The sequence below is a fragment of the Streptomyces sp. NPDC091972 genome (genome assembly GCF_044756385.1).
GTDB lineage: Bacteria > Actinomycetota > Actinomycetes > Streptomycetales > Streptomycetaceae > Streptomyces.
In genome coordinates this window covers 1-56,688 of sequence record NZ_JBIVSV010000012.1, presented here as the reverse complement: position 1 = coordinate 56,688, position 56,688 = coordinate 1, and the positions used below count along the sequence as shown (strand labels likewise).

The 56,688-nt window shown below is 73.0% G+C and carries 52 protein-coding genes (1 of these 52 only partly in view); 22 read left to right on the top strand and 30 right to left on the bottom strand.

All coding sequences use genetic code 11. The features are described 5' to 3' along the window. From ACIQJT_RS30675 to zapE, 8 genes are all read right to left on the bottom strand, one after another. A protein-coding gene (locus ACIQJT_RS30675; RefSeq protein WP_365456825.1) for an FAD-dependent oxidoreductase crosses the window boundary here: on the bottom strand, window positions 1-940 show its 5' portion. It extends 578 nt beyond the left edge of the window; only the first 940 of its 1,518 coding nucleotides appear in the window; it begins with the start codon at window positions 938-940; the stop codon falls past the left edge of the window. A gap of 21 nt (window positions 941-961) precedes the next feature. Continuing rightward, window positions 962-1,858 (bottom strand): polyphosphate kinase 2 family protein, encoded by an 897-nt coding sequence (locus ACIQJT_RS30670; RefSeq protein WP_402648965.1) that lies wholly within the window; start codon window positions 1,856-1,858, stop codon window positions 962-964. A gap of 81 nt (window positions 1,859-1,939) precedes the next feature. Continuing rightward, a complete protein-coding gene (locus ACIQJT_RS30665) occupies window positions 1,940-3,307 on the bottom strand; it encodes a PhoX family protein (protein WP_365456831.1) in 1,368 nt (455 codons plus the stop codon). Window positions 3,308-3,407: 100 nt separating this feature from the next. Then, the gene (locus ACIQJT_RS30660; protein ID WP_402648962.1) at window positions 3,408-4,184 is read right to left on the bottom strand and encodes a slipin family protein; all 777 of its coding nucleotides are present in this window, start codon (window positions 4,182-4,184) and stop codon (window positions 3,408-3,410) included. 99 nt (window positions 4,185-4,283) lie between these two features. Continuing rightward, window positions 4,284-5,765, bottom strand: a complete 1,482-nt coding sequence (locus ACIQJT_RS30655; RefSeq protein WP_402648959.1) for a SulP family inorganic anion transporter — start codon at window positions 5,763-5,765, stop codon at window positions 4,284-4,286. Between the two features lie 5 nt (window positions 5,766-5,770). Next, window positions 5,771-6,349 carry a carbonic anhydrase gene (locus ACIQJT_RS30650; RefSeq protein ID WP_365456840.1) on the bottom strand — a complete coding sequence of 193 codons (579 nt, stop codon included), beginning with the start codon at window positions 6,347-6,349 and terminating at the stop codon, window positions 5,771-5,773. A 114-nt stretch (window positions 6,350-6,463) separates the two neighbouring features. After that, window positions 6,464-6,856, bottom strand: coding sequence for a hypothetical protein (locus ACIQJT_RS30645; protein WP_402648956.1), 393 nt, complete (start codon window positions 6,854-6,856; stop codon window positions 6,464-6,466). A 183-nt stretch (window positions 6,857-7,039) separates the two neighbouring features. Continuing rightward, window positions 7,040-8,104, bottom strand: a complete 1,065-nt coding sequence (gene zapE / locus ACIQJT_RS30640; protein WP_402649294.1) for a cell division protein ZapE — start codon at window positions 8,102-8,104, stop codon at window positions 7,040-7,042. Between the two features lie 73 nt (window positions 8,105-8,177). On the opposite strand from zapE, the gene ACIQJT_RS30635 reads away from it, so the two are divergent. The 5 genes from ACIQJT_RS30635 (at window position 8,178) to ACIQJT_RS30615 (ending at window position 13,598) form a co-directional block, all read left to right on the top strand. Then, a complete protein-coding gene (locus ACIQJT_RS30635; RefSeq protein WP_365456843.1) occupies window positions 8,178-8,975 on the top strand; it encodes a pyrimidine reductase family protein in 798 nt (265 codons plus the stop codon). 170 nt (window positions 8,976-9,145) lie between these two features. Continuing rightward, entirely contained in the window at window positions 9,146-9,601 is a 456-nt protein-coding gene (locus tag ACIQJT_RS30630) for an indole-3-glycerol phosphate synthase (protein ID WP_365456846.1), read from the top strand. A 45-nt stretch (window positions 9,602-9,646) separates the two neighbouring features. Then, window positions 9,647-11,038: a UDP-N-acetylmuramate--L-alanine ligase gene (gene murC / locus ACIQJT_RS30625; RefSeq protein ID WP_402648952.1), complete on the top strand. Its 1,392-nt coding sequence runs from the start codon at window positions 9,647-9,649 to the stop codon at window positions 11,036-11,038. A gap of 13 nt (window positions 11,039-11,051) precedes the next feature. Further along, window positions 11,052-11,459 carry a peptide-methionine (R)-S-oxide reductase MsrB gene (msrB, locus tag ACIQJT_RS30620; RefSeq protein WP_365456852.1) on the top strand — a complete coding sequence of 136 codons (408 nt, stop codon included), beginning with the start codon at window positions 11,052-11,054 and terminating at the stop codon, window positions 11,457-11,459. Between the two features lie 129 nt (window positions 11,460-11,588). Then, on the top strand, window positions 11,589-13,598 hold the full coding sequence (locus tag ACIQJT_RS30615) for an AMP-binding protein (RefSeq protein WP_402648949.1): 2,010 nt from the start codon (window positions 11,589-11,591) through the stop codon (window positions 13,596-13,598). Window positions 13,599-13,748: 150 nt separating this feature from the next. On the opposite strand, the gene ACIQJT_RS30610 is transcribed toward ACIQJT_RS30615, so the two are convergent. From ACIQJT_RS30610 to ACIQJT_RS30600, 3 genes are all read right to left on the bottom strand, one after another. Next, entirely contained in the window at window positions 13,749-14,789 is a 1,041-nt protein-coding gene (locus tag ACIQJT_RS30610; protein WP_365456858.1) for a lysylphosphatidylglycerol synthase transmembrane domain-containing protein, read from the bottom strand. A gap of 223 nt (window positions 14,790-15,012) precedes the next feature. After that, window positions 15,013-15,471, bottom strand: a complete 459-nt coding sequence (locus ACIQJT_RS30605) for a hypothetical protein (protein ID WP_365456861.1) — start codon at window positions 15,469-15,471, stop codon at window positions 15,013-15,015. A gap of 86 nt (window positions 15,472-15,557) precedes the next feature. Further along, window positions 15,558-16,463, bottom strand: coding sequence for a hypothetical protein (locus ACIQJT_RS30600; RefSeq protein ID WP_402648946.1), 906 nt, complete (start codon window positions 16,461-16,463; stop codon window positions 15,558-15,560). Between the two features lie 384 nt (window positions 16,464-16,847). Here ACIQJT_RS30600 and ACIQJT_RS30595 point away from each other — a divergent pair, with 384 nt between their 5' ends. The 4 genes from ACIQJT_RS30595 to ACIQJT_RS30580 all read left to right on the top strand — a co-directional run bounded on the left by ACIQJT_RS30595 (window position 16,848) and on the right by ACIQJT_RS30580 (window position 22,706). Beyond that, entirely contained in the window at window positions 16,848-20,033 is a 3,186-nt protein-coding gene (locus ACIQJT_RS30595; RefSeq protein WP_402648944.1) for an AfsR/SARP family transcriptional regulator, read from the top strand. A 118-nt stretch (window positions 20,034-20,151) separates the two neighbouring features. Further along, on the top strand, window positions 20,152-20,814 hold the full coding sequence (locus tag ACIQJT_RS30590) for a M15 family metallopeptidase (protein ID WP_365456870.1): 663 nt from the start codon (window positions 20,152-20,154) through the stop codon (window positions 20,812-20,814). Window positions 20,815-20,923: 109 nt separating this feature from the next. Next, window positions 20,924-21,460, top strand: a complete 537-nt coding sequence (locus tag ACIQJT_RS30585) for an RNA polymerase sigma factor (protein WP_402648940.1) — start codon at window positions 20,924-20,926, stop codon at window positions 21,458-21,460. Between the two features lie 100 nt (window positions 21,461-21,560). Then, window positions 21,561-22,706 (top strand): C40 family peptidase, encoded by a 1,146-nt coding sequence (locus ACIQJT_RS30580; protein WP_402648937.1) that lies wholly within the window; start codon window positions 21,561-21,563, stop codon window positions 22,704-22,706. Window positions 22,707-22,760: 54 nt separating this feature from the next. Here the strand turns inward: ACIQJT_RS30580 and ACIQJT_RS30575 are convergent, their stop codons facing one another. Continuing rightward, complete coding sequence (locus ACIQJT_RS30575; RefSeq protein WP_402648934.1) at window positions 22,761-24,116, bottom strand: hypothetical protein; 1,356 nt, start codon at window positions 24,114-24,116, stop codon at window positions 22,761-22,763. Window positions 24,117-24,230: 114 nt separating this feature from the next. Here ACIQJT_RS30575 and ACIQJT_RS30570 point away from each other — a divergent pair, with 114 nt between their 5' ends. Further along, window positions 24,231-25,466 carry a molybdopterin-dependent oxidoreductase gene (locus ACIQJT_RS30570; RefSeq protein ID WP_365456882.1) on the top strand — a complete coding sequence of 412 codons (1,236 nt, stop codon included), beginning with the start codon at window positions 24,231-24,233 and terminating at the stop codon, window positions 25,464-25,466. 298 nt (window positions 25,467-25,764) lie between these two features. Here ACIQJT_RS30570 and ACIQJT_RS30565 read toward each other — a convergent pair whose 3' ends face one another. The 3 genes from ACIQJT_RS30565 to ACIQJT_RS30555 all read right to left on the bottom strand — a co-directional run bounded on the left by ACIQJT_RS30565 (window position 25,765) and on the right by ACIQJT_RS30555 (window position 28,096). Continuing rightward, window positions 25,765-26,592, bottom strand: coding sequence for a class I SAM-dependent methyltransferase (locus ACIQJT_RS30565; protein ID WP_402649293.1), 828 nt, complete (start codon window positions 26,590-26,592; stop codon window positions 25,765-25,767). Window positions 26,593-26,786: 194 nt separating this feature from the next. Further along, window positions 26,787-27,395 carry a DUF2064 domain-containing protein gene (locus ACIQJT_RS30560; protein ID WP_402648930.1) on the bottom strand — a complete coding sequence of 203 codons (609 nt, stop codon included), beginning with the start codon at window positions 27,393-27,395 and terminating at the stop codon, window positions 26,787-26,789. Beyond that, window positions 27,392-28,096 (bottom strand): glycosyltransferase family 2 protein, encoded by a 705-nt coding sequence (locus ACIQJT_RS30555; RefSeq protein WP_365456891.1) that lies wholly within the window; start codon window positions 28,094-28,096, stop codon window positions 27,392-27,394. The genes ACIQJT_RS30560 and ACIQJT_RS30555 overlap by 4 nt, the downstream gene beginning before the upstream one ends. A 103-nt stretch (window positions 28,097-28,199) precedes the next feature. Here ACIQJT_RS30555 and ACIQJT_RS30550 point away from each other — a divergent pair, with 103 nt between their 5' ends. Next, complete coding sequence (locus tag ACIQJT_RS30550; RefSeq protein ID WP_365456894.1) at window positions 28,200-28,931, top strand: response regulator transcription factor; 732 nt, start codon at window positions 28,200-28,202, stop codon at window positions 28,929-28,931. 3 nt (window positions 28,932-28,934) lie between these two features. After that, a complete protein-coding gene (locus tag ACIQJT_RS30545; RefSeq protein WP_402648927.1) occupies window positions 28,935-30,047 on the top strand; it encodes a sensor histidine kinase in 1,113 nt (370 codons plus the stop codon). A gap of 88 nt (window positions 30,048-30,135) precedes the next feature. Here the strand turns inward: ACIQJT_RS30545 and ACIQJT_RS30540 are convergent, their stop codons facing one another. From ACIQJT_RS30540 to ACIQJT_RS30530, 3 genes are read right to left on the bottom strand one after another with little or no spacing between them, the layout of a single operon-like run. Further along, window positions 30,136-31,137 carry an NAD-dependent epimerase/dehydratase family protein gene (locus ACIQJT_RS30540; RefSeq protein ID WP_402648925.1) on the bottom strand — a complete coding sequence of 334 codons (1,002 nt, stop codon included), beginning with the start codon at window positions 31,135-31,137 and terminating at the stop codon, window positions 30,136-30,138. A gap of 52 nt (window positions 31,138-31,189) precedes the next feature. Further along, window positions 31,190-32,638, bottom strand: coding sequence for a sensor histidine kinase (locus ACIQJT_RS30535; RefSeq protein WP_402648923.1), 1,449 nt, complete (start codon window positions 32,636-32,638; stop codon window positions 31,190-31,192). Next, on the bottom strand, window positions 32,635-33,300 hold the full coding sequence (locus ACIQJT_RS30530; RefSeq protein ID WP_053849098.1) for a response regulator transcription factor: 666 nt from the start codon (window positions 33,298-33,300) through the stop codon (window positions 32,635-32,637). The genes ACIQJT_RS30535 and ACIQJT_RS30530 overlap by 4 nt, the downstream gene beginning before the upstream one ends. Before the next feature lie 175 nt (window positions 33,301-33,475). On the opposite strand from ACIQJT_RS30530, the gene ACIQJT_RS30525 reads away from it, so the two are divergent. From ACIQJT_RS30525 to ACIQJT_RS30500, 6 genes are all read left to right on the top strand, one after another. Continuing rightward, complete coding sequence (locus ACIQJT_RS30525) at window positions 33,476-34,816, top strand: ferredoxin reductase family protein (RefSeq protein WP_365456903.1); 1,341 nt, start codon at window positions 33,476-33,478, stop codon at window positions 34,814-34,816. Window positions 34,817-34,826: 10 nt separating this feature from the next. After that, window positions 34,827-35,546: an FMN-binding protein gene (locus tag ACIQJT_RS30520; RefSeq protein WP_402648920.1), complete on the top strand. Its 720-nt coding sequence runs from the start codon at window positions 34,827-34,829 to the stop codon at window positions 35,544-35,546. Window positions 35,547-35,554: 8 nt separating this feature from the next. Then, entirely contained in the window at window positions 35,555-36,295 is a 741-nt protein-coding gene (locus tag ACIQJT_RS30515; protein ID WP_402648918.1) for an FAD:protein FMN transferase, read from the top strand. Between the two features lie 304 nt (window positions 36,296-36,599). Then, a complete protein-coding gene (locus ACIQJT_RS30510) occupies window positions 36,600-37,730 on the top strand; it encodes an ABC transporter ATP-binding protein (RefSeq protein WP_402648916.1) in 1,131 nt (376 codons plus the stop codon). After that, on the top strand, window positions 37,727-38,416 hold the full coding sequence (locus tag ACIQJT_RS30505) for an ABC transporter permease subunit (protein WP_365456915.1): 690 nt from the start codon (window positions 37,727-37,729) through the stop codon (window positions 38,414-38,416). The genes ACIQJT_RS30510 and ACIQJT_RS30505 overlap by 4 nt, the downstream gene beginning before the upstream one ends. Further along, a complete protein-coding gene (locus ACIQJT_RS30500) occupies window positions 38,413-39,081 on the top strand; it encodes an ABC transporter permease (protein ID WP_365456918.1) in 669 nt (222 codons plus the stop codon). Before ACIQJT_RS30505 ends, ACIQJT_RS30500 begins: the two co-directional genes overlap by 4 nt. 102 nt (window positions 39,082-39,183) lie before the next feature. On the opposite strand, the gene ACIQJT_RS30495 is transcribed toward ACIQJT_RS30500, so the two are convergent. From ACIQJT_RS30495 to ACIQJT_RS30480, 4 genes are read right to left on the bottom strand one after another with little or no spacing between them, the layout of a single operon-like run. After that, window positions 39,184-39,786 carry an ATP/GTP-binding protein gene (locus ACIQJT_RS30495; protein WP_365456921.1) on the bottom strand — a complete coding sequence of 201 codons (603 nt, stop codon included), beginning with the start codon at window positions 39,784-39,786 and terminating at the stop codon, window positions 39,184-39,186. Then, entirely contained in the window at window positions 39,773-40,189 is a 417-nt protein-coding gene (locus ACIQJT_RS30490) for a DUF742 domain-containing protein (RefSeq protein WP_365456924.1), read from the bottom strand. The genes ACIQJT_RS30495 and ACIQJT_RS30490 overlap by 14 nt, the downstream gene beginning before the upstream one ends. A 19-nt stretch (window positions 40,190-40,208) precedes the next feature. After that, entirely contained in the window at window positions 40,209-40,667 is a 459-nt protein-coding gene (locus ACIQJT_RS30485; protein ID WP_053849089.1) for a roadblock/LC7 domain-containing protein, read from the bottom strand. After that, window positions 40,664-43,294, bottom strand: a complete 2,631-nt coding sequence (locus tag ACIQJT_RS30480; protein WP_402648910.1) for an ATP-binding protein — start codon at window positions 43,292-43,294, stop codon at window positions 40,664-40,666. The genes ACIQJT_RS30485 and ACIQJT_RS30480 overlap by 4 nt, the downstream gene beginning before the upstream one ends. Window positions 43,295-43,662: 368 nt before the next feature. Here ACIQJT_RS30480 and ACIQJT_RS30475 point away from each other — a divergent pair, with 368 nt between their 5' ends. Next, the gene (locus ACIQJT_RS30475) at window positions 43,663-44,628 is read left to right on the top strand and encodes an ABC transporter substrate-binding protein (protein ID WP_365456930.1); all 966 of its coding nucleotides are present in this window, start codon (window positions 43,663-43,665) and stop codon (window positions 44,626-44,628) included. 128 nt (window positions 44,629-44,756) lie between these two features. Here ACIQJT_RS30475 and ACIQJT_RS30470 read toward each other — a convergent pair whose 3' ends face one another. The 5 genes from ACIQJT_RS30470 to ACIQJT_RS30450 form a co-directional block, all read right to left on the bottom strand. Beyond that, complete coding sequence (locus ACIQJT_RS30470; protein ID WP_365456933.1) at window positions 44,757-45,350, bottom strand: ATP/GTP-binding protein; 594 nt, start codon at window positions 45,348-45,350, stop codon at window positions 44,757-44,759. Further along, window positions 45,337-45,696 (bottom strand): DUF742 domain-containing protein, encoded by a 360-nt coding sequence (locus ACIQJT_RS30465; RefSeq protein ID WP_365456936.1) that lies wholly within the window; start codon window positions 45,694-45,696, stop codon window positions 45,337-45,339. Before ACIQJT_RS30465 ends, ACIQJT_RS30470 begins: the two co-directional genes overlap by 14 nt. 1 nt (window position 45,697) lies before the next feature. Beyond that, window positions 45,698-46,120, bottom strand: a complete 423-nt coding sequence (locus ACIQJT_RS30460; protein ID WP_007385469.1) for a roadblock/LC7 domain-containing protein — start codon at window positions 46,118-46,120, stop codon at window positions 45,698-45,700. A 10-nt stretch (window positions 46,121-46,130) separates the two neighbouring features. Further along, window positions 46,131-48,767, bottom strand: a complete 2,637-nt coding sequence (locus ACIQJT_RS30455; protein ID WP_402648905.1) for a nitrate- and nitrite sensing domain-containing protein — start codon at window positions 48,765-48,767, stop codon at window positions 46,131-46,133. A 71-nt stretch (window positions 48,768-48,838) separates the two neighbouring features. Then, window positions 48,839-49,849 carry a substrate-binding domain-containing protein gene (locus ACIQJT_RS30450; protein ID WP_402648903.1) on the bottom strand — a complete coding sequence of 337 codons (1,011 nt, stop codon included), beginning with the start codon at window positions 49,847-49,849 and terminating at the stop codon, window positions 48,839-48,841. A 235-nt stretch (window positions 49,850-50,084) separates the two neighbouring features. On the opposite strand from ACIQJT_RS30450, the gene ACIQJT_RS30445 reads away from it, so the two are divergent. After that, window positions 50,085-50,816 (top strand): peptidase E, encoded by a 732-nt coding sequence (locus ACIQJT_RS30445; protein WP_365456945.1) that lies wholly within the window; start codon window positions 50,085-50,087, stop codon window positions 50,814-50,816. Window positions 50,817-50,897: 81 nt separating this feature from the next. On the opposite strand, the gene ACIQJT_RS30440 is transcribed toward ACIQJT_RS30445, so the two are convergent. Together ACIQJT_RS30440 and ACIQJT_RS30435 are read right to left on the bottom strand one after the other, a co-directional pair. Continuing rightward, a complete protein-coding gene (locus ACIQJT_RS30440) occupies window positions 50,898-51,419 on the bottom strand; it encodes a DUF6114 domain-containing protein (RefSeq protein WP_365456948.1) in 522 nt (173 codons plus the stop codon). Continuing rightward, complete coding sequence (locus tag ACIQJT_RS30435; protein ID WP_365456951.1) at window positions 51,419-52,084, bottom strand: DUF6230 family protein; 666 nt, start codon at window positions 52,082-52,084, stop codon at window positions 51,419-51,421. The genes ACIQJT_RS30440 and ACIQJT_RS30435 overlap by 1 nt, the downstream gene beginning before the upstream one ends. A gap of 663 nt (window positions 52,085-52,747) precedes the next feature. Between ACIQJT_RS30435 and ACIQJT_RS30430 the strand changes: the two genes are divergently transcribed. Further along, on the top strand, window positions 52,748-53,410 hold the full coding sequence (locus ACIQJT_RS30430) for a Tat pathway signal sequence domain protein (RefSeq protein WP_365456954.1): 663 nt from the start codon (window positions 52,748-52,750) through the stop codon (window positions 53,408-53,410). A gap of 18 nt (window positions 53,411-53,428) precedes the next feature. On the opposite strand, the gene ACIQJT_RS30425 is transcribed toward ACIQJT_RS30430, so the two are convergent. Further along, on the bottom strand, window positions 53,429-54,373 hold the full coding sequence (locus ACIQJT_RS30425) for a lytic polysaccharide monooxygenase (RefSeq protein ID WP_365456957.1): 945 nt from the start codon (window positions 54,371-54,373) through the stop codon (window positions 53,429-53,431). Between the two features lie 382 nt (window positions 54,374-54,755). Between ACIQJT_RS30425 and ACIQJT_RS30420 the strand changes: the two genes are divergently transcribed. Next, window positions 54,756-56,537 carry a S8 family peptidase gene (locus ACIQJT_RS30420; RefSeq protein ID WP_402648896.1) on the top strand — a complete coding sequence of 594 codons (1,782 nt, stop codon included), beginning with the start codon at window positions 54,756-54,758 and terminating at the stop codon, window positions 56,535-56,537. Window positions 56,538-56,688 lie beyond the last annotated feature (151 nt).

The following is a 56,688-nucleotide window of genomic DNA, read 5'->3' as shown; positions in this document are numbered from 1 at the left end:
ACGCGGACAGGTCGTCGAACCGGGCCCGGGTGTCGCCCGTGCCGGGAGTGAAGTGCTCGCCGGTCACGATGAGCAGCCGCTTGTCGGCGTCCAGGGGAGCCGTGCGGACCGAGCGGGTGCCCTCGTCCGGCGTGATGTACATGCCGTCCGGATCCCGCTCCCGGTCGATCGTCCCGGCGACGACCAGCTCGCGGCGCGGGGAGAGCCGGGTGAACAGCAGGGCCCGGTCGAAGATCGGATAGTGCGTGGCGACCACGACGTCCCGGGCCGTCACCGTGGCGCCCGTGTCCGTGGACAGCCGGCACGGCTCGCCCTCGTCGAGCCCGAGGACGGCGGTGTGCTCGTGGACCGCCGCACCCCTGGCGACCAGGTCCTCGGCCAGGGCCAGCAGGTACTTGCGCGGATGGAACTGCGCCTGCCCCGTCACCCGGACCGCGCCCGCCACCGGGAACGGCAGCCCGGTCTCCGTCACGAACGACGCCGGCAGCCCCGCTTCCCGGGCGGCCGCCGCCTCGGCCCGCAGTTCCTCGACCCGGCTCTCGTCACGGACGTAGGTGTAGGCGCTGCGCTGCTCCCAGTCGCAGTCCACGCCCAGCTCGTCCGCGATCTCGGCGGCCCGTTCGATCGCCTCGCTCTGCGAGCGCGCGTACAGCCGGGCACCCTCGGGGCCGCGGGTGCGGCGCAGCTTGTCGTAGATCAGTGTGTGCAGGGCGGTCAGCTTGGCGGTGGTGTGCCCGGTGACGCCGGCAGCCACCTGCCCGGCCTCCAGGACCGCCACCCGCCGCCCGGCCCGCGTCAGCTCCCAGGCCGTGCTCAGCCCGGCGATGCCGGCGCCGATGACGGCCACGTCGACGTCGAGGTCCTCGGTCAGCGGCGGACGGGGTCCGCCGGGTGCCGTCTCCAGCCAGTACGAGCCCTTGACATGCCGGTTCTCGGTCATGGACCCCGGGTACCCCGGGATTCACCGTTCCAGCAGCCGCCTGCGCGCTTCCTCCACGTCGAAGTCCGCCTCGGGGTAGCGCGGGTCCAGCTCCGACAGGTGCTCCAGGAGCAGTCGGCTGACTGCCCAGTTCCGGTACCACTTGCGGTCGGCGGGGATCAGGTACCAGGGCGCGTGCGGGGTCGAGCAGCGCTCCAGGGCCGTCTCGTACGCCTGCTGGTAGGCGGGCCACAGGGCGCGATCGTCGATGTCCGCGACGTTGAACTTCCAGTGCTTGTCCGGGCGGTCCAGGCGCTTGAGCAGGCGGTCGCGCTGTTCGCCGTACGAGATGTGCAGGAAGCACTTGACCACGGTGACGCCGTCGTCGGCGAGGGACTTCTCGAAGTGGTTGATCTCGTCGTACCGGCGCTCGATCTCGGCGGGCGGGGCGAGCGAGCGGACGCGGGCGACGAGGACGTCCTCGTAGTGCGAGCGGTCGAAGATGCCCAGCTCACCGGCTTGCGGCAGGGCCCGTTTGATGCGCCAGAGGAAGGAGTGCCCCAGTTCCTTGGGCGTGGGTGCCTTGAAGGCCTGGATGCGGCAGCCGGACGGGTTGAACAGGCCGATGACGTGCTTGACCGTGCCGCCCTTCCCGCTGGTGTCCATGCCCTGCAACACCAGCAGGACCCGGCGCCGGTCGCCCGCCGTGCTCGCCGCCCACAGGCGTTCCTGGAGGTCGGCGAGCGGGGCGGCCAGCTCGGTCATCGCGGCCAGGCCGGCCTGCTTGTCACGGGGTCCGGCCGGGGTCTCCCGGGCGTCGTGGGCGGCCAGGTCCACCGGTTTGCCGCCCGGTATCCGCAGCAGCTCGCGCAGGGCCGGCTCGGCCCCGTCCGTCGGGCCCTTCCCCGCCGCGCGCTTCCTCGAACCCTTCTTCGACATGGGGCACCCCTTCCGGTCCGGGTCCGGTCCCTCGATCCTGCGTCGGGGGACCGGAGGCGCGCCAGCCGTCGTGGAGGGCGGCTACCTGCGCCAGGGCCCCGTCACCGCGAAGGTCGTCCCGGGCGTGTAGCAGTTGACGTACATCGTCTGCCCGTCCGGGGAGAAGGTGACGCCGGCGAACTCGCCCCACTCCGGCGCCTCGGGCGTGCCGATGTTCTGCGCGTTGCGGGCCATCGCGTACACCTCGCCGTGCCGGGTGACGCCGAAGACGTGCTGGGCGCCGTTGCCGTCCTCGCACACCATCAGGCCGCCGCTCGGGGCGAGGCAGATGTTGTCCGGGGACTCGCCGGGCAGTTGCACGTCGGTGGCGGGGCCGAAGACGATCACCAGGGTGAGCCGGCGCGCCGAGGGGTCGTAGCGCCAGATCTGCCCGAAGTGGTCGGCGGCCGAACCGTCGGCGCTGCGCGCGAACGACGAGACGAAGTAGACGGACTTCCCGCCCCAGTAGCAGCCCTCCAGCTTCTGGGCGTGGGTGATGCCCTTGGGCCCGAAGTCCTGGAGCCGGATGGGGGTTTGAGCGGCCAGCGGGTCCGGTACGTCCACCCACTCGATGCCCTCGAAGCAGGCACCGGTCTCCTGGATCACGGACAGGTCCGGTACACCGGGCACCCGCATCGCCTGGAGCCGGCCACCGGCGCGCAGGGAACCGAGGCCGCCCTCCGGCCGGTCGGGCAGGAAGCGGTAGAAGAGGCCGAAGGGCTTGAGGAAGGCGTCCTCGGTCTCGTAGACGATGCCGCGCCTGGGGTCGATCGCGATGGCCTCGTGCTGGAAGCGGCCCATCGCGGTCAGCGGTACGGCGCCCGAGCGGTGCGGGTCGACCGGGTCCACCTCGAAGATGAAGCCGTGGTCCTTGGTGTAGCCGTTCGTCCCGGCCTTGTCCTCGGTCTCCTCGCAGGTCAGCCAGGTTCCCCAAGGGGTGGGCCCGCCCGCGCAGTTGACGGCGGTGCCGGCGATGGCGACCCGCTCCGACAGCACGCTGTTGCGGGAGTCCAGCGTCAGGGCCGTACAGCCGCCCTTGCCCGCCGGGTCGTAGGTCAGGCCCTTGACGGTGGGGACGGCGAGGGGCGCGGTGGGGCGATTCTCGTGGTTGCGGACCAGGTGGACGCGACCGTGTCTGCCGGGCAGGGCGGTCATGCCGTCGTGGTTGGAAGGGACCTTGCCCTCGCCGGAGCGGAGCTGGTCGCCCTCACGGGAGAGGACCTTGTAGCGGAAGCCCTTCGGCAGGTCCAGCAGGCCGTTGGGGTCCGGGACGAGAGGGCCGTAGCCGGTGTGGCCGAGGGACTGGGCGGCGGCGGTGCCGGCGAAGAGCTCGGAGAGGGCGCCGGTGAAGGCGATGCCCACGCCCAGGGCGCCGCTGCGGGCCAGGACCTGACGTCGTGTTGCGGACATGGCGAAGCAACCTTCCTGCTGGCGGACAGGACTGTGACGTCGCTGTGTCTATCACCTGGCTCGGCCCGCGGGAACCACGCGCGTAGCGTGTCCCGGCCCGTCAGCTCCCGCCCGGGTGCTCCTGCGCCCGCTCCAGGAAGCGCAGCAGCTCCACCGGGAAGGGGAGGACGAGCGTCGAGTTCTTCTCGGCGGCGACCGCCACGACGGTCTGGAGCAGCCGGAGTTGGAGCGCGGCGGGCTGCTCGGACATCTCCCTGGCGGCCTCCGCGAGCTTCTTGGAGGCCTGGAGTTCGGCGTCGGCGTTGATGACCCGGGCCCGTCGCTCACGGTCGGCCTCGGCCTGCCGGGCCATCGACCGCTTCATCGTGTCCGGCAGCGACACGTCCTTGATCTCGACGCGGTCCACCTGCACGCCCCAGCCGACGGCCGGGCTGTCGATCATCAGCTCCAGGCCCTCGTTGAGCTTCTCGCGGTTGGAGAGCAGGTCGTCCAGCTCGCTCTTGCCGATGATCGAGCGCAGCGAGGTCTGGGCCATCTGGGAGACGGCGAACTTGTAGTCCTCGACCTTGACCAGGGCGCTCGCCGCGTCGACGACCCGGAAGTAGACGACCGCGTCCACGCGCACCGTCACGTTGTCCCGGGTGATGCCCTCCTGGGCCGGCACCGGCAGCGTGACGATCTGCATGTTCACCTTGTGCAGCCGGTCCACGAACGGCACGACCACCGTGAACCCGGGCTCGCGCACCTCGCCCGCGAGGCGTCCGAGACGGAACACCACCCCGCGCTCGTACTGCTTGACGACCCGGGCCGCCGCCGCAAGGTAGACCAGGCCCGCGGAACCGGCCGCCACCGCCGCCGTCAACAGTTCCTGGAGCATTCCGACCTCCTCGTCCAGAGGTCCGTATGTCTGCTCCTGCAACGATATGCCCGGTGTCCGGTCCGGGGCCACGAGGACCCCGGACCGGGCGGGAGAGCCCTAGGCGGCGGTGGCCTTCGCCGGCTCCGGTTCCGTGACCCGCACGGGTTCCGTGCCGACCGCGCTGTGCCGCTCGGCCCAGTTCTCCAGGGCCGTACGGCAGGCGTGGTCCAGGTGGTGCAGACCGGAGAGGTCCAGCTCCACGGGTCGGTCCTGGGGCAGCGACTCCAGGCTGTCGAGGATCTTCGGCAGCCTCAGGAAGGTGGCGTTGCCCGAAAGGTGCGCCTGGATCGGGCCCGCGCCCTTGTCGACGATCTCCAGCTTGAGGTGCGAGGCCTCCCAGGCGGTCTTGACGACCGACAGGGCCAGACCGATCAGGACGCCCTCGAACATGTTCACCGCGACGATCGAGACGGCCGTGGCCACCAGGATCAGCGCCTCACCGCGGTGGCCGCGCCACAGCGACACGATCTCCCGGAAGGGGATCAGCTTGAAGCCCGCGTGGACCAGGATGCCGGCGAGCGCGGGCAGCGGGATCAGCGCCAGCGCCGAGGGCAGCAGGGCCGCGAACAGCAGCAGCCACACACCGTGCATGACCCGGGACGCCTTGGTCCTGGCACCCGCCTGGACGTTGGCGGAGCTGCGCACGATGACCGCGGTCATGGGCAAGGCGCCGAGCGCGCCGCACACCGTGTTGCCCACGCCCTGGGCCATGAGCTCCTTGTCGTACTCGGTGCGCGGACCGTCGTGCAGCCGGTCCACGGCCGCTGCGCTGAACAGGCTCTCGGCGGAGGCGATCAGGGTGAAGGCGAGGATCGTGCCGAAGACGGCCGGGTCGGCCAGTTCGCCGAAGGCGTCCGTGCCGGGCGGCTGGACGGAGGCCAGCAGGCCGTTCACCTCGACGGTGGCGACCGACAGACCGAGGACCTGGGTGGCCACGGTGGCCAGCAGGACCGCGGCGAGCGCGCCCGGCACGGTCTGCGCCTTCCTGGGGAGCTTCTTCCACAGCAGGAGCACCGCGATGGTGCCCGCGCCGACGGCGAGCGAGGCGAGCGCCGTGGTGCTGCCGAGCGCGTCGACGACCGCGCCGGGCAGCCCGAGGATCTTGTCGAGTCCGGAGGCGGGGGCCTTGAGACCGGCCGCCGAGTAGAGCTGGCCCGCGATGATCACGAGACCGATGCCGGCCAGCATGCCCTCGACGACCGAGATGGATATCGCGCGGAACCAGCGCCCCAGTTTCAGGGCGCCCATGGCGAGCTGGAGCAGTCCGGCGGCCAGCACGATGACGCCGAGGGCCGGCAGCCCGAACTCGGTCACCGCCTCGAAGACGAGGACGGTCAGACCGGCCGCGGGTCCGGAGACCTGGAGGCTGCTGCCCCGCATCATGCCGGTGACGATGCCGCCGACTATGCCGGTGACGAGGCCGAGTTCGGCCGGGACGCCGGAGGCGACGGCCACGCCCACGCAGAGCGGGAGGGCGACCAGGAAGACGACCAGGGAGGCGGCGAAGTCCTGCCGCAGGTGAGGGTATTTGGTCATCATCCCGGTCACAGACCCTCGAACGCGTCGGTCTCGGCGCGGTGGACGCGCACCGCGCCCGTGTGCACCTCGTAGTACCAGGCGTGCAGGGTCAGCCGGTCCTCCGCCAGCTTCTTGTCGATGAACGGGTAGGACCGCAGGCGCAGCACCTGGGCCAGGACGTGGTTCTGCACGCCCTCGGCCACCTCCGGGTCCTCGGTCGTGCCGGACGGGCGCGGGGTGGCGTGGTTGAGCCAGGCGCGCACGGCCGGGACGGCGTCCAGGTCGTCGCCGCGCACGAGGGCGCCGACGGCTCCGCAGTGCGAGTGCCCGCAGACCACGATGTCGCGGACGCCCAGCACCTCCACGGCGTACTCGATGGTGGCCGCCTCGCTGGTGGGGTGCTCGGAGGCGTAGGGGGGAACGATGTTGCCCGCGGTGCGCAGCTCGAAGAGCTCGCCCGGGCGGGCGCCCGTGATCAGGGCCGGGACGACCCTGGAGTCCGAGCAGGTGATGAACAGGACCTGGGGGGACTGGCCTTCGGCCAGCTTGGCGAACTCCTCAGGGCGCTGTCCGAACGTACGGGCGTTGTCGATGAGGGGCTGCATGTGGTGACTCCTCCTGGCGCGCCGTGGGGGGCGCGTCGGGCTTACCAGGCGCGCCGAACGGCGCGTCGGTTGACATGACAGGTGGGGGAACAGAGGTGGGGGACTGCTCTGCTGTCAGCAGCGGAAAACTTGAAGTGCCGCCGGAGCATGGGCTGTCGAGGGTCTCGACAGGCGGAACTCGCCTGCTGCCACCCGCTCGGGCGCGGCCGCCGGCTCCTCGGCCGACAGGGGACGCTCGGGCCCCTGAGGGGCGAAGTCGACGGCGCGGTGCCGGTCGCGGGTGCGCAGGGGACCGGTCGGGTCCCCGACGTGGTTGCAGTGGCGTTTGCCGGAGGCCTCGGTGTACGACGCCTTGCCGGAGAGCGTGGTTCCGGTCTGAGCTTTGGCCTCAGCCTGACGGCCTGTGTGCGCGGTTGCGAATCCCTCGGAGTGTGCGAAGAACGGGAGCGCCAGAAGGACGGCGGCGAGGACCGCTGTCACGGTCCGTACCGTCGTACCTCGGAACATGCGCCCCCCTCTCGGCAGTTCACACTTCTAGCCTTGACCAACCGTTGGTCAACGCTTGGTCAAGAAACACCTTAGCCCGGCAAAGTTGTTTGCTGGGTTAACTTAACGTTTCCGGCTGAAGAGAGGCTGAAGCGCGCCGGGTCGCTGACGCGAACTGGCTCTTGACGTGCGAGGTTTCGCTGATTAAGCGACGAGGCCCTTGGCGTCGCGCGCCAGCGCGGTCAGCCGGGATATCGCGCGGAAGTACTTCTTGCGGTAGCCGCCGTTCAGCATCTCCTCGCTGAACAGCTCGTCGAAGGGCAGCCCGGAGGCCAGCACCGGCACCTCGCGGTCGTAGAGCCGGTCCGCGAGCACCACGAGCCGCAGCGCCGTCGACTGGTCCGGCACCGGCCGCACATCGGTGAGGCAGACCGCCCTGAGATCGTCGGTCAGGGCGCCGTAGCGGCTCGGGTGGACCTTGGCGAGGTGCGCGAGGAGGCTCGGGAAGTCGTCGAGCGAGGCGCCCTGCGTGGCGTGCGCCGCCCTGGTGACCTGCTCGTCGGTGAACGGCGCCGGCGCCTCGGGCAGCCCGCGGTGGCGGTAGTCCTCGCCGTCGATCCGCAGGGGGCGGAAGTGCGCCGACAGGCCCTGGATCTCGCGCAGGAAGTCCGCGGCCGCGAACCGGCCCTCGCCGAGCTTGCCCGGCAGGGTGTTGGAGGTGGCCGCGAGCGCCACGCCCGCGTCGACCAGCTTGCCCAGCAGGGTGGAGACCAGGACGGTGTCGCCCGGGTCGTCCAGTTCGAACTCGTCGATGCACAGCAGGCGGTGCCCGGAGAGCGTCTGCACCGTCTTCTGGAAGCCGAGGGCGCCGACCAGGTTGGTCAGCTCGACGAAGGTGCCGAAGGCCTTGAGGGCGGGCTCGGCGGGGGTCGCGTGCCAGAGGGAGGCCAGCAGGTGGGTCTTGCCGACGCCGTAGCCGCCGTCGAGGTAGACGCCGCGGGGGCCGGCCGGGGTCTTCGGCGCCTTGGGCCTGCCGAACCCCAGGAAGCCGCGCCTGCCGCCGCCGGCCGCGTGCGCGCCGCCCAGGCCCGCAGCGAAGCCCTCGAGGACCCGGACGGCCTCGGTCTGGCTGGGCTGGTTCGGGTCCGGGAGGTAGGTGTCGAAACGCACCGAGTCGAACCGCGGCGGCGGCACCATCTCGGCGACCAGCCGGTCCGCGGGGACGTGCGGCTCGCGGTCGCACAGGGACAGCGGGGCGGTGCCGGTCATCGAACCGGACCCGGACGCGGCGGGGGAAGTAGACACGGTTCACCATGCTAAGCGCCGTGCCAGACTGCACGGCATGCGACGCCTGTTCCCTGTGACCGACGAGACAGCGATCCGGAGCCCCGAGGGGGAGGCCGGCCATGACTGGAGCCTCGCCGAGCTGGCGGCCGCCTACGCCTACCCCGAGCTCGGACCGGGCCCCGGGACCCCCGAGGTGTGGCTGCGCGCCAACATGGTCGCCACCCTGGACGGGGCCGCCCAGCACGACGGCCGGTCCCACCCCATCTCCACCGCGACCGACATGCGGATCTTCGGGACGCTGCGGGCCCTCGCGGACGTGGTGATCGCCGGTGCCGAAACGGTACGGCAGGAGGGGTACCGGCCCGCACGCGCGCGTGAGGAGTTCGCGGCGATGCGGGAGGCGGCCGGACAGGGCCCGGTGCCGGCGATCGCGGTGGTCACCGCGAGCCTGGACCTGGACTTCTCGCTCCCGCTGTACACCTCGCCCCTGGTGCCCACGCTGATCCTCACGGGCGCCGCGGCGGCCCCGGACCGGATCGCGGCGGCCGAGAAGGCGGGCGCGCGGGTGGTGATCGCCGGGGACGGGGTCGGCGTCGATCCCGCGCGGGCCGTCCGGGCGCTCGCCGGGCTGGGGCACACCCGGCTGCTGACCGAGGGCGGCCCCCGGCTGCTGGGGCAGCTGGTGGCCGCCGGGGTGCTCGACGAGCTCTGTCTGACCGTGTCCCCGATGCTCACCGCGGGTGACGCGCAGCGGATCGCCGGGGGGCCGTCGGTGGCCGTCCCGGCACGGTTCGTACTGGACTCCCTGCTGGAGGAGGACGGGTTCCTCTTCAGCAGGTATCGCAGGCCCTGACCGTCCGGGGGCGGGTCCGATCGGTACCGCCGAGGCCGACATCGGCGGAATCTGTCGTTCCGTTTAACTTCCGGCGGGCACACTGAATCCGGCAGTACCCGTGCGAGCACGGGGCAGGATGGTTTCCGCAGAGGCAGAGAAGGGGACGCCCGGTGTTCACAAGCGTTTTGATGATCGAGAAGGCCCTGACGTCCGCCGACGTGGAGTTCGTCACCACTTTGCACGGTGATGAGGCGGTCGCCTTCCACGTGCTGCTCCAGCCGCGCGGGGACCAGGCCGACCGGCTGCTGCGGGCCATCGACGACGTGGCGCTGGGCGAACTGGACGAGGCCGTACGGGAGCGGGAGACACCCGAGGGCGAGGCCGCCAAGGGTGTGGGGGAGCGGGCCCTGGAGGTGTCCCTCCAGGCGCTCAGGGCCTCCGGGAGCCAGGCGGAGGGCCGGCTCGTCGAGGACCACCCCCTGGACGCGCTGAAGTCCCTCGTCGAAGAGATCGGCGCGGACGAGGTGATCGTGCTGACCGACCCCCACTACGTGGAGGAGTTCTTCCACCGGGACTGGGCGTCCCGGGCCCGGCACAAGGTGGGCGTCCCGGTGCTGAAGCTGTTCTCGCACAGCAAGGCATAGGCTGGCCCCCGCATCCGTACCGCACCACTTTGGGGAGACACACGCATGGCACCCGGCCTTCCTACCGCCATGGACCGACCGCACTTCATCGGGATCGGTGGGGCCGGGATGTCGGGGATCGCGAAGATCCTCGCGCAGCGCGGGGCGAAGGTGGCCGGCAGCGACGCCAAGGACTCGGAGACCGCGCAGGCGCTGCGGGCGCTCGGCGCGACCGTGCACATCGGACACGCGGCCGAGCACCTGGCGGCCGACGCCACCTGCGTGGTCGTGTCGTCGGCGATCCGGGCCGACAACCCCGAGCTGGCCCGGGCGGCCGAGCTCGGCATCCCCGTCGTGCACCGGTCCGACGCCCTCGCCGCGCTGATGGACGGCCTGCGGCCGATCGCGGTCGCCGGGACGCACGGCAAGACCACGACCACCTCGATGCTGGCGGTCTCCCTGTCCGAGCTGGGCCTGAAGCCCTCGTACGCCATCGGCGGCGACCTGGACGCGCCCGGCTCCAACGCCCTGCACGGCGAGGGCGAGATCTTCGTCGCCGAGGCGGACGAATCGGACCGCAGCTTCCACAAGTACGCCCCCGAGGTCGCGATCGTCCTCAACGTCGAGCTCGACCACCACGCCAACTACGCCTCGATGGACGAGATCTACGCCTCCTTCGAGACCTTCGTGGACCGTGTCGTCGAGGGCGGCACGCTGGTCGTCAACGCGGACCACGAGGGCGCCCGGGAACTGACCCGGCGGGTCGGGGCGAGCGGCGTGCGCGTGGTGACGTACGGCGACGCCGAGGACGCCGACGTACGGGTGCTCTCGGTCGTCCCGCAGGGCCTCAGGAGCGAGGTCACCGTCGAGCTGGACGGCTCCCCGCTCACCTTCACCGTGTCCGTCCCCGGCCGCCACTACGCGCACAACGCGGTCGCCGCCCTCGCCGCCGGTGCGGCCCTCGGCATCCCCGCCGCCGAGCTCGCGCCGGCCCTGGCCGCGTACACCGGCGTCAAGCGGCGCCTCCAGCTCAAGGGCGAGGCGGCCGGGGTGCAGGTCATCGACTCCTACGCCCACCACCCCACCGAGATGACCGCGGACCTGGAGGCCATGCGCGCGGCCGCCGGTGACGCCCGCATCCTCGTCGTCTTCCAGCCCCACCTCTTCTCGCGGACGCAGGAGCTCGGCAAGGAGATGGGGGACGCGCTCGCGCTCGCGGACGGCTCGGTGGTCCTGGACATCTACCCGGCCCGCGAGGACCCGGTCCCCGGGGTGACGAGCGAGCTGATCATCGAGGCGGCGCGGGCCGCGGGCGCGGACGTGACGCCGGTCCACGACAAGGCGGAGGTCCCGGAGGTGGTCGCGGGAATGGCGAAGGCCGGTGATCTCGTTCTCACCATGGGCGCGGGAGACGTGACGGACCTGGGCCCGCTGATCCTGGACCGTCTCGCGAAGTAAGGGGCTGAGCTTCATGTCGTACGACGTCGAAAAGCCGGACGAGCAGTGGCGTGCGGAGCTGACCCCGGCCGAGTACGCCGTGCTCCGCCAGGCCGGGACGGAACCCGCCTTCACCGGTGAGTACACCGACACCAAGACCACCGGCGTGTACTCCTGTCGCGCCTGCGGTGCCGAACTCTTCACCTCGACCACCAAGTTCGAGTCGCACTGCGGCTGGCCGTCCTTCTACGACCCGAAGGACAGCGACGCCGTCGAGCTGATCGAGGACCGCTCGCACGGAATGGTGCGCACGGAGGTGCGCTGCGCCCGCTGCGGCTCGCACCTCGGACACGTCTTCGAGGGCGAGGGGTATCCCACGCCCACCGACCAGCGGTACTGCATCAACAGCATCTCGCTGCGGTTGACGGCCGACGAGGGCTGACACCGGGGCCCCTTCACCGGGCTCGGTGGCCGGTTTCGCCAACTCCGCCTGTCCGGCGCCCACTTGCGATGCGGTGGTGGGCGCGCGGGCGGGATACGGTGCGGAGTCGGTGATCCAGAGGGAGGCCCGATGCGCGTCGGGGGAGAGTCCGCGGTCCGGCCCGTGGTCGAGTTGCTGGTCGAGAACGCCTCGCGACACGGCGGGAAGCTCGCGTTCGCCGACGACCGGCGGGAGGTGAGCTGGGCCGAACTGGAGCTGCGGACACGACGGTTGGCGGGCTCCCTCGGGGTGGAGCGGGGCGCCAGGGTGGCGTTCTGCCTCGACGACGGTGTCGAACTGGTCGAGGGACTGCTCGCCACGGTCCGGGCCGCCGCCGTCGGGGTGCCGTTGAGCCCGCGCGGGACCCATGCCGAGCTCGCCGCACTGCTCGCCGACTGCGATCCGGACGTACTCGTCGTCGACCGGCGGCAGTTGACGCGCATCGCCAGCGTCGTCGGGGAGCGCTCACCGCGACTCGTGGTGACCGGGGCGGGACCGGTGCCCGAGGGGGTCGCGCACTTCGACGACCTCGTGGCCGACGGCCGCCGCTCCGCACCCCGCGACGACCTCGGCCTGGACGAACCCGCCTGGCTGCTCTGCACCTCCGGCACCTCCGGCACGCCCCGGGCCGCCGTCGCGAGCCAGCGGTCCGCGCTCTGGTCGCCGGTCGCCTGCTACCTGCCCCGGCTGGGGCTCTCGGCGGACGACCGGTTGCTGTGGCCGCTGCCGCTCGCGCACAGCTACGCCCACTCGCTCTGCGTGCTCGGGACCACCGTGGCGGGCGCCTGCGCCCGGATCACCGCGGCACGGGAGCCGGCCGCGCTGGTCCGGCTCGTCGAGGAGTTCGCGCCGACCGTGCTGGGCGGAGTGCCGCTCACCTACCAGCAGTTGCTCGACGCCGGACTCGGCGACGTGCCCTCGCTGCGGGTCTGCGTGACCGCCGGGGCACCGAGCGGTCCACAGCTGCGGGAGCGGGTCGAGGAACGGCTCGGCGCCCCGCTGCTCGACGGGTACGGCAGCACCGAGACCTGCGGCAAGATCGCGATGGAGTCGGTGGCGGGACCGCGGGTGCGGGGCAGCAGCGGGACGGTGGTGCCCGGCATGGAGGTGCGGCTCGTCGACCCCGGGACCGGGACGGCGGCGGGCGCCGAGGGCGAGATCTGGGTGCGCGGGCCCGGCGTGATGCTCGGCTACCGTGACGGGCCGGGGACGGACGCCGACGGCTGGTACCGCACCGGCGACCTGGGCCGGTGGGGTGAGCACGGGTGCCTGACCGTCACCGGGCGCGTGAACGACCGGATCGTGCGGGGCGGGGAGAACGTCGACCCCGTCGAGGTCGAGCAGGTGCTGCGCGGGCTGCCCGGAGTGCGGGACGCGGCCGTGGTGGCGCGACCGCATCCGCTGCTCGGCGAGGTCCCGGTCGCGTTCGTCGTACCGGAGGAACGGGCCCTCGACACGGGCGGACTGCTGCGGGCCTGCGCCGAGGTGCTCTCCGCGCACAAGGTGCCCGAGGACGTCCTGTTCGTCCCGGCCGTCCCCCGCACCGCGGCCGGCAAGCCACGCCGGGCCGTCCTGCGCGAGGGCCTCGCGGCCCGGCCCGCCGAGGACACCCTCACGGGGCTCGCGGAGCGGACGCCGGGGGAGCGGCGTGGGGTCCTGATGGAACTGGTCTGCGCGGAGGTGGCGGCGATCAGCGGGGCGGATGGGGTGGGCGAGGCCGGCGGGGCCGGTGGTGTCCGTGACCTCGGCAGTGCCGCCGGTGCCGGCGGGGCCGGTCTCGCTTCTGCCCCGGCCGTCCCCGGTGTCCCGCGCGCGAACGCGCCCGCGCCTCCCGGTCGTGAGGCGCCGGTCACCGATGCCGCCGCGATCGACCCCCAGGCCGCCTTCGCCGATCTCGGGCTCACCTCCACGGGGGCGATGGCCCTGGGGCGCCGGCTCGGTCTCCGGACCGGGCTGCGGCTCCCGGCCACCCTGGTCCGGGACCACCCGACGCCCGCCGCGGTCGCCGCCCACCTGGACGAGCGGCTGTACGGCCGCGGGAGCGGACGCGTCGGGCGGCCGTCCCGTCATCCGGGACCGGCGGGACCGACGCCCACGTGATCGGCGGGGAACCGGAGGCGGCCGAGGACCGGACCCGGCACCCGGGCACGGGAGCTGACGGCCGTGCCGGACGACGCCGACGCGGCCGCCCCGGACGTGGCACACCCGCTCGCGACCACGTGCGGCACCTCCGAGGTGGCACCGCTGGGTTCACAGGACCTTCCGGTGCACCAGCGCCGACATGCACAGCACCCCGGGCAGCAGGGGCAGCCACACCGTCAGGACGCGGTAGCCGATGAGGGTCGCGGTGCCCACGCTCACCGGGACGCCGTAGACGGCGAGGGTGAAGACCATGGCCGCGTCCACCGGCCCGATGCCGCCGGGCGCGGGCACGGAGCCCACCGCGCTGCTCGCGGCGAGGTACGCGAACGCGACCTGCGCCCAGGACAGCGTCACCCCCAGTGAGGCGCCGACCGCGTGGATCACGCTCGCCTGGAGCAGCGGCGCGGCCGCCGCGCCGCCCCACAGGGCGAGGACCCGGCTGGGCATGGTGTGCAGCTTGCGGGCATCGGTGAGGGCGGTGCGCACGAACCCGACCGCCGGGCGGCGCAGCGGGCGGACCAGGGTCACCAGCAGGAGGGTGGCCGCGAGTCCGAGTCCCGCGGCCACCAGGGGCAGGAACAGCATCCGCCGGTCCGGGACGAGATCGCCGAGCCGCAGCAGATCCGGCAGCGCGACCACGAAACCGATCAGCACGAGGGTCTTGGCGATCGGCCTGACCAGCGCGTACAGGGCGAGCGAGGCGGTGGCCCGGGCCAGCGGCACGCCCTGCCCCTGGAGGAAGCGCAGGGTGACGGCGTGGGCGCCGAGACTCGCCGGCAGCACGTGATTGGCGGCACCGGCGGCGAACTGCGAGGCCACCAGGAGCCCCGACGGCAGCCGCTCGGGCAGCGCGCCCTGCCGTACGACGGAGGCGGAGAGCCAGCCCAGGCAGGTGAAGAGGAAACCGACGAGCAGCCAGCCCGGATCGGCCGAGGCCAGTCGCGCGGTGCCCGCGGACAGGGCACGCCAGTCCAGCACCGCCCAGACGCCGATGAGCAGGAGGGGGAGCACGGTGAGCAGGCGGCGGGTGAGACGGGACAGCGAGCGGCGGGAACCGGCGGGAGCGGGGGCCGGGGCGCTGATCGCGAGCGGGGCCGGGGCGGCGGCGGGGAGCGGACCCGGGGGGCCTTCGAGCGGAAGCAGGGACACGGCGCACGTCGTCCTTTCGCGTCACACCCGTGGTGGGACACGGGACATGGCGGAGGCAAGGCGATGCAGAGGGGACGAGGGAAACGTTCCCGCTCGGTGTGACGTTCAAATGTCCGGCAGCCGAAGGAGCGCGGGCGGGTGGGCGACACGGCAAGGGGCGGACCCCGGGAAACGGGTCGCCCCGGCACCCGTGGCCGGGTGCCGGGGCGAACTCGCGGGCGGGTCAGCCCTGGCTGCAGTAGTCGACCCAGCGGTGCGAGGAGATGTTGTTGTTGACGCTGGCACCGAACTGCTCCAGGCCGGCGCCGTACGTGAAGCGGTAGTTGCCGGTGGTGGTGTCCCACCAGCGGTCGCCCTGGCTGATGCAGGCGTGCGCGCCACCGGCGTTGGGGGCCGTGTACAGGTCGACGGCGTCGAGGCCGCCCGCGTAACCGTTGTTCCAGATGTCGGAGGTCAGGTTGCGGCAGGTGCCCCAGTCGTTGGAGTTGCCCGACCACTTGCACTCACGGCCACCGCCGTACGGCTGGGTGTACACGTGCAGGAAACCGTCGGCGGAGGCGAGCTGGACCGACTTGGTTCCGTGCGCGCCGGACTCCAGGGCGCTGGCGCCGGTGGCCGGGGAGAAGAGGACGGCGACGGCCGCGGCGGAGGCGGCGAGGGTGAGGACACGCTTGACGGACATGGGGGGTTCCTTCGTTCGTGATGAGTGATCGACAGGTGGTGCGAACCACGGACGGTGCCGTGGTGGTCTGTGGGGAGGCCGCGAACTCAGTCGCCGCGTGCCACGATCGCCCGGGCGCGGGGCAGCGCCTCGCGCCGGAGCCGGTCGAGATCGGCCGTCGGCCCGGGGTAGCGCCGCCGCAACTCGGCCCGGTACGCGGTGTCGAGGGACTTCGCCACCGCCGACAGGTCACCGGAGCCGGCGCAGGCCGCCTCGGCCGACGCCAGCCGCACTTCCCTGGCGTGCGGCCACTCCTGGTCCGGGCGGGTGGCCGCGGCGCGGGCCTCGGCGGGGGTCGGGTACGGGAAGCCCTTCGCCTTCATGCAGCGCGCCCACGGCTTGACGGCCGCCCGGTAGCGCTTGTCGGTGAGCACCATGTTCACGCGCATGCCGGCGAGGCTGTCGGTGACCCGGGTGGCCCGGAACCAGGCCGGGAGGTCCTTGTACAGTTCCCGTTCCGCCTCCGCCACACAGCCCCGGTCGCTGTGCGTGACCTTGACGCCGTTCGGGAGGCGGGCGGAAAGTCCCTGCGCCTGGGGCCCGTTGAGCGCACCGACCAGTTCGGGGGCGCGGTCGGCGGGCATGGACCGGAAGTACCGCTGGTTGGGGTCGCGCAGGGCCTCCCGCTGCCGTTCGCGGTACAGGTCGGTGCCGTAGCCGTGCCGGGCGGCCCAGGCCGGGTCGTCGACGACGTACGGGAACCGGCTCGCCCCACCGGGCGCCGGGCGCTCCTCGACCCAGTACCGGTACCCGCGCTTCTCCATGCACTTCTTGATCAGGAGCTGCTCGGCGAGGTGGAGGGTGTCCTGCGGGTCGCCCGGGACACGGCGGCCGGCGGCGGTGCCGGCACCGGGACCGGGGGTGGTCTGCGACGCCGTCGTACCGTCGGCACACCCCGCGACGGTCGCCGCCAGCAGTGCGGCGGTCGTGAGGAGCAAGGTCCGGCGTGGCATCGTGCGACTCCCTGGGCGCGGTGGAAACGGTGTGTGCCTTCGAGCCGTTGACGCCTCCGGAGCCCCGTCCGTATGACCCGTGACGCACATGAATTCCGGGCGCGGGAAATATCGGCGGGCAGTCATACGAGCAGCCCCGGCAGACCGTCCCTCAGGTGAGGGGGCTCTCTGCGCACCGTCGAAATCCAGCCAACCGCCCTCTCCGGGGGAAGTCGGGAAGCCGGCCCCCGCGCGCCGGTGTCAGGCCCTGTCAGGGGTTCGCGGCACGGCGACCGACTGGCCTGATCAGGCCACGGCCGCGCGAGTCCCGTCGTCCGCGGACACCGCCCGTCGATATCGTCGAACACGCATCCGTGGGGCGGGCGGTACGGCGATCGGGGAACGATGCTCCAGGTACGTCTTCTCGGTCCGGTGGAGGTGTGGGAGGGGGACCGGCGGGCTCCGCTCGGCGGGGTCAGACCCCTGGCGGTCCTGTCCGCACTCGTCGTCCACCTGGGCGAGGTGCTCTCCACGGAACGGCTCGTGGACTGCGTCTGGGACGAACAGGCGCCCGCGACCGCCAGCGCCCTCGTGGCCACCCATGTCTCCGCGGTGCGCCGCGCGCTGGCCCGCGTCGGCGAGGCGGAGGTGATCCGCACCCGCCCGCCGGGATACGTCGCCGACCTCGACCCCTCCCAGGTCGACGCCCGCCGCTTCGAGGAACTGCTCACCTCGGCCCGCGCCCGGGCCGCCGGGGGCCGGGCCGAGGAGGCCGCCGAACTGCTGGCCGAGGCGCTGGGGCTGTGGCGCGGCCAGGACGCCCTCGAAGGGCTGGGCCAGTCGTTCGCGCGCATCGAGGCGGCCCGGCTGACCGAACTGCGGCTGGTCGCCCAGGAGGAGTCCTTCGGCCTCCAGCTGGACCTCGGCCGCGCGGACCGCGCGATCGCCCCCCTGCTCGCCCACGTCGCCGCCCACCCCCTCCGGGAACGGCCGCGCGGCCAGCTCATGACCGCCCTGTTCCGCACCGGACGGGTCTCCGACGCCCTGCGCACCTACCAGGAGGGCCGCGAGGTCCTGCGCGAGGAGCTGGGCATCGACGCCGGTCCGGAACTGCGGGCCCTGCACAAGGCCGTCCTCACGAGCGACCCCGCCCTGCTGGGCACCGGCACCCGGCCGTACGCCCCGTCCCCGCCCGGCCCGGGCGCCGCACCCGCCGGCTCCGGCGCACCCGCCCGCGATCCCGCCCCGGTCGGCTCCCGCCCCGGTCCGCCGGCGGAGGCGGCCGCCGACGCCTCGAAGGACCGGCAGCGGGCCGGCGACCGCACGGGGGCGACCGGTGCCGCGCCGGCCCCGTCCCATCTCCCCCCGGACATAGCGGACTTCGTCGGCCGCACGGACCAGATCGACTGGGCGGTCGCCCTGCTGGGGCGCGTCGACGAACCCGGCCGCACCGCCCCGCCCATCGGGGTGATCTCCGGCCGCTCCGGGACGGGCAAGACCGCGCTCGCCGTCCACGTCGGCCACCGCACCGCCGAACTCTTCCCGGACGGCCGCCTGTTCGTGGACCTGCGGGCCGCCGACACCGCCCCGCTGCAACCCGCCGACGCCCTCGCCCGGCTGCTGCGCGCGATGGGCGCAGGACCGGAGACCCTGCCGAGCTCCGTCGAGGAACTGACGGGCCTGTACCGCACGTTCACCGGCCACCGCCGCATTCTGCTGATCCTCGACAACGCCGCCGGGGAGGCACACGTACGCCCGCTGCTGCCGCCCGGTCCCGGCTCCGCCGTGCTCGTCACCAGCCGGCGCCGGCTGGTGGCACTGGAGGGCGCGGCCCACCTCGACCTGACCGTGCCGGACGAGGAGGAGGCCCTGGAGCTCCTCCGCCGGGTCGCCGGCGCGGACCGGGTCCGCGCGGAGCCGGAGCGGACCGCCGAGATCGTCGCCCTGTGCGGGCGGCTGCCGCTCGCCGTGCGCATCGCCGGGGCCCGGCTCGCCGCCCGGCCGCACTGGGTGCCCGGCCGGCTCGCCGCCCGCCTTCGGGACGAGCGGCTGCGGCTCAACGAACTGCGCGCCGGGGACCTGGAGCTGCGCACCAGCCTCGAACTGGGCTACGCCGACCTCGATCCGCAGGAACAGCGCGCCCTGCGCCGGCTGGCCCTGCTCGACCTGCCCGACTTCGCGGCCTGGATCGCCGCGCCCCTGCTGGACATCGGCACGGAAGAGGCCGAGGAGGCCGTCGAACGGCTGGTGGACTGCCACTTCATCGACGTGATCGGCGTGGACGGCACGGGCCGCGGCCGCTACCGCATCCACGACCTGGCCCGGGAACACGCCCGCGAGCGCTGTCTGTCGGAGGAGAGCGCCGAGGAGCGGACCGCGGCCGTGCGGCGCCTCGTGGAGTGCTGGCTGGGGCTGGCCGGGAAGGCCGCCGCCCGGGGCCCCGGCGGCACCGCGCGGTACTTCCCCCAGCCGGCCGCCGTACGGCCCGTCGACCCGCTCGACCCGCGGGCCGAGGAGGAGCTGCTCAGCCGGCCCGCCGCCTGGTTCGCCGCCGAACAGGCCGGTCTGCTGGCGGCCGTGGAGTACTGCGCCGACCACGGGATGGACCGCGCCGCCCGGGACCTCGCCGGAGCGCTGATAGCGAGCTCGGTCGCGCTGTACAACCAGTTCGACGCCTGGTCCCGCTCGCACATGGCGGCCATGGCGGCGGTGCGCCGCAGCGGGGACGGCGAGGGCGAGGCGTGGCTCCTCACCGGCCTGGGGCAACTGCGTTACGAACAGGACGAGTTCGAGGAGTCGTACGCCTACTACCGGGACGCCCTCGAGCTGTTCGAGGCCCACGACGACGTCCCGGGGGCGGCCCAGGCCCTCCTCGGCATGGCCACCGCCCGGCGCGAACAGGCCTGCTACCCGGAGGCGTTGGAGCTGCTCGGCCGGGCTCTGGAGGGGTACGCGCGGCTCGACGACCGGAGCGCCCGGGCCCGGGTGCTCTACGGCCTCGGCTACGTGTACCGGGAACAGGGCGACGACGACGCCGCCCGCGAGGTCTTCGCCCAAGCCCTGGAGCTGTACCGGGCGGACGACGACCGGCACGGCGAGGCGCTGGTGCTGCGCGCGACGGCCCTGTGCCACCGGGCGAAGGGGGAGTACGCCGACGCCGAGCGGCTGCTGCGGGGCGTGCTGCGGGTCTTCGAGGACCTCCACGACACCTTCGGCGTGATGTACACGGAGCAGTCGCTGGCCAAGGTGGAGCTGCGGCTCGGCCGTCTGGACGCGTCGCGCCAACGGCTCGGGCGCTGCCTGGAACTGGCCCGGGAGCGGCAGGACCGGTTCGGGGAGGCGCTGGTGCTGCGGACGCTGGGGGAGTGGCACCTGGCCGCCGGCGACACCGCGAACGCGCGGGAACCGCTGGAGCGGTCGCTGTCGCTGTGGGAGACGCTGCGGCTGCGGCTGTGGCGGGCACGGACGCTGTGGAGCCTGGCGGAAGTGTGGGAGGCCGACGGGGAGAGGGGCGCGGCCGCGGGGGCCCGGGCCGAGGCGACGCGCGTCTTCCGGGAGACGGGGGCGCGGGAGGCGCGGGAGCGGGCCTAGGCGTGCTCCGCCGGACGGGCCCTGGCCGGGACGCGGCCGATGCCGTTGCAGAACCCCTGGTCCGGCGCTTGCAGGCGATCTGCAGAGCATTTGCAGAGGACCACGCGACGCTCTTCCCGTGACAGACATCATCACGCTCGCGGACCCCAGGGTCGCCGCGGTGGCGCACGACGAGTGCGGGGAACCCCTCGTCGACCTGCGGGAGGAGGGGCAGCTGCTCCTCGACTCCCGGCAGGCCGACGACGAGGGGAGCTACGCCCACCTGCGGGCCGGCGCGCTGGAGCGGCTCGTGCGGGCGCAGCGCCTGCTGCCCGCGGGGATCCGGTTGCTGGTGGTGGAGGGGTACCGGCCGCCCGACCTCCAGCGCCGCTACTTCGAGCAGTACGCGGCGACCATGCGACAGGCTCACCCGGACGCGGCTCCCGAGCGGATCCGTGAGCTGGCGAGCGCTTACATCTCGCCGCCGGAGGTCGCCCCGCACGTCAGCGGCGGTGCGGTCGACCTGACCCTGTGCGACCGCGCGGGCCGGGAACTGCCGCTCGGCACCGAGGTCAACGCCACCCCGGAGGAGAGCGCGGGTGCCTGCCGCACCGCCGCGCCCGGCATCGGCCCCGAGGCACGCGAGTACCGGGCCCTGCTGGGCCGGGTGCTCACCGCCACCGGGTTCGTCAACTACCCGACGGAGTGGTGGCACTGGTCGTACGGCGACCGGTACTGGGCGCTGCTGCGCCGGGTGCCGGCCGCCCGTTACGGCCCCGCGGAGCCGCCCCGCCCGGCCTGACCACCGGAGCGGGACGGCGCACGACGAACACCGCGAGGAATCACGCAAGGACCACCGCGAGGGACCGCACGACGGACCACCGCGGGGGAACACCGCAAGGGGGAAAGAAATGCACCACAGCCACGGCACCTGTCCACCGCCTGCGCGCGAGGCCGGCGACCGGATGAGCCCGGGGGACTTCGACGCGTCCTTCACGGCCGACATGCCCCGCCTGAGAAGACGTCTGCTGGCCCTGACGGGCAATCCGCACGACGCCGACGACCTGCTCCAGGAGACCTATCTGCGGCTCTCCCGGCGGGCCCGCTCCCAGAGCCTGACCCAGCAGCAGCACCCGTACGCCTACACCTGCGCCGTCGCCCTCAACCTGCTGCGCGACTCCTGGCAGCACCCCTCCCGGCGCGAGCGCACCACGGACGAGCTGCCGGAAGCCGGCTGGGACGGCGGACTCGGCTCCTACGAGGCCTCCGCCACGGCGCTCGCACTGCTCGGCATGCTCTCCGAGAAGGAGGCCGCCGCGGTGATCCTCGTGGACCTGGAGGGACTCACCCACGACACGGCCGGGGAGCGTCTCGGCGCCCACCGCGGCACGGTCCAGCGCAACCGTCTGCGCGGCCTCGCCAAGATGCGTGCCGCCCTCCACAACTAGCCCGGGTGGCACACCTCCACGGGGGTGGGGTGTGCCATCCGCGTCTCCCGCCGGCGTCACCGGCATCCCGCTGACGCCCCTTCGACGAAGGAAGAGTCCCTTGCAGACCACCAGCACGCGCCGCCGGACCAGCGGCGCGATCCTGGGCGCCTCCGCCCTGGCGCTCACCGCGTTCTTCTCCGCCCCGGCCCACGCCGCCCAGGACGCCCAGGACGCCACCTGCGGCGTCCTCGCGCCCGGCGCCTCGGCCACCGCGCAGGCCGCCGTCGACGCGGCCTGCTCGCAGATCGGCGTCTGGTACAGCTGGGGCGGCGGCCACGCGGCCACCCCGGGCGCCAGCTACGGCTTCTACGACGGCTCGGACCCGGACAGCCTCCACGACGGTGAGCGCAAGGGCTTCGACTGCTCGGGCCTGATGCGGTACGCCTACTACCGGGCGACCGGCAAGGACCTGCTCAACGGCACCGCCGACGACCAGTACCACACCTCGCAGGCCTCGGCGCGGTTCTCCGCCGGGCAGGGCACCGCCCCGCTGCTGCCGGGCGACCTGATGTTCTGGGGCAGCGGCCACATCCACCACGTCGCCATGTACCTGGGCGGCGGACAGATGGTCGAGGCGTACGAGTCCGGCACCCACATCCGGGTCACCTCCGCGCGCACCGGCGGCGACTACGCGGGCGCCGTCCGGATCAACGGTTCCGGCACCCCGATCCCGCCGCCCGCCAACGGCGGCACGGTCTTCGAGACCTGGGGCACCGGCGTGCGCACCCACCGCTCGCCGAGCGTGGGCTCCGAGACCGTCGACACCTTCCCCGGTCCGACCCAGGTGTCGGTCCAGTGCCAGCAGCACGCGGAGACGGTGACCGCCGAGGGCTACACCAACGACGCGTGGGCCAAGCTCGCCGACGGTTCGTGGATGACCGTCATCTACATCAAGGGCCCGGCCTGGCTGCCCGGCGTCCCGGACTGCGGCGGCAGCAGCACCCCGCCGCCGACCGGCGGCAGCAAGGCGTTCCAGACCTGGGGCACCGGGGTGCGTACGCACAGCGAGCCCAACGTCAACGCCGCCGTGGTCGACTACTTCGCCCAGCCCACCACCGTCAACGTGGTCTGCCAGAAGCACGCCCAGGAGGTGACGGCCGAGGGCTACACCAACGACGCCTGGTCGAAGCTGACCGACGGCTCGTGGATGACCAACATCTACATCAAGGGCCCGGCCTGGCTGGGCGGCGTGGCCACCTGCTGATCCCACCCCCCACCCGTCCGGGCCGGCCGCGCACGGCCGGCCCGGACGGAGCCCTCACCACCCCGTGAGCAGCAGGTGGTTGAGGAGCAGCGCCAGCACGGCCTGCCCGGCGAGCCAGCCGCGCGCCCCCGTCAGGAAGGCGCATGCGGGCAGCAGCCAGGCGGCGAACGGCAGCCAGATCCGCTCGGTCTCCGCCTTGCTCATCCCCGACAGATCGGCGACGAGCAGGGCGAGGAGAGCGGCGAGCACCAGCAGGCACAGCCGCAGATCACCACGGTCCGACCCCCTGCTCCAGGGGCGCGGGGAACCGCCCGCCCAGCCCCCGTCCGGCCGCAGCCGGACGACGGCCCGCCGGAGCCCCGCCGCCGTCGCCGGCCCCACGATCAGCACCGTGCACGCGAGGTTCGCCCACACCCAGTAGCCGTACGGCCGCACCCCGCCCGCCCCCTGGTAGTACCGCGTGACCAGCAGCCGGTACGCCTCCCACCAGTCGAACCCCGACACGGTGAACAGCACCGGCACGACCAGGAAACCGGCCAGGGTGAACACCAGGGGCCGCCGGGAGGAGCCCAGCAGCAACACCGCGCCCGCGACGACGGCCATGAGGGTCAGGCCGTACGACAGATAGGCGGTCAGCCCGAACAGCAGGCCCGAGCAGAAGCCGTACAGCGGCGGCCGGACCCCCCGCACCGCGAGGGCGAGCAGGGCCACCGCCCACGCGGCCACCGCCGCGAAGTACCCGTCGGCCGACGTGCCCACCCAGACCGCGGCCGGGGCCAGGACCAGGAAGGGCGCGGCGCGGCGGGCGAGCGACTCGTCGGCGAGGGTCCGTACGGTGACCAGGACCGCGACCGCCGCGGTCGTGCCGACGGTGATGCACCAGGTCCCCGCCCAGCCCCCGCCGCCGAGCCCGGCCCGGTCGAGGAGGACGAAGGTGAGGGTGGCGCCGGGGGGATGCCCGGCGACATGGGCGCCCCAGTTGTCCGGCGCGTCGATCAGGATGTGCCGGGTGAAGTCCCGCAGGGCCGCCGGGATGTCGTGGAAGCGAGGGACGGCCCGGAGGTACTCGTTCCTGGTGGTGAGCTGCTCGGCGATGCCCCGGTGCCAGCCGTCCACGAGGGCCAGGGACCATGTCCAGGCCATGCCCGCGCCCCAGACGGCGAGCAGCAGCGGGCGCCAGGGCAGCCGGGCGGCGAGCGAGGGGCCGTAGGCCACCGCGGCGGCCGCCACGGCCACCGCGGCCGGGGTGCCGGGTCCGACGTGCGGAGCCCAACTCGCCAGCAGAGGTGGCCAGTCGACGCGGAGCGAGCCGTCCCGTTGCTGGATCGCCCGGCCGACCAGGACGGCGGTCAGCACGAGGAGCGCGGCGCACACGGCCGCGTACAGGTCACGACGAAGGTCCCGGTTCACCCGGACGACGCTAGGCCGCACCTCCGCCCCCGGACGGCTGACATGCGACGACGTCAGAGTTTCGTCATGGTTCGCAGGCCCGCTTCCGGGGTGCCGCGGACCTACCGTCGGGGCATGGCTCGGTCTCCCTTCACCCCCTCCTTCTGGCGCAGCCCGCTGCGCGGCCCCTGGCTCACCTCGGTCCTCGGGGTCGTCCTCCTCGGCGGCATCACCGTGCTGTTCGTGACGGGGCTGCTGTCGTACGCGGCCTACAACCCCGGCCTGTCGCCGGTGAACGACAAGACCCCGGACAAGGGCCTCCTCGGCTTCTACCTCTTCTCCTGGCCGACCGACCCGCACTGGCTGTACCGGCTGACCCAGGGGGTCCACGTCACCCTCGGCATCACCCTGATCCCCGTGCTGCTGGCCAAGCTGTGGTCGGTGGTGCCGAAGCTGTTCACGCTGCCGCCCGCGCGCTCGCTCGCCCATGCCCTGGAGCGGATCTCGCTGCTCCTGCTGGTCGGCGGCGCCCTGTTCGAGTTCGTGACCGGGGTGCTCAACGTCCAGCTCGACTACGTCTTCCCGGGCTCCTTCTACCCGCTGCACTTCTACGGCGCGTGGGTGTTCTTCGCCGCGTTCGTCGCCCATGCCGTGCTGAAGACGCCGCTCGCGCTCCGCAATCTCCGCCGGCTCCGCGAACTCCCCGCGGAAAACGATGAGTTGGTGTCACCGGAGCCGGCCGAGCCGACCGTGTCGCGGCGTGGGGCGCTCTGGTTCGTCGGGGGCGGTTCGCTGCTGCTGTTCCTCACCACGGCCGGGCGCAGCTTCGACGGCGTCCTGCGCCGCACCGCCCTGCTCGCCCCGCACGGCGGCGGCGAGCCCACCTCCGGTCCTGGCGGCTTCCAGATCAACAAGACCGCCGCGTACGCCGGGATCGACCCGGTGGAGACGGGCGCGGAGGCCTGGCGGCTGGTCGTCACCGGCCGCGACGGCCGCACGGTCCGCCTCAGCCGAGCCGAGCTCCTTCAACTCCCGCTGCACAGCGCGGCGTTGCCCATCGCCTGTGTGGAGGGCTGGTCGACCTCCGACCAGTGGTGGCGCGGGGTGCGGCTGCGGGACCTCGCGGCGCTCGTCGGGTACGAGGACGACCCGCCGGACCTCTTCGTGGAGTCGCTGCAACGGCACGGCGCCTTCCGCCGGGCCGCCCTGCGCGCCAACCAGGTCGCCGACCCGCGGTCCCTGCTCGCCCTGTCCGTCAACGGCGAGGACCTGACCCCCGACCACGGCCACCCGGCCCGGATCATCGTGCCCGCGGCGCCCGGTGTGCTCAACACCAAGTGGGTGGCGCGACTGACCTTCGGAGACCTGTGATGCGGATGCGGATCCCTCTCGGCAGCCCCCTGCAACTCCTCCTGCTCGTCTGCTCGTTCGCCCTCGCCGGGTACGCGGGGGTGCAGCTGCTGGCGGGGGACTGGTTCGGGATCGCGCTGTGGTTCGTGGGAGCGGCCGTCCTGCACGACCTGGTGCTGCTGCCGCTGTACGCGGCGGCGGACCGGGCACTGGTGCGGACGGCGGGGCGGCACGTGCTGTACGTGCGGGTCCCCGCCGCCTTCTCGCTGCTGCTCCTGCTCGTGTGGTTCCCGCTGATCAGCGGGCAGGTCGCGGACCGCTACGCCTCCGCGACCGGCCTGTCCCCGGACGGCTTCCTGGCCCGCTGGCTGCTGGTGACGGCCGTGCTCTTCGGCGGTTCCGCGGTGGTGTTCGTCCTACGGCGGCGGGGGGCGAGGCCGGTGCCGCGGCGCAGGGCGACGAAGGACCGGCCGCCGGCCGTCCACTGATCCACCGGTGCCCACCTGCTGCGGTCCGCGTGCCGCAGCAGGGCGGCAGTGCCGAGCCGGGCCCACGGGAACGGGCTTCCGGCCGCGCCGCGGGCGTCGGTGACATGCACCTGGACCCGCTCGTCGAGGTCCGGGTCGGTGACCGTCTCGACGATCAACAGGCCAGCGGGTGCGAGGAGTTGGGCCGTCCGGTCGAGCAGGGCTCGCGGGTCGCCGCCGATGCCGACGTTGCCGTCGATCAGCAGCGCGGTGCCCCAGCGGCCCTCGCCGGGCAGCGGCTCGAAGACGGACCTCCGCAGTGCCTGTCCGCCGAGCGCGACGGTCCGCGCGACCGCCGCCTCGCTCACGTCGATGCCGAGCACCCGCCGGCCGCGGGCCCCGAGCGCGGCGACGAGCCGTCCCGGACCGCACCCGACGTCCAGCACCGCGCCCTCGCAGCGCCTGAGCACCTCCAGGTCGGCGGCGTCCGCGGCGGCGCACCAGCGCTCCAGTTCCAGCGGGAGCAGCCAGCCGTCGGATCGCCGCAGGAAGAGGGGTCCGCGGCCGGTACGCAGGGCCCGCGCGTAGGGGTCGACGGACCATGTGCTGTCCGCCGTGTCGGGTCGCGCGGCGGGCCCGGGCCCCCGGAGGGGCGGGCATCCGTCCCACTGGCGTCCGATCCCGTCCGCCCGGGGGCGCGGGTCGCGGGGATCGCCACGGCGCCCGGCCCCGTCCGCCTCCGTCCCGCCCGCCGTGCCGTCGTCCGGCCGGCGCCCGGTCCCGTCCGTCCCTGCCCCGGCTGCCGTCCCGTCGTGCGGCCGTGCGCGTGCCTCGGTCGCCGGGACACGTGTCGCGATGCCCACCCGTGCCCCCCTCACCGCCGCACCCCCGCGAGCCGGGCCAGTTCCGCCGCGAACCGCCCGTGCGGGGCGGCCCGGGCGACCAGTTCCGCGTCCGCCGCCGTGTCCACGTCCCGCAGCGGGGGCAGTTCACGCACCCGCAGTCCGGCCAGCCGGGCGCGCTGGGCCGCTCCGGTGCCGGGAACCGACATCGGGACGCCGCGCAGCCGGGACGGGTCCGGTTCCGCCAGGCCCAGGGCCCAGAAGCCGCCGTCCTCGGCGGGCCCGAAGTACGCCTCGCAGTCGGCGAAGTCGACCGTGAGCAGCTCGGGAGTCACCTGGGGCGTGTCCATGCCGATGAGGAGGGCCGGACCGTCGCAGCCCGCGAAGGCCGCGGCCAGCCGTTCGTCGAGGCCGCCCGGACACTGCTGTACGACCTCGAAGCCCGGCGGCAGCCAGGGGCCCGGTGAGCCCTCCAGGACCAGGACCCGGCGCCGGGCCGGGGTGCGGGCCACCACGTCGAGGGTGTCCGCGAGGGACGCCTCGGCCAGCGCGGCCGCCTCCGCGGGCGTGAACGGCGGGGTCAGCCGGGTCTTCACACGCCCCGGCCGGGGCTCCTTGGCGATGACGAGGAGAGTGGTCACGCGTGCGCCCCCGTCTCGTTCAGGACCCGGCTCATGTCCCGCACGGCCTGCCAGGTGCCGCGCCAGGTGCCCGTCACCTTGGAGGCTCCGGTGCGCGGGTGGTACGGCACGTCGTGCTCGGCGATCCGCCAGCCGGCGTCGGCCGCCCGCACCACCATCTGCAACGGGTAGCCGCTGCGCCGGTCGGTGAGGCCGAGCGCCAGCAGCGGCTCGCGCCGGGCGGCCCGCAGCGGCCCCAGGTCGTGCAGTCGCAGACCGGTACGGCGGCGCAGCAGCCGGGCCAGCGCGAGGTTGCCCGCCCGGGCGTGCGCCGGCCAGGCACCGCGGGCCTGCGGGCGGCGCCGGCCGAGCACGAGGTCCGCCTCACCGGCCAGCACCTCGGCCACGAAGGGCACCAGGTCCGCGGGGTCCAGCGAGGCGTCGCAGTCGCAGAAGCACACGATGTCGGCCGTGGCCGCGGTCAGCCCCGCATGGCAGGCGGCGCCGAAGCCGCGCCGCTCCTCGCGGACGACGGTCGCGCCGAGGGCGCGGGCGATGCCGGCCGAGCCGTCCGAGGAGCCGTTGTCCACGACGAGCGCGCGCCAGCCGAGCGGGATGCGTTCCAGCACCCACGGCAGGGCCCCGGCCTCGTCCAGGCAGGGCAGCACGACGTCCACGGACGCCGCCGGTTCGTTCACTGAAGGGGTCGTCACGGCTTTCACCCTACGAACGCAGAACGGGCAAACCGGACTCCGGCTCCTTACGAAACAAGGACGTCGGCGGCCGCCCGCGGCACAATCGCGCGCGTGGTGCGAGGCTGGCGGCATGGAGCAGCAGCAGTACGCACAGACCCGGCCGCGGGTCCTCGTCGTCGACGACGACCCCACCGTCGCCGAGGTGGTCTCCGGCTACCTGGACCGGGCCGGATACCTCGTGGACCGGGCAGCCGACGGCCCCGACGCCCTCGCCCGCGCCGCCGCGCACCGCCCGGACCTCGTCGTCCTCGACCTGATGCTGCCCGGCATGGACGGCCTGGAGGTGTGCCGCCGGATGCGGGGGCGCGGGCCCGTCCCGGTCATCATGCTCACCGCCCGCGGCGACGAGGACGACCGCATCCTGGGCCTGGAGGTCGGCGCCGACGACTACGTCACCAAGCCCTTCAGCCCCCGCGAACTGGTCCTGCGCGTCGAGTCCGTGCTGCGCCGCTCCCGCCCCGCCCAGCAGGCCGGTCACCTGGGCGCCGCCGGTCTCACACTGGACCCGGCGGCCCGCCGCGCCCTCAAGGACGGCACTGAACTGGCCCTCACCATCCGGGAGTTCGACCTCCTCGCGTTCTTCCTCCGGCACCCCGGCCAGGTCTTCAGCCGCGAGGACCTGATGCGCGAGGTGTGGGGCTGGGACTTCGGCGACCTGTCGACCGTCACCGTCCATGTCCGCCGGCTCCGCGGCAAGGTCGAGGACGACCCGGCCAGGCCCCGCCTGATCCAGACCGTGTGGGGCGTCGGCTACCGCTTCGACGGCTCGCCGGAGTTCGACGCCTCCCCGAAGGGGGCGTGACCCGTGCGCGACACCCTCCTCATCGCCCTCTACGCCTTCCTCGGCGCCGTCGCCGCCGGACTCCTCGGCGCCTGGGTGCTGCTGCTGGTCCGGCGCCGCTCGCTCTCCCTGCACCTGACCGTGGTCGCCGCCGTCGGCGTCACCGCGATGCTGGCCGGCACCCTCGCGGTCGCCCAGGCCATGTTCCTGTCCGGGCACGACCTGCGGGTCGTCACCACCGTCGTCCTGATGGCCGCCGTGGTCTCGCTGGCCACCGCCCTGCTGCTGGGCCGCTGGGTCGCCTCCCGCAGCCGGGCCCTCGCGCTCGCCGCCCGCTCCTTCGGCGACGGCGGCGACTTCACCTCGCCCGGCGGCCCCACCACCGCCGAACTCGACGCCCTCAGCCGGGAATTGGAGGCCACCAGCGCCAAACTCGCCGAGTCCCGGGAGCGGGAGCGCGCCCTGGAGTCCTCGCGGCGCGAACTCGTCGCCTGGATCTCCCACGACCTGCGCACCCCGCTCGCCGGGCTGCGCGCGATGTCCGAGGCCCTGGAGGACGGCGTCGCCGCCGACCCCGCCCGCTATCTGCGGCAGATCCGCACCGAGGTGGAACGCCTCAACGACATGGTCGGCGACCTCTTCGAGCTCTCCCGCATCCACGCCGGGACGCTGGCGCTCAGCCCGAGCCGGATCTCCCTGTACGACCTCGTCTCGGACGCCCTCGCGGGCGCCGACCCGCTGGCCCGCGAGTACGGCGTACGGCTGGTCGGCGACCGGGTGGCGGCCGTGCCGGTGGAGGTGGACGGCAAGGAGATGAGCCGCGTACTCGGCAACCTCCTCGTCAACGCCATCCGCCGCACCCCCGCCGACGGCACGGTCGCGGTGGCCGCCGAGCACCGCCCCGAGGGGGTCGTCGTGTCCGTCACGGACGGCTGCGGCGGCATCCCCGAGGAGGACCTGCCCCGCGTCTTCGACACCGGCTGGCGCGGCACCCACGCCCGGACTCCCCCCGCCGGGGCGGGACTCGGCCTCGCGATCGTCCGGGGCATCGTGGAGGCCCACGCGGGCCGCGCCACCGTGCGCAACGTGCCCGGCGGCTGCCGCTTCGAGGTGGTGCTGCCGTCGGCGGCTTCCTGACGGAGCCGCCGGCGCCGCCGAAGAAGAAGACGGTGGTGCCGTCCGTGGCCGCTTTCCTTCACGGGCGGCACCACCGGTCCACCGCGGGCTACGCGTCCCGCATCCCGGCGCCCGCGAACTCCCGCATCCCCTCGGCGAATCCGACCTCCGCCTTCCACCCCAGCTCCGCCCGCAGCCGCGCCGAGTCCGCCGTGATGTGCCGTACGTCCCCGAGCCGGTACTCCCCGGTGACCACCGGCTCGGGACCGCCGTACGCCTCGGCCAGCGCCCGGGCCATCTCGCCCACCGTGTGCGGCTCCCCGCTGCCGGTGTTGTACGACGTGAGCGCGCCGTCCGCCGAACCCGCCTCCAGCGCCGCCACGTTGGCCGCGGCGACGTCCCGCACGTGGACGAAGTCCCGGCGCTGACCGCCGTCCTCGAAGACCCGCGGGGCCTCCCCGCGGGCGAGCGCGGAGCGGAAGAAGGAGGCGACGCCGGCGTACGGGGTGTCGCGGGGCATGCCGGGGCCGTACACGTTGTGGTAGCGCAGCGCCACCGCCGCACCGCCCGTGGCCCGCGCCCAGGACGCGGCCAGGTGTTCCTGGGCGAGCTTGGTCGTCGCGTACACGTTCCGCGGGTCGACCGGGGCGTCCTCACCGACCAGCCCGGGGGAGAGAGCCGCGCCGCACCGCGGGCAGAGCGGCTCGAAGCGCCCCGCGTCCAGGTCGGCCACGGCCCGCGGGCCCGGTCGTACGGTCCCGTGCCGGGGGCAGGTGTAGCGGCCCTCGCCGTACACGACCATCGACCCGGCCAGCACCAGCCGACGTACCCCGAGGTCGGCCATCGCGGCGAGCAGGACCGCCGTGCCGACGTCGTTGTGGGAGACGTACCGCGGGGCGTCGGCGAAGTCCACGCCCAGGCCGACCACGGCCGCCTGGTGGCACACCGCGTCCACGCCGGTCAGGGCGCGGCGGACGGCGTCGGGGTCCCGTACGTCGGACGCCGGGTCGGTCCGCAGGTCGTACAGGAGGGGCTCGTGGCCGTGTGCCACGAGCGCGTCGACGATGTGGGACCCGATGAAACCGGCGCCGCCGGTGACCAGTACGCGCATGGCCTCACGCTAGGGCCGGGCACGGCCAGGACCACCGGGCCGCGCCCGCACGTCACGGCTTCGTAAGACTCAGCGGCAGCGACACGGTGAACACCGTCGAACCCGGCTCGCTCTCCAGCCCGATCGTGCCGCCGTGCGCCTGGACCAGGGAGCTCGCCACCGCGAGGCCCAGGCCGCTGCCGCCCCGGTCCCGGCTGCGGGCCTTGTCGACGCGGTAGAAGCGGTCGAAGACCCGCTCCCGGTCGGCGGCCGGGATGCCGGGGCCCGCGTCCGCGATCCGCACCCGGGCGTGCCCGTCCCGCACCCGCACCCCCACCGACACCGGGGTGCCCGCCGGGGTGTGCACGGCCGCGTTGGTGAGGAGGTTGTCGAGGACCTGGCGTACCCGCTGCGGGTCGAGGCGCAGCTTCAGGGCCTGCGGGTCCTGCTCGACGGTCAGCGGATGGTCCGGGTGGCTCGCGCGGAACGCGTCGGCCGCGTGCTCCACCAGCTCCACCAGATCCACCTCGACCGGCCTGAGCGGGGTCTCCACCTCCGCCGCGTCCAGCCGGGCGAGCAGCAGCAGGTCGTCCAGCAGGAAGCCCATCCGGGCGGCCTCGGCGCGCAGCCGGGCCAGGTGCTTGTCGCGCTCCTCGGGGGCGTTGGCGGCCGCGTACTGGAAGAGGTCCGCGTACCCCCGCACGGACATCAGGGGCGTGCGCAGCTCGTGCGAGGCGTCCGCGACGAACCGGCGCAGCCGCTGCTCGGCCTCCGCGCGCACCGCGAGGGAGTCGTCGATGTGCTCCAGCATGGTGTTGAACGCCGTCCGCAGCTCCTCGACCTCCGGGCCGCCGCCCCGCTTGTCGGCGCGCAGCGGCAGCCGGGCCGCCGTCTCGGTGAGGTCGTGCGAGGCGATGCCGTGCGCGGTGGACGCCATGGCGCTCAGCGGCTGCAGACCGCGCCGCAGCAGCCTGCGGCCGACCACCACGAGCGCCAGCAGGGCCAGCCCGAACGCGATCACCTGGACGGTGATCAGTCGCCGTACCGTGTCGTCGATGTCGTCCAGCGGCGCGGCGCTGACCAGGACCACCCCGGGCTTTACCTCGCAGGCCCGCAGCCGGTACTCGCCGGCGCCCGCGATGTGCTCGGTGCGCAGCAGCTCGGTGTGCGCGGCGGTCTGCGCCCCGGCCAGGGCGGTGAAGGCGCCGACGTCCTCCGGCAGGTCGCCGGCGTCCTCGGGCTTGCGGAGCGCGGGGGTGCCGTCCGTCACGTCGTACACGGCGTAGAACCAGCTCCAGTACTTCTTGCCGGAGAGGGTGCCGTAGTCCGCGATGCTCTTGGACTGGGCGATCTGCGCCTGTGCGAGCTGGGTGTCGAGCTGGGCCGACAGGTAGTCCCGCATGTACGTGGTCAGCGCCGTGCCCACGACCGCGAACACCACCAGGGCCAGCGCCCCCAGCCCCAGCGCCAGCCGGGTCCCGAGCCGCATCCTCCGGTACGCCGACCGCAGCCGCCGGATCACTCGGCCGCCTGCCGGATGACGTACCCGAAACCGCGCACGGTGTGGATCAGCGGCTCGCCCGTGTCGTCCAGCTTGCGGCGCAGCCGGCTGACCACCAGCTCGACGACGTTGGAGCGGCCCCCGAAGCCGTACTCCCACACGTGGTCGAGGATCTGTGCCTTGGTGAGCACGGTCGGCGACTTGCGCATCAGGTACCGGAGCACCTCGTACTCGGTCGGGGTGAGCGTGAGCAGCTTGTCGCCGCGCCGCACCTCACGGGTGTCCTCGTCCATGGTGAGGTCGGCGACCCGCAGCACCGAGCGCTGGAAGCCGGGACCGGCGCTGCGCCGCAGCACGGTCCGCAGCCGGGCCATCAGCTCCTCCACCGCGAACGGCTTGACCAGGTAGTCGTCCCCGCCCCGGGTCAGCCCCGCCACCCGGTCGGCGACCGCGTCCCGCGCGGTCAGGAAGACCACCGGCACCATCGTCCCCGAGCGGCGCAGCCGGTCCAGGACGCCGAAGCCGTCGATGTCCGGCAGCATCAGGTCGAGCACCACGATGTCCGGACGGAACTCCGCGGCACGGCTGAGCGCCTCCTCGCCGGAGTTCGCGGTGACCGCCTCCCAGCCCTCGTAACGGGCGACCGTCGCCACGAGATCGGCGATCGGCGGGTCGTCGTCCACGACGAGGAGTCGTACTTTTTCCACCCGCTCATAGTGCTGCACAACGGCCGGAAAACGGGCGCCGGGGGAGTCCCGGGACCACATCGATAACCTCTTGAAAGTTGTACGACAGCTGATCGACAGCTACCGCCGGGGAAGCTCGGTTACCCAGGCCCCGATCAAGGAGCTACCTCCCGTGACGACCGTCCAATCGCCCCCCGCGCCCCCCACGGCGATCAAACGCCCCAGGGTGGTGGCCCGCACCGGGCTCTGCGCCGTGCTGGCCGCCAACGCGGCCGTTGTCGCCTGGTTCTTCGCCCAGGCCGGCTTCGCCTCCAACGCGCTCATCGTGCTCGGCCGTCTCACCGGCCTGTACGCCGCGCTCGTCATGGCGTTCCAGCTGGTCCTGGTGGCCCGGCTGCCCTGGCTCGACCGCCGCATCGGCATGGACCGGCTGACCTCCTGGCACCGCTGGACCGGCTTCGCCCTCCTGTGGACGCTCCTCGCGCACGTCGTCTTCATCAGCTTCGGCTACGCCGAGGGCACCGGCACGGGCCCGATCGGTGAGATCGTCGACCTGGCCGAGACCACCGAGGGCGTGCTCCGCGCGGTCGTCGCGTTCTTCCTGATCCTGGTGGTCGGCGCGGTCTCCGCCCGCTACGCCCGGCGCCGCCTCGCCTACGAGACCTGGCACTTCATCCACCTGTACACGTACGTCGCCGTGGTCCTCGCCTTCACCCACCAGGTCGCCGTCGGCACCACCTTCACCTCCTCGTCCGCCGCCACCGCCTACTGGTACGGCCTCTGGGGCGTCGCGCTCGGCTCGGTCGTCCTGGGCCGCGCGGTGCTCCCGCTGTGGCGCAACTGGCGCCACCAGTTCCGCGTCACCGCGGTCGTCCCCGAGAGCGACAACGTCGTCTCGGTCTACATCAGCGGCAAGGACCTCGACCGGCTCCCCGCCCGCGCCGGCCAGTTCTTCCTGTGGCGCTTCCTGACCGCCGACCGCTGGTGGCAGGCCAACCCCTTCTCGCTGTCCGCCGCCCCCGACGGCAGGACGCTGCGCCTGACCGCCAAGGCGGCCGGCGAGGGCAGCGCCGCCCTCAGGCACGTCAAGGTCGGCACCCGTGTCTTCGCCGAGGGCCCCTACGGCGCCTTCACCGCCCTGCACCGCACCCGCCCCGAGTCCGTCCTCATCGCGGGCGGCGTCGGCGTCACCCCCATCCGGGCGCTCCTGGAGGAGGTGCAGGGCCACGCCGTCGTCATCTACCGGGTCGGCTCCGACCGCGACGCCGTCCTCTACGACGAACTGCGCGACCTCGCGCTCGCCAAGGGCGCCGAGCTCCACCTGGTCACCGGCCCGCCGGTGCCCGACAAGCTGGCGGCGGGCGAGCTGGCCCGGCTCGTGCCCGACATCGCCGACCGGGACGTCTTCCTGTGCGGGCCGCCCCCGATGATGAAGGCGGTCCTGGGCAGCCTGCGCGAGCTGGACGTGCCCGGGCCGCAGATCCACTTCGAGCGCTTCAGCCTGGCGGGATGAGGAACAGACCGTGAAACGAGCCATACCTGTCGTCGTCCTGAGCATCGCGGGTCTGGTCCCCGTGTGGCTGTACCAGCCCTCGGCCGGCTCCTCTACCGTCCGGACCACCACCCCCGCGCCCTCGACGTCCTCCGCCGGGTCGTCCGGCACGAACGTGGTCACCACCACGACGGTCGACACCGAGAAGGGCCCCGTGCAGCTCCAGGTGACCTTCTCCGGCACGGAGATCACCGCCGTGAAGATGCTCCAGCAGCCCGACCACCCGCAGACCGAGGCCGCCGTGCCGAAGCTGGTCGCGGAGACGCTCCGGGCGCAGAGCGCGGACATCGACACCGTCTCCGGTGCCACGATCACCAGCGAGGCCTACAAGAAGTCCCTCCAGGCCGCGATCGACGACAACGCGAAGAAGGCGTCGGCGGCCTCGCCGTCCCCGTCGGCGGCCTCGCCGTCCCCGTCGGCGTCCGCGCAGTCCGCCCGGACCGTCGACGGCACCGCGGTGGACACCGAGAAGGGCACCGTCCAGGTCCGGGTGACCTTCGAGGGCGACGAGATCAGCGCCGTGAGGATGCTCCAGCAGCCGAACCACCCGCAGACCACCGCAGCCGTGCCCCAGCTGATCGCGGAGACACTGGAGGCGCAGAGCGCGGACATCGACACCGTCTCCGGTGCGACCATCACCAGTGACGGCTACAAGGAGTCCCTCCAGGCCGCCATCGACGCGAAGGGCTGAGATCTCCGATGCACCGCGTCGAACACGTCATGGGCTTCCCGGTCTCGCTCCGGGTCGACGACGAGCACGTCCCCGAGTCCGCCGCGGACGAGGTCTTCGCGTGGCTGCGCGAGGCCGACGCCCGGTTCAGCCCGTTCAAGGAGGACAGCGAGGTCTCGCGGTACGACCGCGGCGAGCTGTCGACGGGCGGCCTGAGCGCGGACCTGCGCGAGATCCTCGCCCTGTGCGAGCACTACCGTCTCGCCACCGGCGGCGCCTTCGACGTACGGCCGCCCGGCCGCCGTCTCGACCCGTGCGCGGTGGTCAAGGGCTGGTCGGTGCAGCGGGCGGCGGAGCTGCTCGGGGCGGCCGGGGCGACCCGGTTCGTCCTCAACGCCGGTGGCGACGTGGTCACCGCGGGCGGCCCCTGGCGGGTGGGCGTACGGCACCCCGACCACGCCGACCAGCTGTGCACGGTGCTGTCGCTCACCGACGGCGCGGTGGCCACCTCCGCCCGCTACGAGCGCGGCGACCACATCCTCGACGCCCGCACCGGCCGCCCGGCGACCGGCCTGCTCAGCCTGACGGTCGTGGCGGCGACGCTCACGGAGGCCGACTCGGTCGCCACGGCGGCCTTCGCCCTGGGCCCCGAGGGCGTCGACTGGGCGGCCTCCCTCGACGGCTGCGAGGTGTTCGCGGTGGACGCGGAGCGACGGGTCCTGCGTACCCCCGGCTTCCCGGCCGTCCGGGACGGTTCCGAGGCCGCGTGACCGGGCCGGCGAGGGCGGGCCGCCGGCGCGCGGTCATCGGTGCCTCGCCGGGTTCGAGGGCCTCCGGGTCCTCGCCGACGGCACCCGGACGGACGCATGCCTCACCCGTCTGCGGGAGCCCGTGCGCGGGGGGCGACTGCGCCCGCTGCGGCGATCTCGTGTGCCGCACGGCCGGGCGGCCCCTCCCCGGCCACGGGCCACCGTTCGAATGTCTGCAACACAAGCGGTCTAGACTCTGCCGAACGGCCTGCTGGACCGGCCGAATGCGGACAACTTCAGCCAGACCCGAAGGGTATTCGGCGCTTTGATACGGATAGATTCAGTCACCAAGCGGTACCCGGACGGCACGGTGGCGGTCGACCGGCTCTCGTTGGAGATACCCGACCGCTCGATCACGGTCCTCGTCGGCCCCTCGGGCTGCGGGAAGACCACGACCCTGCGCATGATCAACCGGATGGTCGAGCCCAGCGAGGGGACCATCCTGATCGACGGCAAGGACAGCCGGCAGCAGCCGGTCAACACGCTCCGCCGCGGCATGGGCTACGTCATCCAGAACGCCGGGCTCTTCCAGCACCGCACGATCGTCGACAACATCGCCACCGTGCCCCGCATGCTGGGCTGGGGCAAGGAGAAGGCGCGGGCCCGGGCCCGGGACCTCATGGAGCGGGTCGGGCTCGACGGCTCGCTCGCCAAGCGGTACCCCTACCAGCTGTCCGGCGGACAGCAGCAGCGCGTCGGTGTGGCGCGGGCACTGGCCGCCGATCCGCCGGTGCTGCTGATGGACGAGCCGTTCTCGGCCGTCGACCCCGTCGTCCGCAAGGGACTTCAGGACGAACTCCTGCGCATCCAGGACGAGTTGGGCAAGACGATCGTCTTCGTCACCCATGACATCGACGAGGCCGTCAAGATCGGCACGATGGTCGCCGTGATGCGCACCGGCGGCAAGCTCGCCCAGTACGCGCCGCCCGCCGAACTGCTCTCCCACCCCGCCGACGCGTTCGTCGAGGACTTCCTCGGCTCCGACCGGGGCATCCGGCGGCTCTCCTTCTTCCCCTCCTCCGGACTCCGGCTGCTGACCGCACCCGTCGTCGCGGTCGACGCCACCGCCGAGCAGATCGCCGCCCGCGGCACGGACGGGGCCCCCTACCTCCTCGTCACGGACGTGGACGGCAAGCCCCTCGGCTGGAGCGAGCCGCGGGACCTGACGGCGGGGAGCGTCGACGTCGCGCGCCTGCTGCCGTACGGGCGGCCCTTCGTCGCCGGCACCGACTCGCTGCGGGCCGCGCTGGACTGCGCCGTGCTCTCGCCCACCGGGTGGGCGGTCGGGGTCGACGCCGAGGGGCGGGTGGCCGGGGTGGTCTCCCAGCAGGCCATCGGCGAGGCGATCCGCGGGGCGCACGCGGAGGGCCGTACGGACGCGGCGGCCGCCCGGTGAACGGCTTCTTCGACATCCCGAGCGACCTCCAGCACAGCTGGCTCGGTCTCGTCGGCCTCCACCTCAGGGAGGCCCTGCTGCCGGTCCTCGCCGGGCTGCTGATCGCCCTGCCGCTGTCCCAGCTCTGCGTCCGCTTCCGGTGGCTGTACCCGCCCGTGCTGTGGGTGACGACCGTGCTGTACGCGATCCCGTCGCTGGCCTTCTTCGTGGTCCTCATCGACTACACCGGCCAGACCGAGCTCACGGTGATGATCCCGCTCACCGTGTACACGCTCGTCATCCTGGTCCCGGCGATCGTCGACGGCGTCCGTTCGGTGCCGCAGGAGACCCTCGCGGCCGCCACGGCGATGGGCTTCGGACCGGTACGCCGTTACGTCCAGGTCCAGTTGCCGATCGCCGTGCCCGCCATCATCGCGGGGCTGCGGGTGGCGACCGTGTCGAGCATCTCCCTCGTCAGCGTCGGGGCCCTCATCGGCAACCAGGGGGCGCTCGGCAACCTCATCAACGACGCCAACATCTACAACCGGCCCGAACTCGCCGTGAACGCCGTACTGACCATGGCGGTCCTCGCGATCCTCGTCGACGGACTGCTGGTCGCCGTACGACTGCTCCTGACGCCGTGGATGCCGAGCGGCGCGCGTGCGCGGCGCGCGCAGCGGCCCGAACCGGAGGTCGCCGCCCGGTGAACGTCCTCAACTTCATCAACGCCTTCTTCAGCGACAGCGCGCACTGGCAGGGCTACGACGGCATCCCCACGCGGCTCGGGGAGCACGTCCAGTACACCCTGGAGGCCCTCGCCATCGCCGCGGCCATCGGACTGCCGGTGGGGCTCGTCACCGGGCACTTCGGGCGGGGCGGCAACGCGCTGGCCTTCATCGCCGTCGCCGGACGGGCCCTGCCCACCTTCGGTCTGCTGGTGCTGATGACCCTGTCGCTCGGCTTCGGGCTGATCAACGTGATGACCCCGCTGGTCGTGCTCGCCGTGCCGCCGATCCTCGTCACCACCTACGAGGCGATGCGGTCGGTGGACCCCGCCCCGGTGGACGCGGCCCGCGGGATGGGCATGCACGAGGCGGAGGTGCTGTTCCGGGTCGAGCTGCCGGTCGCCCTTCCGCTGATCCTCGGCGGGCTGCGGTCGGCGGCCATCCAGATCGTGTCGACGGCCACGATCGCCGCGTACGTGTCGCTGGGCGGGCTCGGACGGTACATCGTGGACGGGCTCTACCAGCGCAACTACGAGAAGGTGGTCGGCGGGGCGACGCTCGTCGCCGGGCTGGCGCTGGTCACGCTGGCGGTGTTCTGGGGGGTCGCCCGGCTCACCGTTTCCCGCGGGGTGCGCAGGAGCGCCTGACAGGGGCCGCGGTCCGTCGCCCGGCGGCCGCGGCACCGCTGCGGCCGGTCGCGACCACGCGGCGGAGCCGCATGGGGATGCGGCCCAGCGCCCCTGCCGTGGTCACTCCCCGGTACGGGCCAACGCCTGCTCCAGTACGACCAGGAGGGCGTCCCGCACCGAACCCCGCTCCCTCGCGTCGAACACGAGCACCGGGACCCGGTCGTTGACGTCGAGGGCCCAGCGGACCTCGTCCAGGGTGTGCTCGACCCTGCCGTCGAAGGCGTTGACGGCGACCGCGAACGGGATCTGCTTGTGCTCGAAGTAGTCGACCGCCGCGTAGCAGTCGTCGAGGCGGCGGGTGTCGACGATGACCAGGCCGCCGACCGCGCCCTCGACGATGTCGTCCCACATGAAGCCGAAGCGCTCCTGGCCCGGTGTGCCGAACAGGTACAGCTTCAGGGTCGGGTCGACGGTGATGCAGCCGAAGTCCATCGCGACCGTCGTCGTGGTCTTGCGCGGGGTGTGGCTCAGGTCGTCCACACCGGCGGCGACCTCGGTGATGGCCGCCTCGGTGGTGAGCGGCTCGATCTCGGAGATCGAGCCGACCGCGGTGGTCTTGCCCACCCCGAAGCCGCCCGCGATCACCATTTTGACCGGCAGCGGCGGTCGTACGGCGGCGGAGGGCGCGGCCGAGGGCCGGGTGGCCGGTTCAGTCGGTGTCACGGAGTACCCCTCGGGAGTCGGGGATGGCACGCAGGCCGTCGATGAGCCTGCGCAGGACGGAGGCGTCGTGGGTGACGCCGGAGTCGGGCACGTGCACCGTCAGCTGCCCCGCCGAGCGCAGGTCCTCGGCGAGGATCCGCACCACGTTCAGGTGCAGCCGCAGCCGGGCCGCGATCTCCGCGATGGACTGCGGGATCCGGCACGCGGCGACGATGTCGTGCTGTTCGAAGGAGAGCCGGTCGAGCACGGCGAGCCCTTCGGCGGTGGCCACCACCTGGGTCTCGACGGGCATCGTCCGGCCGGACGGATCGGGTGCCACCCGCCCGGCGGTGACCAGGAACGGCCGTACGGCGGGTACGGGACCGCCCGGCTCCGGGTCCGGAGGCGTGCTGCCGTCCGCCATGACTGCGCTTCCTCCTCGGTCAGCGCTTCGACGCGGCGCCGACGCTGTTCTTGAGTTCGAGTACGAGCTGCGGACTGAGCGCGGCACCGGCGCGGTTCGCGAACAGCGTCATCTCGTACGCGATGTTGCCCAGCTTGGCCTCCTTGTCGGTGACCACGCCGAGCACGGCGCCGCTGCCGATCGCGGAGACCAGGACATGGCCGCCCTCCAGGTCGATGATGACCTTGTTGAGGCCGCCCAGGCCGTAGTTGCCGGAGGCACCGGCGGCCAGGCTCGTGATGCCGGAGACGATCGCGGCGAGGCGCTCGGAGTCCGCGTGCTCACGCAGCTCCGAGACGGCGATGAGCAGCCCGTCCGAGGACACGGCGATGGCGTCGACGACGCCCGCGGTCTCCGTCGCGAAACGGTTCAGCAGCCAGGTGAAGTCGGCTGCGGCGGCCTGCAGGTCGGCGGGCGTGTCACCTGTGGACGTGCTCACTGCTCCGCTCCTTCCGGGGAGTGGTTCTGATGGTGCGGGGGGTTGGATGCGCTCTGCTGGGTCTCCGCGTCGTCCCCGGGTACGGGCCGGGCGTGGCTGCCGGTCTCGCTGTCCCGGTGGGCGCGCTCCACGGCCGCCTCGAACTCGTCGAGCGCGTCGCGGACGGCCTCCGCGTCGGCGGGCCGGAGCGGAGCGGTCTTCTGTACGGCGTCGGCACCGACGGTGGTGCGCAGCGTGGCGCCGCGGACCCGGCGGCGCAGGGGGCGGGGGCCGTCGCCCGCCTCGGCACTCGCGGATGCCTGCCCGGTGCGGGCCTTCGGGATGAACGGGGCCGCGGGCGAGGAGGGTTCGGGGGCCGGGTCGCCGGAAGCCGTCTCGCGGGACGGGATGCGGCGGGGGAGCGGGGCGGGCTCACCGTCGGCGGGGGCGGCCGCCGTGACGCCGGGCTCCGGGGCCGCGGTGCTCCGGGGCGTCGGGCCGGTGGGCGCCTCCTGGCCGGAGTCGGACCGTGCGGCCGTAGGACCTGTCGGCCGGGCCGGAGCCGGGGCCGGTGTCGGGTCCGAGCCGGCCTCCGGGGTGCCGGCCGGTGCCGTGGGCGCTTCCGGGGCGGTGGCCGCCGGGACCGCGGAGGCCACCGGGCTCATCGTCAGCAGGAGGGAGGAGGGAATGGTCACCTCGGCCGTCACACCGCCGCCCGGGGTGCGGGAGAGGACCACGCCGACCTCCCAGCGGCGGGCCAGGGTGCCGACCACGAACAGGCCGAGCACCTTCGTCGGGACGAGGTCGAGGCGTTCGCGGCGGATGAGGCGGGCGTTCTCCTCCGCCAGGCGCTCCGGGCTCATGCCGAGACCGTGGTCGGAGATCACGACCAGCGCGCCTTCGTGGCTGTCCTTGACGATCACCTCGACGGGGCTGCCGGCCGGCGAGAACGACACGGCGTTCTCGACGAGTTCGGCCACCATCAGGGTGAGGTCGCCGATGATGTCCGGCTCGACCATGACCTCCGTGCCGGCCTGGAGGGAGACCCGCTGGAAGCCCTCGATCTGGCCGAGCGCGGCACGGACCACGTTGGTGAGGGCGAGCGGCCCCGAGTCGAGGACGGTCTCGCGGATGCCGGCGAGCAGCATCAGGCTGTCGGCGTTGCGGCGCAGGCGGACCGCGATGTGGTCGATGCTGTAGAGGCGTTCCAGCAGCGCCGGGTCGGTCTCGCCGCGCTCGACCGCGTCGATCAGGGCCAGCTGGCGGGTCGTCAGGTTGCTGACCCGGCGGCCCACGTTGCCGAACATCTCGGCGACGTTGCGGCGGCTGAGCACCTGGCGTTCGAGGAGCGCGACCGCGGTGGTCTGCACCTGGTTGAACACGTCGGCGAGATCACCGATCTCGTCCTTCGCGGTGACCGGCATCTCCTGGAGCCGCGGTGTCCCGGTGTCCTCGGTGTCGTCGTCGGCCACCCGGGCCAGCTCACGGCCCGCCACTTCGGCGACCTGCCGGGCGGCACCGGTGAGCGCCTGCACCGGGCGCACCACCGAGCGCCGTACGGCCACCGAGAAGGCGAGCCAGAGCACGAAGCCCAGCAGGGTCGACCCGAGCAGCCAGGCGGCGTTCGAGCGCGCATCCCGGGAGGCGGTGTCGGCGCGGTCGGCGATCTGGTCGATGAGCGAGGTGGTGGTCTTCAGCCGGGTCCGGGCCTGGGTGCGGTAGTCCGGGTAGGAGTCGAGCGCCGTCTGGAAGGCTTCCTTGATCTCGGCCGGGGTCTCCGCCTGGAGCGAGCCGGGGTCGATCTGGAGCTCGGCGTACTGGCGGGCGATCGTCGCCTGGGCCCTGTTGTGCTCGATGTCGCCGAGCTCCGCGGACTGCGCCGGAGTGGCGAACCGGCCGAAGCGTTCGACCTGGTGGGTGTACTCGTCGAAGGAGCCGATCGCGCCGATCAGCTCGATCAGGGCGTTGGAGTCGCCGGTCGTCGCGGAGAAGACGCCGGTCTCGAAGGCGCCGTGCGCGGCGTCGGCGCGCAGCAGCGAGTCGAGCAGGTTGCCGGTGAAGGTGGCGGCGAGGGCCGGGTTGCGGTCGAGCCCGAGGCCGTCGATCAGGCCCTTGGCGGCGTCGCTGTAGGCCGGGTCGATGTTGTCGGCGGGCAGGTAGGACCTCTCGATCGTGTTGCGCAGGTCCTCCAGGCCGTTGACCTCGCGCAGGGCCTCGGCCTCCTCCTCCGGCAGCCGGCCGCCGAAGACCTCCAGGACCTTCTCGACCTGGTTGTCCACGCGGATCTGCGCCTCGCGGTAGGCGGACTGCGAGGGCGCCTCGCCCGCCCGGCTGGACTGGTGGCGCACGGAGAGCAGGACGGCCTGCTGGTGCTCGGCCTCCAACTGCCCGACGAGCTTGGCCACCTGGGCGCTGTCCCGCACCAGCTGTGCCGCGTCCGAGGCGTCCCGGGACTGGCCGACCTGGTCGGCGAAGAGATAGGCCAGCAGTGCGGCGACCACCGCGAGCGGCACACCGACCAGGACGTTCAGCTTGCGCCGGAACGGCCAGCGCTCGGCGAAGTCCCGCAGCCCCCGGTTGCCGCGTGCACCGTCCCGGTCCGGCGGTGGTGCCGACCGGGTGGACGCGTCCACCTCGTTCGTGGACACCAGCCCTCCTTCATGGGTGTCTCGGCCGCCGCGCGTGAACGCTTCTGACCGATTCTGATCGCTACGGGACGGTGCGTAGGAACACCAGAGTGGCTCCCGCACGCCTGTGTGACCGGCGCCAACTGCGGCGAGACTACAGCCTCTTCGGACAGCGCTTGTGGCCGCCCTGAGTCAAGAATCCGTTACAACCCGCGTCGCTCCCCGCGTGCCGGTTTTGCGCTTCCTTCACAACCGACTACGAGTAGAGGCCAATTGTGACCAGGCCGCTCTTGACTGGGCTGGAACGGGCTGGATTGGATCAGTGCAAGGGCTTCCCCGCACGAACGCCCTGAACCCCTTGGCAGCCCCTGAGTTCCGGAACGGAAATCGTGACTTACACCGCCGCACACCGCAGGTCCCTCAGGAAGAACCCCGGCGTGGCCGCCGTCGCGCTCGCCGCCGCCACGGTGCTGCTGGCCGGGTGCGGGTCCTCCGACGACTCCTCCGACCCGCTGAGCGAGGACACCGGAGGTGCCGCGAGCGGCGACACGGTCGTCGTCGGCTCGAACAACTTCGCCGAGAGCATCCTGCTCGCCGACATCTACGGCGAGGCCCTGAAGGCCAAAGGCATCAAGGTCACCTACAAGCCCAACATCGGCAGCCGCGAGACCACGTACGGGCTGCTCAAGAACGGCTCCATCACCGTCCTGCCCGAGTACAACGGCTCGCTGCTCGCCTACCTGGACAAGGACGCGGCGCAGAAGTCCGCCGAGTCCGTGAACGCCGCGGTCAAGGCCAAGCTCGACTCCAAGCTGACGCTGCTCGACTCGGCGCCGGCCGAGGACAAGGACTCCGTCTCGGTCAACGCGGACACCGCGAAGAAGTACAACCTGACGGCCTCGTCCACGCTCGCCGACCTCAAGGACATCGCCCCGGAGCTGGTCATCGGCGGCTCGCCGGAGTTCCAGACCCGGCAGCAGGGGCTGCTCGGCCTCGAGTCCCAGTACGGCCTGAAGTTCAAGTCCTTCAAGGCCCTCGACGCGGGCGGCCCGCTCACCCAGGCGGCGCTCAAGAAGAACACCGTCCAGGCCGCGGACATCTTCACGACCGACCCGACCATCACCAAGGAGAAGTTCGTCGTCCTCCAGGACCCGAAGAACCTCTTCGGCTTCGCGAACGTGACCCCGCTGGTCTACAAGTCCGGTCTCACCCAGGAGGGCGTGGCCGCCCTGAACGCGGTCTCGGCCAAGCTGGACACCAAGGCGCTCCTCGACATGGACTCCCAGGTCCAGCTCGACAACAAGGACCCGCTGGACGTGGCCAAGTCCTGGCTGAAGTCCAACGGCCTCGGCTGACGGCCGGCAGGACGGAACGGACCGGGCCCGGCGCGGAGCGACTCCGCGCCGGGCCCGTCGTCATGTGCGGGACTCCGGGCCGCGGAGCCGGACGCGAGGGGGCGGTGCGCGGTCGGTGTCCGGGGTGGCTAGTCGACCGCCGCCGCGATCAGGAGGTCCAGGAGGGTGATCAGGACGTCCCGGGAGGACTCACGGCGGCGGGCGTCGCACAGGACCACCGGGACGGTCTCCGGGAGGGCGAGGGACTCCCTGATGTCCTCGGCCGGGTACGGGTGCAGGCCGTCGAAGCCGTTCACGGCGACGACGAAGGGGATGCGCCGGCGTTCGAAGAAGTCCACGGCGGCGAAGCTCGACTCCGGGCGCCGGACGTCGATGAGGACGACCGCGCCCAGGGCACCGACCGCGAGGTCGTTCCACATGAACCAGAACCGCTGCTGCCCCGGCGTGCCGAAGAGGTAGAGCACCAGCTCGTCGCTGATGGTGATCCGGCCGAAGTCCATGGCCACCGTGGTGGCCCGCTTCTCCTCGATCCCGGCGAGGTCGTCCACGTCCAGGCCCGCGACCGTGAGGGGCTCCTCCGTGCGCAGCGGGGTGATCTCGCTGACCGACCCGACCATGGTGGTCTTGCCGACCCCGAAGCCCCCGGCGATGAGGATCTTCACGGTGTCGGGTGCGGCGGGCGTACCGGCCGTCCCGGTGGCGAGCGTGTCAGAGCCGGCCAAGGCCTTCCCTCACTTTCTGCAACAGGTCCAGGTCCGGAGCGCGGGGTGAGACAGGGCGCGGCGGGTGCGCGGTGATCAGGCCCTCCTCCAGGAGGTCGCACAGCATGATCACGACCACGCTGACCGGGAGGTCGAGCAGCGCGGCCAGTTCCGCCACGGCGACCGGTCGGGCGCACCGGCGCAGGATGCGGGTCTGCTCGGCCTGCGGGCGCGGGGCCCCTTCCGGGGGCGGGACGACCGCGGTCACCGTCGTGATGAGGGTGAAGTCGGCGCGGCTGGGCCGGGTCCGTCCGCCGGTCAGGGCGAACGGTCGTACCAGCCGCCCCGACGCGTCACTGTCGGTCACCTCACCCGCCGGTGGGGCCGATGCCGGCCCGCGGTGCCGCGCTGAGGTGCTCGCCGATCTTCTTCACCAGCATGTTCATCTGGTACGCCACCACGCCGACGTCGGCGTTCGGTCCCGTGAGGACGACGAGGTGGGCGCCGGGGCCCGCGGAGGTGAGGACCAGGAAACTGTTGGCCATCTCGATGAGCGCCTGGCGCACCGGGCCGCCCCGGAAGTCCATGCTGACGCCCTTGCTCAGGCTCATCAGACCGGACGCGGTCGCCGCCAGCCGCTCGGCGTCGTCGCGCAGGAAGCCGGTGGACTTGCTGACGACCAGCCCGTCCTCGGAGAGCACGACAGCCTGCGTCACGTCGGCGACCCGCTCCACGAGTCCGGTGAGCAGTTGGTCGAGCTGGGTGTGCGTGGCGGGGGTGGGGCGTGTCATGGCGTGTCCTTCATGAGCGATCGGTGTGGGGAGTACGGGCGGCGACGGTCCGGTCCTGCGGGGTACGGGTCCCGTCGGGGCCCGGGGGACCGTTCGTGGCGGCGGTGCTCACTTCCTCGGGGGTCTCGAGCGGGTCGGGCCCGTGAGCGGTCGGCTGGTGCTCGTTCGGCTCCTTCGGCTCCTTCGGCTCGTTCGGCTCGGAGCTGAGGGCGGTCTGCGCGGTGGGTCGCTGAGAGGTGTCGTCGAGGGCGTCCTCGCCCCGGGCGCGGAGGGTGCCGCGCTGGAACCCGGCGAGCGAGGACGCCGCGTGCTCCGCGGTGAACTCGTCGGCGTCCTCCTCCTCGGGCACGGCCACGGCCTCCTCGCGCAACTCGACGGCGAGACTGGTCTGCGGCACCCGCCGGGGCAGGGGGGTGAGGCCGTCGGGACGGGGGGCGGGGGTGCCGGGCGTCGGGGGGAGGGGGCCGGCGTCCCGCTTCCCGGCCGCTGACCTGACGCCGGCTGCCGGCTTCGCGTCGGACTTCGAGTCCGTGCCGGGCACCGGCTCAGCGGCGGCGGCCGGCTTCTCCCGGGTCACCGACCTGGCCGCGGGCACCGACTCCGCCTCGGTGGCCGACTCCGTGGTGCCTTCCGTACCGGCCGAGGCCCCGGCCGTCGCCCCCGCGGTCGGCGCCGGCGCCGACCCGTCCCGGTCCACCGTCCCGTGCTCCGTCCCCTGCTCCTCGTCCCGTACGACGATCTCGTGCGGGATCAGGACGATCGCCGTGGTGCCGCCGTACGGCGAGGAGCGCAGCGTCACCTGGATGCCGTGGCGGTCGGCGAGGCGGGCGACGACGAACATGCCGAGGCGCAGATCGTCCGCGAGGGCGACCACGTCGAACTTGGGGGCCTCGGCCAGGTGGGCGTTGAAGGCGGCGTACTCGTCCTCCGACATGCCGAGGCCACGGTCCTCGACCTCGACCGCGAGCCCCTTGGCGACCAGGGCCGCCCGCACCGAGACGGGACTCGGCGCGGGGGAGTACAGCGTGGCGTTCTCGATCAGTTCGGCCAGCAGGTGGATCACGTCGGCGACCGCGGGCGGGGCCAGGCAGACCTCCTCCTCGGTGCGCACCTGCACCCGGTGGTACTCGGCGACCTCGCCCACCGCACTGCGCAGGATGTCGACCAGCGCGACCGGCTCGGTCCAGCTGCGCCGGGGCCGGCCGCCGCTGATGATGACCAGGTTCTCCTCGTAGCGCCGCAACTGGCTTGCCGTGGAGTCGAGTTCGTACAGTCCTGCCAGGACGTCCGGGTCCTGGTGCTGGCGCTCCAGCGTGTCCAGCTTGCTGAGCTGGAGGTTGACCAGGTTCTGGCTCTGCCGGGCGATGCCGAGGATCACCTTCTGGAACCCCCGCCGGGTGTCGGCGAGTTCGACGGCGGTCACGACGGCCGTCCGCTGTGCGGCGTTGAACGCCTGGGCGACCTGCCCCAGTTCGTCCGAGCCGTAGTCCAACTCCGGTGCGGCCCGGTCCACATCGACCTTGTCGCCCCGCTCCAGCCGTGCGACCACGTCCGGCAGCCGCTCCTGGGCGAGGCCCAGCGTGGCCTCCCGAAGGCCCCGTAGCCGCCGGGACAGCGAGCGGGTGATCCGCCAGGACATGACGAGGCAGACCAGCAGGGCGATCAGTCCGCCCGCGCTGGCCAGGGCCGCCGTCAGCAGCTGCTCGTGCGCCTTGTCCGCGCTCCGGGTCAGCAGCGCCGAGGTCTGCTGCCGGATCAGGTCGCTGTACCGGACGGAGACCCGCTGCATCGCGGCGGACCACCGCTTGCCCGCGTCCGGCAGGGCCACCCGCCCGGTGCCGGCGGCCGGCCGCGCGGCCAGGACCTGGTCCTCGACCGCCGTCATGGTCCGCCAGTCCGCGCTCCCGAGGATCCGCTCGGTCTGCGTCTTCGCGTCGCCGCTCAGCGCGGGCACGATCTGGTCCTCGACGAGCCACCGGCGGGTGTTCACCAGCTGCACGAAGTGCTCCCAGGCCTTCTCGTCGAGGTGCCCGGACGGCCAGGCCAGGGTGAGCGCCACATCCTCCTGGGAGGTCAGTTCCGCCGCGTGTTCGATCGCGACGAGCGGCCCCGCCTGCGAGGTGAGGTCGCCGTCGTCGACCTGCGAGAGCTGCTGGAAGGCGTGGATCTGGTCGTCGATGATCGACGTGTACTGGTCGAGGGCCTGCTCGGCGGTGATGTCGGTGGGGTGGTCCACCTGGTCGCGGTAGTACTCCAGGCTGCCCACCGAGCCGAGGACCGAGTAGAGCTGGTCGGCGATGCGCGCGGGTGCCCGCTGGATCTCCTCGGAGCGCCGCACGAGCTTGGCGACCGCCGCGTCGGTGGCCGCCCGCTTCTCGTCGAGGGCGGCCCGGGAACCGGGCACCCCGGCCAGCCAGGCGGCGGACAGCGCGCGTTCCCCCTGGAGGGCGAGCGTGGCCTCGGTGCCCATCGCGCCGGTCGACCTGCTCAACTCGGTCTGCGAGCGCAGCCGTAGCCCTTCCGAGAACAACTGCGTGGTCGTCACACCCCACATCGCGGTGAGCGTGACGCTCGGCACCAGCGCCAGCATGATGAGGGAGAGACGTATGGAGCCGAGGCGGCGGCGGGCGCCTTTCCGGTCGGGCATGGTCGTCCTTGGGCGGTCAGGGGAAGGGGGTTGTCCTGCGGTCGGTCTCCGCCGTGCTCACTGCGGGACGGTCAACGGGTGCCCGCGGCGGCGAACTTCGCGACCGAGGCGACGTTCGTCCGGGTGACGAACGCGGGCCCGGTGAGCACCGGGGCCACACCGCCCCCGCTGACGTTGCCGTTGGTCCGGTACAGCCACAGCGAGTCCACGGCGAGGTAGCCCTGGAGGTACGGCTGCTGGTCCACCGCGAACTGCACGGTCCCGGCGCGGATCGCCTTGACCAGGTCGTCGTTGAGGTCGAAGGTGGCGACGCGGGCCCTGCTGCCCGCGGCCTTCACCGAGTCCACGGCGTCCAGCGCGAACTGCGCGCCGAGCGTGACGACCTCGTCGATGTCGGCGTCCTGGCGCAGCCTGGCCGTGAGCACGGTGTCCACGGCCTCGGGGTCGGTGCCCTCCACGTACACGTTCTCGGTCTCGCCGCCGAAGGTCTTCCGCACCCCGGCGCAGCGCGCCTCCAGGGCGACGTTGCCGCGCTCGTGGACGACGCACAGCACGTGCCTGGCCTTCAGGCCGTTCAGCTTCTCCCCGACGGCCGCGCCGGCCACGATCTCGTCCTGGCCGAAGTACTCCAGCAGTCCCTGCGACTTCCAGGCGTCAATACCGGAGTTGAGGCCCACCACCGGAATGCCGGCCGCCCGTGCCGCGGCCACCGGGGCCTTCATCGCGGCGGGCTTGGCCAGGGTCACGGCGATGCCGTCCACCCGGTCGCCGATCGCCTCGCGCACCAGCCGGGCCTGCCCCGCCGGATCGGAGTCGTTGGCGAACGTCAGATCGACGCCGTCCTTGGCGGCGGCGGCCTCGGCGCCCTTGCGCACACGCTCCCAGAAGGCGTCCCCCTCACCGCCGTGGGTGATCATGGCGAACCTCAGCCCCGAGGCGTCCGCTCCGTCCGCCGCGCCCGTGCCGGACCGGGAGTCGTCGCCGGCGCCTGAGCAGCCGGCGAGCAGCAGGGGGGCGACGGAGAGGAGGGCGGCCACGCGCAGGGATCTGTGGGGAGTCCGAGGTGGGGGAGGAGTGTTCATGGGGTGCGGCACCTCGCTGTGCGGCCTGGCAGGCGGAACGTGAAAGGGACCGGAACGCGGGCGCGTGGCCGGTTTGAACCTTCACTGGCCAGGAGCCAACCGCGTGTGACCGCCGGTAGTCAAGTGATCAGCCCCTTGTAGTGACTTCTCGGTCCCGCATCGTAATGATCTTCAGGTCGGCGTACGGGGGCCGCCGCCGCCCCTGCTCCGGCGGCAGCTGATTAGGATCACGCGTATGGCCGCAGAACCGACGATCGTCGCCACCTCCGGAGGACACCGCACGGGCGGCCGCACCATGGTGTCGTTCCACGCACTGGTGCACCACGCCGTCGACCTCTCCGGCGCCCACGGCCGCAGGCCGCGCGTGATGTACGTCGGCACGGCCATCGGGGACGCCGAGCACTTCACGGCACGGATGCACGAGGCGGCACGGACGGCCGGCTTCGACCTCACGCCGCTCCAGCTCTTCCCCATGCCCAACCTCGACGACGTCGAGGGCACCGTCCTGGAGCAGGACGTGGTGTGGGTCATGGGCGGCTCGGTGGCCAACCTGCTCGCCGTGTGGCGGGTGCACGGCCTCGACCGGATCATGCGCGGGGCGTGGGAGTCCGGCGTGGTGCTCAGCGGGGTCAGCGCGGGCTCCCTGTGCTGGTTCCGGGGCGGCACCACCGACTCGTACGGCCCCGAACTCCGCCCGCTCACCGATGCGCTGGGCTTCCTGCCGTACGGCAACGGGGTGCACTACGACAGCGACCCGGGCCGCCGCCCGCTCGTCCACCGGCTCGTCGCGGACGGCACCCTGCCGGCCACCCACTGCACGGACGACGGCGTCGGACTGGTCTACCGCGGCACCGAACTCGTCGAGGCCGTGACCGAGGTGCCCGGGAAGGGCGCCTACGTCGTCACGCGCGACGGCGACTCGGCGGTCGAGGAACGCGTCGAACCGCGCAGGCTGCCCGGCGTGTGACGGGCGTGCCCGCGCGGTCCGGGCCCCGGGAGGGGAAGGCGGATGCGCGGTCCGGCTGCGGGCGCGGCCCCGTGGCCGGGACTACTGGGCGGTCCCCGGAGCGCCGGTGGCCGTCACGGCCTGGGCCGTGTGGCTGCCGGTGGCGTCCTGTCCCGTCCCAGGCCCTTCCTGGGGTGCCAGCTGTGCCGTCCGGCGCCGCTCGCGGCGGCTCACCCGCGGCTCCTGGTCGGGCAGCCAGCCGAAGGTCAGGACGCTTCCCACGACCCCCAGCAGGAGGCCGACCATGAAGCCGCCCATGTTCGAGGTGACCCAGGTGCCCAGGGAGACCAGGACGCCGGTGATCGAGTAGAAGAGGCGCTGGGCCGGGCTGAAGAGGATCAGCAGGCCCAGCAGCACCATCAGGGTCGGCAGGAGGTAGCCCGCCACCCCCTGCATCCCGACATGGATGACGACCTTCAGCGAGGCCTTCATGGTGAGCAGGATCCACGCCCCGCCCAGGGTCAGCCACAGCCCGCCGAAGAAGGGGCGTCCGTTCACGAAGCGGGTGAACGCGTCCTGGCTGTCCGCGTTCCGCCGGGCGCCCACCGGCTCCTCGCCCTCCATCAGCAGGCCTTGCTGCTGAAACTGAGCTTGAGGCCGGGGAGCTTGAACACGCCCGCCGTGGTCGCGTAGTTGGTCTGCCGCAGGTCGCCGATGTGCACGGTGTCGGCCTGCTGGCTGAAGACACCGATGGGACCCTTCACACCCGCCTTGGTGAGGGTGCTGGCGTCGTTGCCGATCTCGATGTTGTCGAAGGAGGCGTTGCCGGACAGCTCGGTCGAGTCCGTGGTCAGGTCGGTCGCCTGGACCTTGTCCTTGCCCGCGCCCGCCTCGATGCGCAGGTTGGTGCCGCCCAGGTCGACGCTCTGGCACAGCTTGGTGAGGGTCGCGTGCTTGATGGCGGAGGTCACGACCAGCACCTGGCCGCCGGTGTCGCCGGCGTTCGGGCTGTTCTCCGCCATGTTGTCGAGGCCGCCGAACTGCTCGAACCCGGTGCCGTCGAGTTCCGTCGCGGTGACCGTGAAGGGCATGCCGGAGATGGCGAACTGGACGCCCAGCGCGCCCTCGGCGGTCAGGATCGCCATGCCCGCGGTGATCGCGACGGCCGGCACGGCCATGATCGCGGCCCGGCGGCCCCGGACCCGCCCGCGTCTCGCGGAACTGCCGGGGGCTTGGGGGGCGGAACCGCTTTCGGGAATCTCGGGGGTGGTGCCGACGGACGAGGCCATGTGCTGCTCCCAGGGCATAGTCGACGCACGAGGGGTTCACGTGCGGATGTGCGGCTTCAGTGGCTTGTTGTCCTGGCGCGGACAGCGGCTGCGGGGTACGTCTCCTCCCAACCCCCGGCGGCTGCAAGGGCTTTCACGTACTCCGCGGTAATGACACGGAAGTTACCGGCGGTTACGCCCGTGGGTCAAGCAAGTTGTGCGTAAAGGGTGTCGATTATGTGGCACCCGTGATCAACAACGTCGTCACCGATGACAAAAACACGGCGTTCGATGATCAACTCCCTTGCAGCACCTTGACGTTGACGAACAATCAGGTCTACAACTCTCCCTGGCCTCCCCGGATCCGTGGCGCCGGATCCGAGCCGTCGGGCGGCATCTGCCCGCGTCCCCGGACCATCTGTCCCGCACGGGCTCCGCACCGCCCGAGTCCGACCCTCCACGGCACCCGAACCGGCCGTATCCCCCTGGACCGCACCGGGCTCGCCCTCTCTCGCCCGGTCCGGCCGGAGCCCTCCCCCATAGGGCCCGGCCGGTCACCGGCCTGATGCCGTTGCCGGTCCCGTCACGTACGGAGAAGGCGTGACGGGACCGGCAACGGCGGGACGCCGACGCGCGTCCGCGCCCCCCACACCCACCCTCACCTCAGGAAAGAGGCAATCCCCCATGCGTATGCGTTCTCTGCTCTCCCTCACCGCCGCTGCCGCCGCCTTCGCGCTCCCCGTGGCCGTGGCCGCTTCCGCGCCCGCCGCCGCGGCCGATGTCGCGGTCCTCACCACCGGCGCGGTCGGCGGTGCCGATGTCGCCGAGGGCACGACCATCAGCGCCTCCCTGGCGAGCGGCACCACCGCGACCCTCTACTCCAGCTCGACCGGCACCAGCGGGATCACCTGCTCGGCGTCCACCTTCACCGCCACCGTCGGCAGCAACCCGACCGCTCCGGGCACCGCCACCGAGTCCCTGACCGGGCAGACCTTCAGCAACTGCACCTCGAACGTGGTCGGTGTCCTCGGCGTCACCAGCATCACGGTGAACAACCTGCCGTACTCCACCGCGGTCTCCTCCGACGGCACCGTCGCCGTGACCCCGGCGAGCGGTTCCGCCATCCAGACCACCGTCGTGCTGCGCACCCTGCTGGGCAGCGTGAGCTGTGTCTACCAGGCGGCGGCAGGGCTGTCCGGCACGGCGGACAACTCCGACAACAGCATCACCTTCGCCAACCAGCAGTTCAGCCGGACGTCCGGTTCCTCGCTGTGCCCCGCCAACGGTTTCTGGAGCGCCAAGTACAGCCCGGTGACCGCGGGCGGCGAGCCGGTCTACGTCAACTGAGCACCGTAGAGCGGTAGTTCAGCGTCGGCGCAGATGAAGCGCCAGGGCGGCGCCCCCGGTGAGCACCAGCACCGCGGCGGCGCCGCCCGCCATCACGGGCGCGGACGGTCCCGAGCCGGGACGTGCGTCGGCCGCCACCGGAGTGGAGTCGGGCACGGCGCCGCCCGCCGACCGGGCCACGGACGGAGTCGGCGAGGGTGCGGCGGACGACGTGGCCGGAGCCGGCTTCCGCGCCGGCTTCTTCTCCGCCGCCCTCGACCGGCTCGGCGAGGCGGCGGCACTCGCCCCGTCCCCGTCCCCGTCCCCGCCTGCGGCCTCGGCCGTCGCCGGGAACACCACGTCCGAGCACGAGTAGTAGGTGTCCGCCGTACTGCTGTTCTGCCAGATCGTGTACAGCACCTGCCGGCCCGTACGGTCCCTCGGCAGCGTCATCCTGATCCGGTACGCCCCGTCCGTCAGCGCCGGGTCCGTCACCCGGGCGAACGGCTGCTCCGGAAGATCGGACCACGAAAGCGGCTTCGACGGGTCGTAGCCCGGCTTCGTGAGGTACATGCGGAACGTGCCGGTGTGCGGGATCGTCGAGGCGTACTTCATGGTCAGGGTCGCGCCGGGGGACAGGCGCGTGGCCGGCCAGTCGGAGCGGGCCAGGTCGAGGCCCCGGTAGGCGGGCAGGCCGCCGCTGCACAGCTTGCCGTCGGGGATCGTCTGCCGGTCCCGGCCGTTCACGTTCGCGACCCTCAGGTTGTCCCACGCCGTGAAGGGCGAGCCGTTCGCCGACACGGCGGCCCGGCACGCCGCCGTGCCGGAGGACGCGCCGTCGGGGGAGCAGGCGAACACCCTGCTGACCGGGTCCGTGGGGGCGCCGTGGGCCTGCGCGGGTGCCGCCGCGAACACGGTCAGAAGGAACGGGGCCAGGGCGGCGGCGGCCGCCGCACTCGTACGACGGGCGGTTGTCCAGGGCATCCGGGCCATCCGGAACGCCTCCTCGGGCGGCGCGGGAACGACGGGCTTCCGTGCAGTACGGGCCACGGCCCCCGCGCGTTCACCGACGCACCGGGTCGTCCGCCGGAGTGCGGACGCGGGCAAAGGGGCCCTCGACGGTCAACCGGCCATCGCAGAGGGTCGGTTCCCGGCCGGATCAAGGGTTTCCCCTGTATCCCCATGACCTGCTCTTTGCCTATCGTTCGACCACAGCGGACCCACAGGCGACCCCGAACGGGTCCCGCTTCCCCGTCTTGGCCGGCCCCCGCGCGCTCCTGGCTTCACCCCCCCCCGCCGCTTCATCGACGAAGCGATTCGACTGCTGCTCCGCGCTGCCCGGAGCACGGCCCCGAAAGGCAAGCCCTTGCGTACCTCCCCCTCCCTGCGCCGGAAGCTGATATCCGCCGCCGCCGTCTCCGCCGCCCTGCTCTCCGTCGGCACGGCCTCCGTCGCCGTCGCCCAGGACACCCCCGCCCAGGAGACCGCCGTCCCGGCCGCGCTCACCGAGGCCGCCCCCGGCGTCCAGGCCGAGCGCCTCATCGTCGGCTACAAGTCCGGTGCCGCCGAGGCCACGTCGAACAAGGCCGCCGAGGCCGACGCCGCCGCCAAGGACGCCGACTTCCAGCGCAGACTCGGCACCGGCGCCGCCCTCGTCGACCTGGGCGCCGACCCCAGCAAGGCCGAAGTGGCCGACGCCGTCGCCGAGTTCAGGGCCGATCCGCAGGTCGCCTACGTCGTGCCGGACCGCCTCAACAAGCCGCAGGCCGACCCGAACGACACCGAGTACGCCAAGCAGTGGGACCTGTTCGAGGCCACCGCGGGCATGAACGTGCCCGGCGCCTGGGCCAAGTCCACCGGCGCCGGCGTGACCGTCGCCGTCATCGACACCGGCTACGTCACCCACTCCGACCTGGCCGCGAACATCGTCGCCGGCTACGACTTCATCTCCGACACCGCGGTCTCCGTCGACGGCAACGGCCGCGACAGCAACCCCGCCGACCCGGGCGACTACTACGCGGCGAACGAGTGCGGCGCGGGCATCCCGGCCTCCAGCTCCTCCTGGCACGGCACCCACGTCGCCGGCACGATCGCCGCGGTCACCAACAACAGCAAGGGTGTCGCGGGCATCGCGTACGGCGCGAAGATCTCCCCGCTGCGCGTCCTCGGCAAGTGCGGCGGCTACGACTCCGACATCATCGACGCCATCACCTGGGCGTCCGGCGGCACCGTCTCCGGCGTGCCCGCCAACACCAATGTCGCCAAGGTCATCAACATGAGCCTCGGTGGCGACGGCGCCTGCACCTCGGCGACCCAGACCGCCATCAACAACGCCGTCAGCCGCGGCACGACCGTCGTCGTGGCCGCCGGCAACGAGAACGAGAACGTCTCCGGTCACTCGCCGGGCAACTGCAACAACATCATCTCGGTCGCCGCGACCAACCGCTCCGGCGCCAAGGCCTCCTACTCCAACTACGGCTCCCTCGTGGACATCTCGGCGCCCGGCGGCCAGACCAGCACCGGCACCGCCAACGGCATCCTGTCCACGCTCAACTCCGGTGCCTCGACGCCCTCTTCGGAGTCGTACGCCTACTACCAGGGCACCAGCATGGCCACCCCGCACATCGCGGGCCTGGTCGCGCTGATGAAGTCCGCGAACTCCGCGCTGACCCCGGCGCAGATCGAGACCGCCATCAAGAACAACGCCCGTCCGCTGCCCGGCGCCTGCTCCGGCGGCTGCGGCGCGGGCCTGGCCGACGCGGCGAAGACGGTGGCGGCCGTGAGCGGCGGTACGACGACGGGGACGACCTTCTCCAGCACCACCGCCGTCGCCATCCCGGACAACGGCTCGGCGATCGAGTCCCCCATCACCGTCAGCGGCCGCAGCGGCAACGCTCCCTCGGCCCTCCAGGTCGGCGTCGACATCACCCACACCTACCGCGGTGACCTGGCGATCAGCCTGGTGGCCCCGGACGGATCGGTGTACAGCCTGAAGGCGGCGAGCTCCTCGGACTCCGCCGACAACGTCAACACCACCTACACCGTCAACGCCTCCGCCGAGACGGCCAACGGCACCTGGAAGCTCCGCGTCCAGGACACGGCCGCGCAGGACACGGGCACGCTCAACGGCTGGAAGCTGACCTTCTGAGCGAACTCCCGCGAACGAGGGGGGCGGGCCGGGGGGGGGGGGCCCCGCCCGCCCCCCCCCCGGGGGCCCCCCCGGGGGGGGGGGCGCCCCGCGACCGGTGCGCCCCCCACGTACCCGCCCGCCCTGGAAGCCCGCCCTCCTGCCCCGCCCG

Bases quoted from the DNA above. Each gene is read 5' to 3' on its own strand.
- ACIQJT_RS30445 (WP_365456945.1), top strand. From the start codon at position 50,085: ATGGCCGCAGAACCGACGATCGTCGCCACCTCCGGAGGACACCGCACG.
- ACIQJT_RS30425 (WP_365456957.1), bottom strand. From the start codon at position 54,373: ATGCCCTGGACAACCGCCCGTCGTACGAGTGCGGCGGCCGCCGCCGCC.
- ACIQJT_RS30595 (WP_402648944.1), top strand. From the start codon at position 16,848: ATGCTCCAGGTACGTCTTCTCGGTCCGGTGGAGGTGTGGGAGGGGGAC.
- ACIQJT_RS30515 (WP_402648918.1), top strand. From the start codon at position 35,555: ATGCACCGCGTCGAACACGTCATGGGCTTCCCGGTCTCGCTCCGGGTC.
- ACIQJT_RS30660 (WP_402648962.1), bottom strand. From the start codon at position 4,184: ATGCTCCAGGAACTGTTGACGGCGGCGGTGGCGGCCGGTTCCGCGGGC.
- ACIQJT_RS30615 (WP_402648949.1), top strand. From the start codon at position 11,589: ATGCGCGTCGGGGGAGAGTCCGCGGTCCGGCCCGTGGTCGAGTTGCTG.
- msrB (WP_365456852.1), top strand. From the start codon at position 11,052: ATGTCGTACGACGTCGAAAAGCCGGACGAGCAGTGGCGTGCGGAGCTG.
- ACIQJT_RS30540 (WP_402648925.1), bottom strand. From the start codon at position 31,137: ATGCGCGTACTGGTCACCGGCGGCGCCGGTTTCATCGGGTCCCACATC.
- ACIQJT_RS30455 (WP_402648905.1), bottom strand. From the start codon at position 48,767: ATGCCCGACCGGAAAGGCGCCCGCCGCCGCCTCGGCTCCATACGTCTC.
- ACIQJT_RS30550 (WP_365456894.1), top strand. From the start codon at position 28,200: ATGGAGCAGCAGCAGTACGCACAGACCCGGCCGCGGGTCCTCGTCGTC.
- ACIQJT_RS30435 (WP_365456951.1), bottom strand. From the start codon at position 52,084: ATGGCCTCGTCCGTCGGCACCACCCCCGAGATTCCCGAAAGCGGTTCC.
- ACIQJT_RS30635 (WP_365456843.1), top strand. From the start codon at position 8,178: ATGCGACGCCTGTTCCCTGTGACCGACGAGACAGCGATCCGGAGCCCC.
- ACIQJT_RS30650 (WP_365456840.1), bottom strand. From the start codon at position 6,349: ATGCAGCCCCTCATCGACAACGCCCGTACGTTCGGACAGCGCCCTGAG.
- ACIQJT_RS30585 (WP_402648940.1), top strand. From the start codon at position 20,924: ATGCACCACAGCCACGGCACCTGTCCACCGCCTGCGCGCGAGGCCGGC.
- ACIQJT_RS30600 (WP_402648946.1), bottom strand. From the start codon at position 16,463: ATGCCACGCCGGACCTTGCTCCTCACGACCGCCGCACTGCTGGCGGCG.
- ACIQJT_RS30605 (WP_365456861.1), bottom strand. From the start codon at position 15,471: ATGTCCGTCAAGCGTGTCCTCACCCTCGCCGCCTCCGCCGCGGCCGTC.
- ACIQJT_RS30570 (WP_365456882.1), top strand. From the start codon at position 24,231: ATGGCTCGGTCTCCCTTCACCCCCTCCTTCTGGCGCAGCCCGCTGCGC.
- ACIQJT_RS30655 (WP_402648959.1), bottom strand. From the start codon at position 5,765: ATGATGACCAAATACCCTCACCTGCGGCAGGACTTCGCCGCCTCCCTG.
- ACIQJT_RS30630 (WP_365456846.1), top strand. From the start codon at position 9,146: ATGATCGAGAAGGCCCTGACGTCCGCCGACGTGGAGTTCGTCACCACT.
- ACIQJT_RS30490 (WP_365456924.1), bottom strand. From the start codon at position 40,189: ATGGCGGACGGCAGCACGCCTCCGGACCCGGAGCCGGGCGGTCCCGTA.
- ACIQJT_RS30460 (WP_007385469.1), bottom strand. From the start codon at position 46,120: ATGACACGCCCCACCCCCGCCACGCACACCCAGCTCGACCAACTGCTC.
- murC (WP_402648952.1), top strand. From the start codon at position 9,647: ATGGCACCCGGCCTTCCTACCGCCATGGACCGACCGCACTTCATCGGG.
- ACIQJT_RS30440 (WP_365456948.1), bottom strand. From the start codon at position 51,419: ATGGAGGGCGAGGAGCCGGTGGGCGCCCGGCGGAACGCGGACAGCCAG.
- ACIQJT_RS30430 (WP_365456954.1), top strand. From the start codon at position 52,748: ATGCGTATGCGTTCTCTGCTCTCCCTCACCGCCGCTGCCGCCGCCTTC.
- ACIQJT_RS30450 (WP_402648903.1), bottom strand. From the start codon at position 49,849: ATGAACACTCCTCCCCCACCTCGGACTCCCCACAGATCCCTGCGCGTG.
- ACIQJT_RS30665 (WP_365456831.1), bottom strand. From the start codon at position 3,307: ATGTCCGCAACACGACGTCAGGTCCTGGCCCGCAGCGGCGCCCTGGGC.
- zapE (WP_402649294.1), bottom strand. From the start codon at position 8,104: ATGACCGGCACCGCCCCGCTGTCCCTGTGCGACCGCGAGCCGCACGTC.
- ACIQJT_RS30670 (WP_402648965.1), bottom strand. From the start codon at position 1,858: ATGTCGAAGAAGGGTTCGAGGAAGCGCGCGGCGGGGAAGGGCCCGACG.
- ACIQJT_RS30645 (WP_402648956.1), bottom strand. From the start codon at position 6,856: ATGTTCCGAGGTACGACGGTACGGACCGTGACAGCGGTCCTCGCCGCC.